This is a genomic window from Streptomyces sp. NPDC007983, from assembly GCF_042958345.1.
Classification (GTDB): Bacteria; Actinomycetota; Actinomycetes; order Streptomycetales; family Streptomycetaceae; genus Streptomyces.
The window spans coordinates 659,810-715,122 of record NZ_JBIBJI010000002.1 but is presented as its reverse complement, the minus strand read 5'-3'; the positions used below and the strand labels follow the sequence as shown (position 1 = coordinate 715,122).

Annotated in this window: 58 protein-coding genes and 1 riboswitch (2 of these 59 running past the window's edge); of the genes, 24 read left to right on the top strand and 34 right to left on the bottom strand. The window is 70.5% G+C overall.

Going from position 1 to position 55,313, the window contains the following annotated elements:
* The 7 genes from pknB to ACFZCY_RS07620 all read left to right on the top strand — a co-directional run.
* A protein-coding gene (gene pknB / locus ACFZCY_RS07650) for a Stk1 family PASTA domain-containing Ser/Thr kinase (RefSeq protein ID WP_391170093.1) crosses the window boundary here: on the top strand, positions 1 to 1,439 show its 3' portion. The gene continues 487 nt to the left of window position 1, outside the view; only the last 1,439 of its 1,926 coding nucleotides appear in the window; its start codon lies beyond the left edge, outside the window; its stop codon occupies positions 1,437 to 1,439.
* A 94-nt stretch (positions 1,440 to 1,533) separates the two neighbouring features.
* Positions 1,534 to 2,754 carry a cytochrome P450 gene (locus ACFZCY_RS07645; protein ID WP_391170092.1) on the top strand — a complete coding sequence of 407 codons (1,221 nt, stop codon included), beginning with the start codon at positions 1,534 to 1,536 and terminating at the stop codon, positions 2,752 to 2,754.
* Between the two features lie 89 nt (positions 2,755 to 2,843).
* Positions 2,844 to 3,233, top strand: a complete 390-nt coding sequence (locus ACFZCY_RS07640) for a hypothetical protein (RefSeq protein ID WP_391170091.1) — start codon at positions 2,844 to 2,846, stop codon at positions 3,231 to 3,233.
* 9 nt (positions 3,234 to 3,242) lie between these two features.
* Positions 3,243 to 5,135: an alpha/beta hydrolase gene (locus tag ACFZCY_RS07635; protein WP_391170090.1), complete on the top strand. Its 1,893-nt coding sequence runs from the start codon at positions 3,243 to 3,245 to the stop codon at positions 5,133 to 5,135.
* The gene (locus tag ACFZCY_RS07630) at positions 5,132 to 5,665 is read left to right on the top strand and encodes a hypothetical protein (protein WP_391170089.1); all 534 of its coding nucleotides are present in this window, start codon (positions 5,132 to 5,134) and stop codon (positions 5,663 to 5,665) included. Before ACFZCY_RS07635 ends, ACFZCY_RS07630 begins: the two co-directional genes overlap by 4 nt.
* 34 nt (positions 5,666 to 5,699) lie before the next feature.
* Positions 5,700 to 6,569: a deoxyribonuclease IV gene (locus ACFZCY_RS07625; protein ID WP_391170088.1), complete on the top strand. Its 870-nt coding sequence runs from the start codon at positions 5,700 to 5,702 to the stop codon at positions 6,567 to 6,569.
* 69 nt (positions 6,570 to 6,638) lie between these two features.
* A complete protein-coding gene (locus tag ACFZCY_RS07620) occupies positions 6,639 to 7,151 on the top strand; it encodes a DUF4396 domain-containing protein (RefSeq protein WP_391170087.1) in 513 nt (170 codons plus the stop codon).
* A gap of 10 nt (positions 7,152 to 7,161) precedes the next feature.
* Here ACFZCY_RS07620 and ACFZCY_RS07615 read toward each other — a convergent pair whose 3' ends face one another.
* Complete coding sequence (locus tag ACFZCY_RS07615; RefSeq protein ID WP_391170086.1) at positions 7,162 to 7,605, bottom strand: MarR family transcriptional regulator; 444 nt, start codon at positions 7,603 to 7,605, stop codon at positions 7,162 to 7,164.
* 100 nt (positions 7,606 to 7,705) lie between these two features.
* On the opposite strand from ACFZCY_RS07615, the gene ACFZCY_RS07610 reads away from it, so the two are divergent.
* Positions 7,706 to 8,224, top strand: coding sequence for a phenolic acid decarboxylase (locus ACFZCY_RS07610; protein WP_391170085.1), 519 nt, complete (start codon positions 7,706 to 7,708; stop codon positions 8,222 to 8,224).
* Positions 8,225 to 8,238: 14 nt separating this feature from the next.
* On the opposite strand, the gene ACFZCY_RS07605 is transcribed toward ACFZCY_RS07610, so the two are convergent.
* A complete protein-coding gene (locus ACFZCY_RS07605; RefSeq protein WP_391170084.1) occupies positions 8,239 to 8,862 on the bottom strand; it encodes a molybdopterin-dependent oxidoreductase in 624 nt (207 codons plus the stop codon).
* 158 nt (positions 8,863 to 9,020) lie between these two features.
* On the opposite strand from ACFZCY_RS07605, the gene bfr reads away from it, so the two are divergent.
* Positions 9,021 to 9,503: a bacterioferritin gene (gene bfr / locus ACFZCY_RS07600; RefSeq protein ID WP_391170083.1), complete on the top strand. Its 483-nt coding sequence runs from the start codon at positions 9,021 to 9,023 to the stop codon at positions 9,501 to 9,503.
* A 5-nt stretch (positions 9,504 to 9,508) separates the two neighbouring features.
* Here the strand turns inward: bfr and ACFZCY_RS07595 are convergent, their stop codons facing one another.
* From ACFZCY_RS07595 to ACFZCY_RS07585, 3 genes are all read right to left on the bottom strand, one after another.
* The gene (locus tag ACFZCY_RS07595) at positions 9,509 to 9,754 is read right to left on the bottom strand and encodes a (2Fe-2S)-binding protein (protein WP_391170082.1); all 246 of its coding nucleotides are present in this window, start codon (positions 9,752 to 9,754) and stop codon (positions 9,509 to 9,511) included.
* Between the two features lie 121 nt (positions 9,755 to 9,875).
* The gene (locus ACFZCY_RS07590; RefSeq protein WP_391170081.1) at positions 9,876 to 11,225 is read right to left on the bottom strand and encodes a class II 3-deoxy-7-phosphoheptulonate synthase; all 1,350 of its coding nucleotides are present in this window, start codon (positions 11,223 to 11,225) and stop codon (positions 9,876 to 9,878) included.
* Between the two features lie 65 nt (positions 11,226 to 11,290).
* On the bottom strand, positions 11,291 to 11,695 hold the full coding sequence (locus tag ACFZCY_RS07585) for an ATP-binding protein (RefSeq protein WP_391170080.1): 405 nt from the start codon (positions 11,693 to 11,695) through the stop codon (positions 11,291 to 11,293).
* Positions 11,696 to 11,769: 74 nt separating this feature from the next.
* On the opposite strand from ACFZCY_RS07585, the gene ACFZCY_RS07580 reads away from it, so the two are divergent.
* Together ACFZCY_RS07580 and ACFZCY_RS07575 are read left to right on the top strand one after the other, a co-directional pair.
* Positions 11,770 to 12,594, top strand: coding sequence for a Scr1 family TA system antitoxin-like transcriptional regulator (locus ACFZCY_RS07580; RefSeq protein WP_391170079.1), 825 nt, complete (start codon positions 11,770 to 11,772; stop codon positions 12,592 to 12,594).
* A complete protein-coding gene (locus tag ACFZCY_RS07575) occupies positions 12,578 to 12,763 on the top strand; it encodes a DUF397 domain-containing protein (RefSeq protein WP_391170078.1) in 186 nt (61 codons plus the stop codon). The genes ACFZCY_RS07580 and ACFZCY_RS07575 overlap by 17 nt, the downstream gene beginning before the upstream one ends.
* Positions 12,764 to 13,354: 591 nt before the next feature.
* Here the strand turns inward: ACFZCY_RS07575 and ACFZCY_RS07570 are convergent.
* Positions 13,355 to 13,651 (bottom strand): hypothetical protein, encoded by a 297-nt coding sequence (locus ACFZCY_RS07570; RefSeq protein WP_391170077.1) that lies wholly within the window; start codon positions 13,649 to 13,651, stop codon positions 13,355 to 13,357.
* A 497-nt stretch (positions 13,652 to 14,148) separates the two neighbouring features.
* On the opposite strand from ACFZCY_RS07570, the gene ACFZCY_RS07565 reads away from it, so the two are divergent.
* From ACFZCY_RS07565 to ACFZCY_RS07550, 4 genes are all read left to right on the top strand, one after another.
* Positions 14,149 to 14,511, top strand: coding sequence for a Uma2 family endonuclease (locus ACFZCY_RS07565; protein WP_391170076.1), 363 nt, complete (start codon positions 14,149 to 14,151; stop codon positions 14,509 to 14,511).
* A 176-nt stretch (positions 14,512 to 14,687) separates the two neighbouring features.
* A complete protein-coding gene (locus tag ACFZCY_RS07560) occupies positions 14,688 to 15,221 on the top strand; it encodes a hypothetical protein (RefSeq protein WP_391170075.1) in 534 nt (177 codons plus the stop codon).
* A 15-nt stretch (positions 15,222 to 15,236) separates the two neighbouring features.
* Positions 15,237 to 15,293: a trp operon leader peptide gene (locus tag ACFZCY_RS07555; protein WP_106516695.1), complete on the top strand. Its 57-nt coding sequence runs from the start codon at positions 15,237 to 15,239 to the stop codon at positions 15,291 to 15,293.
* A gap of 95 nt (positions 15,294 to 15,388) precedes the next feature.
* Positions 15,389 to 17,305 (top strand): chorismate-binding protein, encoded by a 1,917-nt coding sequence (locus ACFZCY_RS07550; RefSeq protein WP_391170074.1) that lies wholly within the window; start codon positions 15,389 to 15,391, stop codon positions 17,303 to 17,305.
* A gap of 81 nt (positions 17,306 to 17,386) precedes the next feature.
* Here ACFZCY_RS07550 and ACFZCY_RS07545 read toward each other — a convergent pair whose 3' ends face one another.
* The 5 genes from ACFZCY_RS07545 to ACFZCY_RS07525 form a co-directional block, all read right to left on the bottom strand.
* Positions 17,387 to 17,773, bottom strand: coding sequence for a DUF4267 domain-containing protein (locus ACFZCY_RS07545; RefSeq protein WP_391170073.1), 387 nt, complete (start codon positions 17,771 to 17,773; stop codon positions 17,387 to 17,389).
* A 184-nt stretch (positions 17,774 to 17,957) separates the two neighbouring features.
* Complete coding sequence (locus tag ACFZCY_RS07540) at positions 17,958 to 18,986, bottom strand: ATP-dependent 6-phosphofructokinase (RefSeq protein WP_391170072.1); 1,029 nt, start codon at positions 18,984 to 18,986, stop codon at positions 17,958 to 17,960.
* A gap of 154 nt (positions 18,987 to 19,140) precedes the next feature.
* On the bottom strand, positions 19,141 to 19,824 hold the full coding sequence (locus ACFZCY_RS07535; RefSeq protein ID WP_391170071.1) for a response regulator: 684 nt from the start codon (positions 19,822 to 19,824) through the stop codon (positions 19,141 to 19,143).
* Entirely contained in the window at positions 19,821 to 21,050 is a 1,230-nt protein-coding gene (macS, locus tag ACFZCY_RS07530) for a MacS family sensor histidine kinase (RefSeq protein ID WP_391170425.1), read from the bottom strand. The genes ACFZCY_RS07535 and macS overlap by 4 nt, the downstream gene beginning before the upstream one ends.
* Positions 21,051 to 21,115: 65 nt before the next feature.
* Positions 21,116 to 21,886 (bottom strand): 1-acyl-sn-glycerol-3-phosphate acyltransferase, encoded by a 771-nt coding sequence (locus ACFZCY_RS07525; RefSeq protein ID WP_391170422.1) that lies wholly within the window; start codon positions 21,884 to 21,886, stop codon positions 21,116 to 21,118.
* 126 nt (positions 21,887 to 22,012) lie between these two features.
* Here ACFZCY_RS07525 and ACFZCY_RS07520 point away from each other — a divergent pair, with 126 nt between their 5' ends.
* Both ACFZCY_RS07520 and ACFZCY_RS07515 read left to right on the top strand, forming a co-directional pair.
* The gene (locus tag ACFZCY_RS07520; RefSeq protein WP_391170070.1) at positions 22,013 to 22,828 is read left to right on the top strand and encodes an alpha/beta fold hydrolase; all 816 of its coding nucleotides are present in this window, start codon (positions 22,013 to 22,015) and stop codon (positions 22,826 to 22,828) included.
* A complete protein-coding gene (locus tag ACFZCY_RS07515) occupies positions 22,821 to 23,483 on the top strand; it encodes a hypothetical protein (RefSeq protein ID WP_391170069.1) in 663 nt (220 codons plus the stop codon). The genes ACFZCY_RS07520 and ACFZCY_RS07515 overlap by 8 nt, the downstream gene beginning before the upstream one ends.
* Before the next feature lie 24 nt (positions 23,484 to 23,507).
* Here the strand turns inward: ACFZCY_RS07515 and ACFZCY_RS07510 are convergent, their stop codons facing one another.
* The 6 genes from ACFZCY_RS07510 to ACFZCY_RS07485 form a co-directional block, all read right to left on the bottom strand.
* Positions 23,508 to 24,374, bottom strand: coding sequence for an endonuclease/exonuclease/phosphatase family protein (locus ACFZCY_RS07510; protein ID WP_391170068.1), 867 nt, complete (start codon positions 24,372 to 24,374; stop codon positions 23,508 to 23,510).
* A 16-nt stretch (positions 24,375 to 24,390) separates the two neighbouring features.
* Entirely contained in the window at positions 24,391 to 25,332 is a 942-nt protein-coding gene (locus tag ACFZCY_RS07505) for an ROK family glucokinase (protein WP_391170067.1), read from the bottom strand.
* 57 nt (positions 25,333 to 25,389) lie between these two features.
* On the bottom strand, positions 25,390 to 25,863 hold the full coding sequence (locus tag ACFZCY_RS07500) for a DUF5304 family protein (RefSeq protein ID WP_391170066.1): 474 nt from the start codon (positions 25,861 to 25,863) through the stop codon (positions 25,390 to 25,392).
* A 106-nt stretch (positions 25,864 to 25,969) separates the two neighbouring features.
* Positions 25,970 to 27,325, bottom strand: coding sequence for an ArsA-related P-loop ATPase (locus ACFZCY_RS07495; RefSeq protein WP_391170065.1), 1,356 nt, complete (start codon positions 27,323 to 27,325; stop codon positions 25,970 to 25,972).
* Positions 27,326 to 27,452: 127 nt separating this feature from the next.
* The gene (locus tag ACFZCY_RS07490; RefSeq protein ID WP_391170064.1) at positions 27,453 to 27,890 is read right to left on the bottom strand and encodes an SRPBCC family protein; all 438 of its coding nucleotides are present in this window, start codon (positions 27,888 to 27,890) and stop codon (positions 27,453 to 27,455) included.
* 66 nt (positions 27,891 to 27,956) lie between these two features.
* Positions 27,957 to 28,727, bottom strand: coding sequence for a metallophosphoesterase (locus tag ACFZCY_RS07485; RefSeq protein ID WP_391170063.1), 771 nt, complete (start codon positions 28,725 to 28,727; stop codon positions 27,957 to 27,959).
* A gap of 249 nt (positions 28,728 to 28,976) precedes the next feature.
* Here ACFZCY_RS07485 and ACFZCY_RS07480 point away from each other — a divergent pair, with 249 nt between their 5' ends.
* A complete protein-coding gene (locus ACFZCY_RS07480; RefSeq protein ID WP_361487655.1) occupies positions 28,977 to 30,773 on the top strand; it encodes an AMP-dependent synthetase/ligase in 1,797 nt (598 codons plus the stop codon).
* 51 nt (positions 30,774 to 30,824) lie between these two features.
* On the opposite strand, the gene ACFZCY_RS07475 is transcribed toward ACFZCY_RS07480, so the two are convergent.
* From ACFZCY_RS07475 to ACFZCY_RS07450, 6 genes are all read right to left on the bottom strand, one after another.
* On the bottom strand, positions 30,825 to 31,967 hold the full coding sequence (locus ACFZCY_RS07475) for a glycosyltransferase (RefSeq protein WP_391170062.1): 1,143 nt from the start codon (positions 31,965 to 31,967) through the stop codon (positions 30,825 to 30,827).
* A gap of 204 nt (positions 31,968 to 32,171) precedes the next feature.
* Entirely contained in the window at positions 32,172 to 33,395 is a 1,224-nt protein-coding gene (locus ACFZCY_RS07470) for a hypothetical protein (RefSeq protein ID WP_391170061.1), read from the bottom strand.
* An 81-nt stretch (positions 33,396 to 33,476) separates the two neighbouring features.
* Complete coding sequence (locus ACFZCY_RS07465) at positions 33,477 to 34,595, bottom strand: NlpC/P60 family protein (RefSeq protein ID WP_391170060.1); 1,119 nt, start codon at positions 34,593 to 34,595, stop codon at positions 33,477 to 33,479.
* 179 nt (positions 34,596 to 34,774) lie between these two features.
* Positions 34,775 to 35,800, bottom strand: a complete 1,026-nt coding sequence (locus tag ACFZCY_RS07460) for an NlpC/P60 family protein (RefSeq protein ID WP_391170059.1) — start codon at positions 35,798 to 35,800, stop codon at positions 34,775 to 34,777.
* 263 nt (positions 35,801 to 36,063) lie between these two features.
* Positions 36,064 to 37,425: an NYN domain-containing protein gene (locus ACFZCY_RS07455; RefSeq protein WP_391170058.1), complete on the bottom strand. Its 1,362-nt coding sequence runs from the start codon at positions 37,423 to 37,425 to the stop codon at positions 36,064 to 36,066.
* A 19-nt stretch (positions 37,426 to 37,444) separates the two neighbouring features.
* Positions 37,445 to 37,690: a hypothetical protein gene (locus ACFZCY_RS07450; protein ID WP_391170057.1), complete on the bottom strand. Its 246-nt coding sequence runs from the start codon at positions 37,688 to 37,690 to the stop codon at positions 37,445 to 37,447.
* Positions 37,691 to 37,831: 141 nt separating this feature from the next.
* On the opposite strand from ACFZCY_RS07450, the gene ACFZCY_RS07445 reads away from it, so the two are divergent.
* On the top strand, positions 37,832 to 38,542 hold the full coding sequence (locus ACFZCY_RS07445) for a rhomboid family intramembrane serine protease (RefSeq protein WP_055556215.1): 711 nt from the start codon (positions 37,832 to 37,834) through the stop codon (positions 38,540 to 38,542).
* Positions 38,539 to 38,820: an Lrp/AsnC family transcriptional regulator gene (locus ACFZCY_RS07440; protein WP_123100692.1), complete on the top strand. Its 282-nt coding sequence runs from the start codon at positions 38,539 to 38,541 to the stop codon at positions 38,818 to 38,820. The genes ACFZCY_RS07445 and ACFZCY_RS07440 overlap by 4 nt, the downstream gene beginning before the upstream one ends.
* Here the strand turns inward: ACFZCY_RS07440 and ACFZCY_RS07435 are convergent.
* The 6 genes from ACFZCY_RS07435 to ACFZCY_RS07410 form a co-directional block, all read right to left on the bottom strand.
* Positions 38,817 to 40,190, bottom strand: a complete 1,374-nt coding sequence (locus ACFZCY_RS07435) for an aminotransferase class V-fold PLP-dependent enzyme (protein WP_391170056.1) — start codon at positions 40,188 to 40,190, stop codon at positions 38,817 to 38,819. The two genes, ACFZCY_RS07440 and ACFZCY_RS07435, sit on opposite strands and share 4 nt — an antisense overlap.
* Positions 40,191 to 40,343: 153 nt before the next feature.
* Positions 40,344 to 40,461, bottom strand: a riboswitch (SAM riboswitch).
* Positions 40,462 to 41,161: 700 nt separating this feature from the next.
* The gene (trpD, locus tag ACFZCY_RS07430) at positions 41,162 to 42,241 is read right to left on the bottom strand and encodes an anthranilate phosphoribosyltransferase (protein WP_391170055.1); all 1,080 of its coding nucleotides are present in this window, start codon (positions 42,239 to 42,241) and stop codon (positions 41,162 to 41,164) included.
* Positions 42,242 to 42,398: 157 nt separating this feature from the next.
* The gene (locus ACFZCY_RS07425; protein WP_391170054.1) at positions 42,399 to 44,036 is read right to left on the bottom strand and encodes a cytochrome b N-terminal domain-containing protein; all 1,638 of its coding nucleotides are present in this window, start codon (positions 44,034 to 44,036) and stop codon (positions 42,399 to 42,401) included.
* Positions 44,033 to 45,088 (bottom strand): Rieske 2Fe-2S domain-containing protein, encoded by a 1,056-nt coding sequence (locus ACFZCY_RS07420; RefSeq protein ID WP_391170053.1) that lies wholly within the window; start codon positions 45,086 to 45,088, stop codon positions 44,033 to 44,035. Before ACFZCY_RS07420 ends, ACFZCY_RS07425 begins: the two co-directional genes overlap by 4 nt.
* Positions 45,085 to 45,894: a c-type cytochrome gene (locus ACFZCY_RS07415; protein ID WP_391170052.1), complete on the bottom strand. Its 810-nt coding sequence runs from the start codon at positions 45,892 to 45,894 to the stop codon at positions 45,085 to 45,087. Before ACFZCY_RS07415 ends, ACFZCY_RS07420 begins: the two co-directional genes overlap by 4 nt.
* Positions 45,895 to 45,963: 69 nt before the next feature.
* The gene (locus ACFZCY_RS07410; RefSeq protein WP_055556201.1) at positions 45,964 to 46,584 is read right to left on the bottom strand and encodes a heme-copper oxidase subunit III; all 621 of its coding nucleotides are present in this window, start codon (positions 46,582 to 46,584) and stop codon (positions 45,964 to 45,966) included.
* 211 nt (positions 46,585 to 46,795) lie between these two features.
* On the opposite strand from ACFZCY_RS07410, the gene ACFZCY_RS07405 reads away from it, so the two are divergent.
* Complete coding sequence (locus tag ACFZCY_RS07405; RefSeq protein WP_391170051.1) at positions 46,796 to 47,197, top strand: hypothetical protein; 402 nt, start codon at positions 46,796 to 46,798, stop codon at positions 47,195 to 47,197.
* 25 nt (positions 47,198 to 47,222) lie between these two features.
* Here the strand turns inward: ACFZCY_RS07405 and ACFZCY_RS07400 are convergent, their stop codons facing one another.
* From ACFZCY_RS07400 to coxB, 4 genes are all read right to left on the bottom strand, one after another.
* Positions 47,223 to 48,476, bottom strand: coding sequence for an Ig-like domain-containing protein (locus ACFZCY_RS07400; protein WP_391170050.1), 1,254 nt, complete (start codon positions 48,474 to 48,476; stop codon positions 47,223 to 47,225).
* A 318-nt stretch (positions 48,477 to 48,794) separates the two neighbouring features.
* Positions 48,795 to 49,193 (bottom strand): cytochrome c oxidase subunit 4, encoded by a 399-nt coding sequence (locus ACFZCY_RS07395; protein WP_055556195.1) that lies wholly within the window; start codon positions 49,191 to 49,193, stop codon positions 48,795 to 48,797.
* Entirely contained in the window at positions 49,190 to 50,929 is a 1,740-nt protein-coding gene (gene ctaD, locus ACFZCY_RS07390) for a cytochrome c oxidase subunit I (RefSeq protein ID WP_391170049.1), read from the bottom strand. Before ctaD ends, ACFZCY_RS07395 begins: the two co-directional genes overlap by 4 nt.
* Positions 50,926 to 51,888 carry a cytochrome c oxidase subunit II gene (gene coxB / locus ACFZCY_RS07385; RefSeq protein ID WP_391170048.1) on the bottom strand — a complete coding sequence of 321 codons (963 nt, stop codon included), beginning with the start codon at positions 51,886 to 51,888 and terminating at the stop codon, positions 50,926 to 50,928. The genes ctaD and coxB overlap by 4 nt, the downstream gene beginning before the upstream one ends.
* Before the next feature lie 441 nt (positions 51,889 to 52,329).
* On the opposite strand from coxB, the gene ACFZCY_RS07380 reads away from it, so the two are divergent.
* Positions 52,330 to 53,724: an aminotransferase class V-fold PLP-dependent enzyme gene (locus ACFZCY_RS07380; protein WP_391170047.1), complete on the top strand. Its 1,395-nt coding sequence runs from the start codon at positions 52,330 to 52,332 to the stop codon at positions 53,722 to 53,724.
* 69 nt (positions 53,725 to 53,793) lie between these two features.
* Here the strand turns inward: ACFZCY_RS07380 and ACFZCY_RS07375 are convergent, their stop codons facing one another.
* The gene (locus tag ACFZCY_RS07375; RefSeq protein ID WP_391170046.1) at positions 53,794 to 54,768 is read right to left on the bottom strand and encodes a PfkB family carbohydrate kinase; all 975 of its coding nucleotides are present in this window, start codon (positions 54,766 to 54,768) and stop codon (positions 53,794 to 53,796) included.
* 160 nt (positions 54,769 to 54,928) lie between these two features.
* Between ACFZCY_RS07375 and ACFZCY_RS07370 the strand changes: the two genes are divergently transcribed.
* Positions 54,929 to 55,153 (top strand): hypothetical protein, encoded by a 225-nt coding sequence (locus ACFZCY_RS07370; protein WP_391170045.1) that lies wholly within the window; start codon positions 54,929 to 54,931, stop codon positions 55,151 to 55,153.
* 136 nt (positions 55,154 to 55,289) lie between these two features.
* A protein-coding gene (locus tag ACFZCY_RS07365) for a hypothetical protein (protein ID WP_391170044.1) crosses the window boundary here: on the top strand, positions 55,290 to 55,313 show its start. Its footprint extends 1,428 nt past the window's final position; 24 of the gene's 1,452 nt are visible here — the first part of the coding sequence; the start codon lies at positions 55,290 to 55,292; its stop codon lies off the right edge, out of view.

Genomic DNA, 55,313 nt, shown 5'->3' with positions numbered 1-55,313 from the left:
TCAGGGCGGTGGACACCAACACCAGCGCCTCCACAGGCTCCGTCCTGGGCACCGTGTCCTACCTCGCGCCCGAGCAGATCGAGCACGGCACGGCCGACACCCGCGCCGACGTCTACGCGTGCGGCGTCGTCCTGTACGAGATGCTCACGGGCTCCAAGCCGCACGGCGGCAGCACCCCCGCGCAGGTCCTCTACCAGCATCTGCACGAGGACGTCCCGCCCCCGTCCGTCGCCGCGCCCGAGGTCGCGCCGGAGCTGGACGGACTGGTCGCCTCCGCCACCGCGCGCGATGTGTCCCTGCGTCCCGCCGACGCCGTCGCGCTCCTCGGCCAGGTGCGGACGGCGCGGGCCGCCCTCACCGACGCCCAGCTGGACGCCGTACCGCCGCAGGCCCACGAGGACGCCCCCGGCGACGGCTCCGAGGACCGTACGGCGGTGATCCCCCGCCCCGCCGGGGCCGCCGCCGCGTCCGCCCAGGACGACCTCCACCACACCAGCCGCCTCGACCTCCCCCCGGACCCGCCCGAGCCCCGGCCGCGCCGCCGGATGCCGCGCCGCGGCGTGGTGACGATCGTCGCCGCCGTGCTGCTGGCCCTCGGCATCGGCGCCGGGGTCTGGTACATCAGCGCCGGGCAGTTCACCAACGTGCCGTCCGTGCTGAAGATGACCCGCTCGGACGCGGAGAAGAAGCTCCACGGCGCCGGTCTGGACGTGAAGGTCGTCCAGGACTACAGCGACGTCGTGGACAAGAACAAGGTCATCAGCACCAAGCCCGGCGTCGGTGAGCGCATCCGCTCCACCGGTACCGTCATCATCCACGTCTCCCAGGGCCCGCCGCGGGCCGAGGTGCCCAACGTGGTCGGCCGGCCGCTCACCGAGGCCAAGCAGAAGATCGCCGACGCCGGGCTGAGGGTGGGCACCGTCACCCGCAGCTTCAGCACCGAGACCCCGCAGAACGCGGTGCTCTCCACCACCCCAGGGCCGGACGCGGTCCGCCGCCCCGACACGGCCGTGAACATCGTGGTCAGCAAGGGCGAGCCCATCGACATCCCCGGCCTCATCGGCGACGACCCCGCCGACGCCCGGTCCGAGCTGCGCGACGCGGGCTTCAAGGTCGAGTTCGCCGAGCGCCGGGTGTTCTCGGACGAGGACAGGGGCACGATCGCCGAACAGTCCCCGGGCGAGGGCACCAGGGGCGCCAAGGGCGACACGGTGACCCTCACCCTCTCCAAGGGACAGCAGATGATCGAGGTCCCGGACGTCGAGGGCGAGAAGGTCGACGACGCCAAGCGGAAGCTGGAGGACGCGGGCTTCACGGTGAACGTCGACAAGCCGCTGCTGTTCCCGGGCGACACGGTGAAGGACCAGTCGGTGTCCGGCGGCGACAAGGCGCCCAAGGGCAGTGAGATCACGATCAAGGTGAAGGGCGGCGTCTTCTAGGGCCGCCCCGCTGTGGCCGATATCAGAGCCGTGTCAGTCGTTTGTCAGGCCCGTCGGGGAATGTGGCCACAACGACCGCCACGGAAGGATCCCGATGAGTCGAACGGTTCCCATCCCGCAGGGCCTCCCCCTGGAGCGCGACGCGGGCCCCTTCGACCCGCCCCGCCGGATCACCCGGCTGCGCGAGGCTCGCCCCGTCAGTCCCATGAACTTCCCCGATGGTCATGAGGGCTGGCTCGTCACCGGCTACGACGCGGTTCGCCGGCTCATGGCCGACACCCGGTTCAGCTCCCGCCGGGACATCGGCATTCCCCACGTGCCGTACGAGATCTCCGGCATGCCCGCCCCCACCGAGCCCGTGCCGCAGTCGCCGGGCCTGTTCATCTCCATGGACCCGCCGGACCACACCCGGCTGCGGCGCAAGCTCACCGGCGCCTTCACCGTCAAACGCATGAAAATGCTCGAAGAGCACATCATCGAGATCACCGAACGGCAACTGGACGAGCTGGCGCGCCTGACCCCACCGGTCGACCTGGTCCAGGAGTTCACGCTGCCGGTGCCCTCGCTGGTGATCTGCGAAATGCTCGGTGTCCCCTACGCGGACCGCGACACCTTCCAGGTCAACTCCGCCAAGATCATGGTCAAGGACCAGACGCTCGACAAGAAGATAGCCGCGTTCGGCGCGATGACCGCGTACCTGTCCGAACTGGTCACGCGCAAGCGCGCCGAACCCGGCGAGGACCTGCTGTCCGACCTGGCCCGGGATGACGACCTGACCATCGAGGAGCTGGCCGGCGTCGCCTTCCTGCTGCTGCTCGCGGGCCACGAGACCACCGCCAACATGCTGGGTCTTGGCACCTTCGCGCTCCTGGAGCACCCCGAGCAGCTGGCGGAACTGCGCGCCGACCCGGATCTGCTCCCCGACGCCGTCGAGGAACTCCTGCGCTACCTGTCCGTTGCCGACATCTTCTATCGCTACGCCACGGAGGACATCGAACTCGGCGGGGAAACAATCCGTAAGGGATCGACCGTCGTCGTCTCGCTACTGGCCGCCAACCGCGACCCCCAGCGCTTCGACAACCCCGACACCCTGGACATCCACCGCAAGGCCCGCGGCCACCTGTCCTTCGGCCACGGCGTCCACCAATGCCTCGGCCAGCAACTGGCCCGCATCGAGATGCGCGCCGGTTTCGACGGACTGCTGCGCCGCTTCCCGACCCTCCAGCTCGCCATCCCCGCGGACGAGGTGAGGCTCAAGACCGACATGAACATCTACGGCGTCCACGCCCTACCGGTCACCTGGACCGGCGTCTGAGTACGCACACTCATGGAGGCGTCCCGCCCGGCTCCCTACACTGAGGCCTCGATCACTGTCAGTCGCGTGGCGCTACAGAGGGGGAGCACATGTCGTTCAACGCCGAGTGGGGACGGGACGGCTCGGGAAAGCTGAAGTCCAGCAAGACCGCGTGGACGACGGCGGGCAGGGAGGTCGGCAGGCTTCGGGGGAACATCAGGACCGCGCTCACAAAGCTGGAGGAGGGGCAGAAGGGCCTCGGCGCGGGCGGCGAGACCGGCGGCAGCACCAAGAGCGGGGCGGCCCAGCGGGAGCTCTACCACTCCTGGACGCGCTACCTGAAGGGCGTGAGCGGCAAATGCGGCACCCTCCAGGACCGGCTGGAGAAGGCCGGGGATGAACACCACAAGAATGACGAGGCCACCAAGCACACGTTCGATCGACTGGACGGCGCATACAAGGACACGAAGCCGGTCGGCGGCAAGAGCCGGGGCAGGTGACGGGGAGCAGTGGATTACGCGACTCTCAAGTCCCTCAAGCCGTCGGAGTTCGAGGACGCCGCCGATGGCTATCAGTCCGTCAGCAACATGGCCGACCACGCCAGGGAGACGGTTGAGCGGCGGATCGCCGGCAAAATGCAGGCGGCTCTTGAGGGCGAGGCCGCTTCGGCAGCCCTCACTCAGTTACGGAAATTAGGGCAGAACTTCCATTACATCCAGGTGGAGTGCGGTCTCGTCAGTACGGCGCTGAACGCCATGGCAAGCGACTTCCGGGCAGCGAAGAACAAGCTCGACTCCGCTGTGGCCGATGCGCAGGAGCAGAAGCTCACGGTGAACGCGGATGGCTCGGTGAGCTATCCGGCGGGGGGCGAGAAGGGCGAGGACGGCAAGACTCCGGAGGGCGGAAAGGTCTCCGGCATCGCAAAGCCATCGCCGAAGGGGCCGCTCTCGGACGCCGATGATTCGTCGGACGCGGCCAGGTCCGTGGCCCGACAGGCAGCCAACCTTGACCCCAACCCGAACCATGCCCGGGCCCTGGAGTGCGCCGACCGCATCGCCCAGGCGATCCAGGAGGCGGCGGAAGCCGACGAGTTGTGGGCCCCGAAGCTGCGGTCGCTGAAGGCCGATGACGATCTGACGGTCTCCGATGACGACTGGATCGACACCAAGAAGGACACCGGAGGCGTCAGGACGGCCGCGAAGGACTACCTGGACGCCATCAGGGTCAGGCCCAAGAACGGCGATCCCAAGTTGACCGCCCAGTGGTGGAAGGGTCTGTCCAAAGATCAACAGGAAGCCCTGATCGCTCTGGACCCGGCCGGCCTGGGCAAGACGGACGGACTTCCCGCCGAAGTCCGCGACGAGGCGAACCGCACCGTACTGAGCGAGGCACGCGCCCAGTACCAGACGGAGCGGGACGCGATCCCGTCCGAGCCCACGAAATTCAGGTCTCTCGGCCCCAAGGTCGAGGCGGTGTACACCGACGAATGGCTCGCCTGGCACCACAAATACGAGAATCGAGCCAAGCAGCTGGACAAGGCGCTGGCCGGCATGGACAACATCGAGAAGCGCTTCGAGAGGACGGGGACGAATAACCTTCCCGAGGCGTATCTCCTCGGGTTCGATCCCTTTGCGAATACCGACGGCAGGGTCATCATCGCCAACGGCAATCCGGACACCGCCGACCACACCGCAACGTATGTACCGGGCTCGAAGACGGATCAGACCAACATCGGTGACGAGCTGGACAAGAGCGAGACGTTATGGCGGGAGAGTTCCGCTCTGCGCCCCAAAGATTCCGTGTCGACGATCACGTGGTTCGACTACAACGCTCCACGCTCAGTGAAACCTATGATTGAACACGACGTTCTCCCCGAAGCCATGTCCGATGATCAAGCAGCTGAAGGAGCTCCACGCCTCCGACAATTCCTCGACGGCAATGCGGCGGCACACGAGACGGCCACGGGAGAAAAGGGGCACAGCACGCTCATGGGCCACAGTTACGGCACTACGGTCATAGGTGACGCCGCCAAGGTCGATCCTCCCTACCATGAGGGTTGGGCCGCCGATCCCCTGCCGGTGGATGACGTGATGACGGTAGCCAGCCCTGGCGTGCAGGCAACGTCGCCAGGCGACATGGGCCTCGACCCCAAACACTTCTGGGCGATGGCTTCCCCGGACGACACTGTACCGGGCTGGGGTAAGTCGGCCGGGCTCGGCGAGGACAGGATCGTGCCCTCGGATTCGGAGTTCGGCGCCAATATCATGACGACGGACACCGAGGGCCATGGCGGATACTGGAATTACAACAGCGGTGGGGCCTCGAAGAGTCTGACAAATCAAGCCGGTGTCATTGTGGGCGAGTATGACGAAGTTCAACTGAAGCAGGAGGCTCGCGAGTGACTCTGCCGGGCGGAAAGAAGGTTTGCGCAAGTCTGGCGCTACTGGGCGCCCTGATGCTGACGGTGGGGTGTTCCTCGGTGGACGACAAGTCGAGCGGACTGGGCTATGAACCACAGGTCCGCAAAAGTCGAGCAGTGGAAGAGGAAGTCGGCACGCTCTCCAGCAGGCTGCTCGAGATGCTGAAAATCAAGGGAAAGGTGACCGACCTTGCCCCCATGGCCAGCTCCTGCCAAGTAGGCGGCGACGACACGAAAAAGTATCGCAGCGTTCGACACCCCTGGTCCATTTACGACGTGGACAACAAGACCCTTGAGAAGGGCATGAACAACCTCGCGGACCAGTTGCCGCAGCAGGGATGGCGGGTCGTGAAGGACGGGCCGGACGCGAGCAAGAATCGAAACCGGGAGATTCTTGCTGTTCACCCCAAAACGCATACCCAGATGGAAGCCACCTTCAGGAAGCGAGACGACCCGATCATTTCGTTCGCCGTGTACTCCCGATGCTTCCGCGACCCTGGCCACTCCTCCTGACGGAGCCCCCTGGGTGGGCTGGGATGCTGGAGGGGTGAGTACGAACCGCAGCCGCAACCCCATCGGCGGCCACATCCGCGTCGCCGGTGGCCTCGCCACCACCGGCCTTCCGCACGCGCGCGACATCGGCGCCGAGGCCGTGCAGGTCTTCGTCGCCAATCCGCGCGGCTGGGCCACGCCGACCGGCACCCCGGCCCAGGACGAGGCGTTCCGCGCCGGGTGCGCCGAGCGGTCGGTGCCGGTGTACATCCACGCCCCGTACCTGATCAACTTCGGTTCGCACACCGAGGCCACCGCCGAGCGCTCCGTCGATTCGCTGCGGCATTCGCTCCGCCGCGGCCGGGACATCGGGGCGCTCGGGGTCGTCGTGCACACCGGTTCGGCGACCGGCGGGCGGGCGCGGGGGACGGCGATGGCGCAGGTGCGGGAGCGGGTGCTGCCGTTGCTGGACGAGCTGACGCATGACGACGACCCGCCCCTGCTGCTGGAGCCGACCGCGGGGCAGGGCACATCCCTGTGCGCGCTGGTGGAGGATCTCGGCCCGTACTTCGAGGCGCTGGACCGGCATCCGAAGCTGGGCGTCTGCCTCGACACCTGCCATGTCTTCGCCGCCGGTCATGACCTGGCCGCCCCCGGCGGGATGAAGCAGACGCTGGACGAGCTGGTGGACGTCACCGGCGCGGGGCGGCTGAAGCTGATCCACGCGAACGACTCCAAGGACGTGGTCGGCGCGCACAAGGACCGGCACGCGAACATCGGCGCCGGGCACATCGGCGAGGAGCCCTTCCGGGAGCTGTTCACGCATCCGGCGACGCAGGGGGTGCCGCTGGTGATCGAGACCCCGGGCGGGACCGAGGGGCACGCGGCGGACGTCGCACGGCTCAAGGCCCTGCGGGACGGATAACGGCACACCCGTTGAGGAATACCCCCCAGGGGTATAGCGTTCCTTCTGCCGAAGGATCGCTACTACCCCATGGGGGCATCCGACATGGATCACATGGAGCACCACGCGCACGGCGAAACCGGCCACGGCCACCACCACGGCCCCGCACCCGCCGACTGGCCCATGGCCGCCCAGGCCACCCTGCACTGCCTCACCGGCTGCGCCATCGGCGAGATCCTGGGCATGGCCATCGGCACGGCTCTGGCCTGGCACAACGCCCCGACCATGATCCTGGCGATCGTGCTGGCCTTCGTCTTCGGCTACTCCCTCACGATGCGCGGCGTCCTCCGCGCGGGGCTCGACCTGCGGAGCGCACTACGGGTCGCCCTGGCGGCGGACACCGTATCGATCATCGTGATGGAGCTGGCGGACAACGGAACGATCCTGCTGTTCCCGGGCGCGATGGACGCGACCCTCTCCGACGCCCTGTTCTGGCTGAGCCTGGCCCTGTCCTTCGCGGTCGCCTTCGTCATCACCACGCCGGTCAACAAGTGGATGATCGGGCGCGGGAAGGGCCACGCGGTGGTGCATCAGTACCACTGACCCGGCCCGGTCACCCCTCCCCCGGCGCCTCCGCCTCCAGGGCGATGAGCAGATCGTCCAGCACGGGCAGCGCCCGCTCCAGCGCCTCGCGGCTCGACGGGGCGAGGCCGTCCAGGGCCCGGCGCAGGGCGGCCGTGCTGGTGCGGTCGTAGGCGTCGAGCATGTCCAGCGCCTTGGGCGAGGCGGTCAGCCGGACGGTGCGCAGGTCGACGGTGGAGGGGGTGCGCTCGACCAGGCCGGCGGCGGTCATCGTTCGGACCAGATTGCTCACGGTGGACGGCGCGACGCGCAGGCGGGACGCGACCTCACGCGGGGTCGCGTCCCCCGCGGCGAGCACCCGCAGCAGCTCGATCTGGGCCTCGGGCAGTTCGGGGAGCCCTGCGGTGTGGCGGGTGCGCAGGACGGCCCTGCGCAAGGGGCCGAGGAGTCGGCCGAACTCAGTCGCGGTGTCCATGGACCCCATTCTGCCGGGGCCACTGGTTTTGCCTCAAAACAGTTTTGTTGCAAAATGGAGAGGTGACCCTGGATCCCACCCCGAGGAGGCAGTACAAACCATGACCACCGTCGCCGGCCCCGTCCCCCCGCAGGACCTCTCCGGGATCGTCGGACACCGCTTCATCTACACCTACGCCAACGGCTGGCAGTACGAGATGTACGTGAAGAACGACCACACCATCGACTACCGCATTCACTCCGGCATGGTCGGCGGCCGCTGGGTCAAGGACCAGCACGTGGATCTGGTCCAGCTGGACGACGACAGCTTCAAGGTCTCCTGGAACGAGCCCACCGGCACCTCCGTCTCGGTGAACGTCATGCCGCGCAAGCGCCGTCTGCACGGCGTGATCTTCTTCCCGCACTGGGTCGAGGAGCACGGCGAGCGGACCGTCTGCTACCAGAACGACCACCTCGACGCGATGCGCGCCTACCGCGACCAGGGCCCGACGTACCCGGTGTACGTCGTCCCCGAGTTCGCCAGGATCACCCTCTTCGAGCACGTCGGCGCGGACGACGAATCGGTCATCGCGACAGCGCCCGGCGCCCTCCCCGAGGGCTGGTCCAGCCGCACCAACTGAGCGGCACGGCGGCCCTACAGCTCGGGGCCGTCGCCCGGCTCCTCCTGGTACGTGTAGCGCTGCTCGCGCCAGGGGTCGCCGACGTTGTGGTAGCCGCGCTCTTCCCAGAAGCCGCGCCGGTCGGCGGTCATGTACTCGACGCCGCGGACCCATTTCGGGCCCTTCCACGCGTAGAGGTGCGGAACGATCAGCCGCAGCGGGAAGCCGTGCTCGGCGGTCAGCAGCTCGCCGTCCTTGTGAGTGGCGAACATGACCGCCTCGGTCATGAAGTCCGACAGCCGCAGATTCGAGCTGAAGCCGTACTCCGCCCACACCATGACGTGCGTGACGTCGGGCGCCGGCGGCGCGAGCTCGATGATCTCGCTCGCCGCGACGCCGCCCCATTCCGCGCCCAGCATGGAGAACTTGGTGACGCAGTGCAGATCGGCGACGACCGTCGAGTAAGGCAGGGCGGAGAACTCCTCATGCGTCCAGCGGCGCTTCTCCCCGTCCGCGGTCGCGCCGAAGACCCGGAACTCCCAGCGGTCCGGCCGGAATTTCGGGACCGGTCCATAGTGCGTAACCGGCCACCCGCGCTGCAGTCGCTGGCCCGGAGGCAGCTGCGCGAGCTCTCCCTCACGGTGCTCCGGCTGACCCATGGACTCCATGCTCTCAGACCGCCGGGGGTGGTCGGGACCAGGGCATGCGGCGCCGGGGCAACTCGCACTAAGCGTGCCCTTGCTGGACGCCCCAGCTGCGACGATGCAACGATGCCGGAACCTGGCATTCCCCCTTCTGATGGGAAGGAGCCCCTTCGATGCAGGGCGACCCCGAGGTTCTGGAATTCCTCAACGAGCAGCTGACCGGCGAGCTGACGGCCATCAATCAGTATTTCCTGCATTCGAAGATGCAGGACAACAATGGCTGGACACGACTGGCCGCATACACCCGGTCGGAGTCGTTCGATGAGATGAAGCACGCGGAGATGCTCACCGACCGGATCCTCCTTCTGGATGGTCTCCCCAATTATCAGCGGCTCTTCCACGTCCGGGTGGGCCAGACGATCACCGAGATGTTCCAGGCCGACCGCCAGGTGGAGGTCGAGGCCATCGACCGGCTCAAGCGCGGCATCGAGCTGATGCGGTCCAAGGGCGACATCACCTCGGCCAACATCTTCGAGAGCATCCTCGCCGACGAGGAGGAGCACATCGACTACCTCGACACCCAGCTCGCACTGATCGAGAAGCTGGGCGAGCCGCTCTACATCGCCCAGCAGATCGAGCAGCCGAGCGGCAGCTGACGCGGCTAGGCGGCTTCGGCGGCCTCGACCGTCGCGGCGGCGGCAGCAGCAGGCAGCGTGACGGGCTCCAGCGGGGCGTCACGGCGCGGGCACCCGCCCCGGCCCAGCAGCGCCTGGATCTTGCGTACGCAGGAACCGCAGTCCGTGCCCGCCTTGCAGGCACCGGCGATCTGGCGCGGGGTGCACGCGCCCTTGGCGGCGTGCTCGCGCACCTGCTTCTCGGTGATGCCGAAGCATGAGCAGACGTACACGGGCAGACTCTCCAGCGTTGATCAATAAGGTAACCCTTACCTTACCTGCCATGCCGGAGCCTTACAACGCCGCGGGGCGCGGATCGATGTGATCCGCGCCCCACAGGCATAGAAATGATCTCTACTGGTCCCGGTACATCTCCGCGACCAGGAACGCCAGGTCCAGCGACTGGCTGCGGTTCAGCCGCGGGTCGCAGGCCGTCTCGTAGCGCTGGTGCAGATCGTCGACGAAGATCTCGTCGCCGCCGCCCACGCACTCCGTGACGTCGTCACCGGTCAGCTCCACATGGATGCCACCCGGGTGGGTGCCCAGCTCCTTGTGGACCTCGAAGAAGCCCTTGACCTCGTCCAGCACGTCGTCGAAGCGGCGCGTCTTGTGGCCCGACGCGGCCTCGAAGGTGTTGCCGTGCATCGGGTCGCAGATCCACGCCACCTGCGCACCGGACGCGGTGACCTTCTCCACCAGGTGCGGCAGCTTGTCGCGGACCTTGTCCGCGCCCATCCGCGTGATGAAGGTGAGGCGGCCCGGCTCCCGGTCCGGGTCGATCTTCTCGATCAGCGTCAGCGCCTCTTCGGGCGTGGTCGTCGGGCCGAGCTTCACACCCACCGGGTTACGGATCTTCGACGCGAACTCGATGTGCGCCCCGTCCAGCTGCCGGGTGCGCTCGCCGATCCACACCATGTGGCCGGACACGTCGTACAGGTCGCCGGTCCGCGAGTCGGTGCGGGTCATCGCCGACTCGTAGTCCAGGATCAGCGCCTCGTGCGACGAGAAGAACTCGACGGTCTTGAACTCCTCCGGGTCCACCCCGCAGGCGTTCATGAAGTTCAGCGCCCGGTCGATCTCGCGCGCCAGCGCCTCGTAGCGCTGCCCCGAGGGGGACGACTTCACGAAGTCCTGGTTCCAGGCGTGCACCTGCCGCAGATCGGCGTAGCCGCCGGTGGTGAAGGCGCGGACCAGGTTCAGCGTCGAGGCCGACGCCTGGTACATCCGCTTCAGCCGCTGCGGATCCGGGATCCGCGCCGCCTCCGTGAACTCGAAGCCGTTGACCGAATCCCCGCGGTACGTGGGCAGGGTGACCCCGTCGCGGGTCTCGGTCGGCTTCGAGCGCGGCTTGCTGTACTGGCCGGCGATCCGGCCGACCTTCACCACCGGGACGGACCCGGCGTAGGTCAGCACGGCGCCCATCTGCAGGAGCGTCTTCAGCTTGTTACGGATGTGGTCGGCGCTCACACCGTCGAAGGCCTCGGCGCAGTCACCGCCCTGCAGCAGAAACGCCTCGCCCCGGGCCACGGCCCCCAGACGGTGCCGCAGCTGGTCGCACTCGCCCGCGAAGACGAGCGGCGGATAGGCCTCGAGCTCAGCGATCACATCGCGCAGAGCCTCTTGGTCCGGCCAGTCAGGCTGCTGCGCCGCGGGAAGGGACTGCCAGGTGTTGCCACCGGCGTGGGATTCAGCGTTCACGGTCACCCGGACAAGGTTACGGGGTCTTCATCCGTGTCCAGCCCGCCGCCCACGGTATGAGACGCCCCGCCTCACGCTTTGAGCTCGAACCACACCGTCTTCCCCGGCGCCCCCGGGGTTCGCTCCACGCCCCACGCGTCCGTGACCAGCTCCACCATCGCCAGCCCCCGCCCGTTCTCGTCCCACGGCCCCGCGGCGCGCTTCGCGGGTACGGCGGTCGAGCTGTCCCCTACCTCGACCCGCAGCTTCCCCTCCTGCGCGAGCAGCGCCACGGTGCAGCTCCGGTCCGGCACGTGCTTGATCACGTTGGCGAGGAGCTCCGTCACGGCGAGCCCGGCGGGCTCGGCCAGGTGCGGCATGTCCCACATGGCGAGGTACGTACGGACGATACGGCGGATGTGGCAGGCCGCGTGCGCGGACAGCGCGGTGAAGTTCAGGTGGTAGTGGGGCGGTGGGTACGCAATGTCTTCGTTCACGCCACAAGGATGGATTCAGACGATTACCGTGGGCTACCTCGCGAACACAACGTGCTGGTTGTTGGGGGGCTGTCATGCCGAACATCCGAAAGCTGGACCCGACTACGTCTCCGATGCATCACCTCGGTGCGGAGCTACGCCGGTACCGGGAGGCCGCGGGCCTCACCCAGGATCAGTTGGGCGGGAAGGTGTACTGCACGGGTTCGCTCATCGGCCAGTACGAGACGGCGCGGAAGATTCCGACGCGGCGGTTCACGATGCAGCTGGACGACGTGCTGAACACGGGTGGCGCGTTGCTGAGGCTGCTGGATATGGCGCTGTGTTTCCAAGTGCCGCTGCAAGCCAAGGAAATCGACGACCTGGAGGCGGAGGCCGCCCAGGCGTACTTCTTCGAGCCGTCAGTGGTGCATGGCCTTCTCCAGACCAAGGGGTACGCGCAGGAGGTGCTCGGTGTCCTCCACAAAGACGAGCTCAGCGCCAAGCTGGCGAACCGACTGGATCGTCAACTCATCCTGGAGCGGCAGAACCCGGCGCTGATCTGGGTGATTCTCGGCGAAGCCGCGCTGCATCAGGTCGTCGGCGGCCGGGAGATCATGCGAAGCCAACTCGCCCATCTGTTGGCCTTCCGCGACCACAGAGCAGTACACATCCAGGTGCTGCCCTTCACCGCTGGCGCACACGTGGGTCTCACAGGTGCGTTCACTCTCTTCCGCTTCCGCAACGGGCCAGATCTCGCCTTCAGCGAGGGTTACGAAGCTGGCCACTTGACCGCGAATCCGGAGGACATCACCGCCCGCACGCTCCGTTACGCTCACCTCCAGGCTGCCGCCCTGTCCATCCAGGACTCGGCAGATCTCATCGCCCGCGTAATGGAGGAACGCTATGGAACGCAGTCCTAAGTGGCGCAAGTCCAGCTACAGCAGCGACCAAGGCCAATGCGTCGAGGTCGCCGAGATACCCGGCCGGGTGGCCGTCCGCGACTCCAAGAACCCCGACGGGCCCGTCCTGCTCCTCTCCCCCGCCGCTTTCGGCGACTTCGTCACCGCGACAGCGAACGGCGAACTCTGATCCCGAAGGCGCGGCTTTCGTCGCGCCTTCGGCGATGGAGCATTGGCAGGGCCCGGTGGCCACGCCGCGCCGTCGCCGTCTGACGGCATTGCGGTGGCTTTGGTCCACACCAGCGGTGCATCTGACGCATCAACACGACCCAAACGCACCGCAAGTGGCCCGGCACACCACGGCCGGTGACATTGAGGCAGCTTACGGACACCGCCACGCCGGAAAACCACGGTGCCGGTGTCTGTGAACCACCTCAACCGGGTTCTGGGGTGCCCCTGACGCACCCGCAGCCCGACACCGCCCACGCCACGAGGGCGCGGAGCCGCCACCGGCCCCAGCCAGAGCGAACCGCCCGAAGGCAACGGCGGGCTGCGGCCCCCACCGCCCCTAATGCTCCAATCACCGGAACCGAGACGAGACCCGCACCCGGCATCCGGCCAGGGCGCCACCGGCCGTTCCGCCCACCCACGACGCCCACGAGGCGCACGACGCCCACGAGGCCCACAAGACACTCCGGGGCCGTGTGCTCCGCCCTCCGGCGGAGCACACGGCCCCGGACTCACAGCTCACAGCTCACCTCACAGCCCCGAGCGCACCGGCCTACTTGCTGATGTGCTCCATGCACAAGGTGAACTGCGGCCTGCCGTTCCGCGTCAGCTGGTACGTGGCGTACTGCGGATCGCAGGTGTAGTCGAGCGCCTCGCGCTGCTTCACCTTGTAGTCCGCGGTGGCGCCACCGCAGTCCACGATGGTGAGGTCCGGGTCGCTCTCGGAGCCCTTGTTCTGGAGGCAGTCACCGACGTCGGCGGCGGACGCGCTGGTGCTGTCCGTGTTGGGGCTGGTCGGACTGGAGCTGTCGTGGTCGCCCACGGCGTACCAGATGCCGTAGGCGATCACGGCCAGCGGGATAGCGATCAGACGGATCTTCGTCTGACGGCTGAGGCGGCCGAAGCGGCTGGGCCGGGGCGGAGGCGGCGGGGCGGGCGCGCCCGGGTGGGGCTGGCCGTACTGCGGCTGACCATACGGCTGCTGGCCGTACTGGGGCTGACCGTACGGGTACGGCTGCTGCGCCGGGTAGGAAGGGCTGTGGCCCTGGGGCGGCGGTGCGTTCGTGGACAGAGCGGTTCCCCCTGTTGAAGAGCATGGCGATGACCACACATCAGACCGATACGCGGGCCCTGTAACTTAACGGCCCCCACCGACAGCCCCGGCGCCCGGGGTGGCGGCCTCCACACCGTCCACACACACGGAAGGGAACCGTGCCGCAGCCATGAGCACCGCACCGCCTCCCGGCGGCTTCACCGCCGAGGACTCCTGCGGCTGCCTGGACTTCCCCCCACACACCGAGCTCCCGGCAGGCACCGGGCGGGTTGCGGGCCGATCGTGAGATAACCGTGCGGCTCACCAAGCGCCAGGCTCCCGAGCCGGACGTCGTCGTGGTGACCAGCGAGGCGTACGAGCGGGACGAGCCGTCCACGTACTACCTCCCGGAGGACGTCGTGCTGGCCGTCGAGGCCGTGTCGCCGGACTCGGAGGAGCGGGACCGCGACGCCAAGCCCCGGAAGTACGCGAAGGCGGGCATCCGGCACTACTGGCGGGTGGAGAACGACAAGGGGCGCACCGTGGTCTACGTCTACGAGCGCGACCCGGCCACGGAAGGCTTCTCCTCGACCGGCATCCACCACAACCAGCTCAAGGTCACGACGCCCTTCACCCTCGACATCGACCTCACCTCCGTCGGCAGGCGTTCCGCATAACGAAGGTCCGTACCAAGCACACACGAGACGCCTTGCGCAAGGACGGGCGTTCGGGCGTCCGTCAGCCACTTACGGCCATACCGTGAAGAAGCCGCGATGGAACCGTGCCTTCCTCGGACGCTGTTCGGGTGACCGGCCCGCCCCCGTGGCCGGTCCCCATCCGAAGGAGTAGTCCCATGAGGAAGTTGCTCCGCCGCGGTGCCGCCGCCTTCGCGGCCGCCGCCTCGCTCGTACTGATGTCGCTGGGCGCCACACCCGCCCAGGCGGACTCGTCCGCCATCCCGTCCGGGATGACGTGGACCGTGCTCGCCAAGGGCAACGGCACCATCCGGGTCGGCGCCGACTCCGCGACCGACGCGTACAACGGCGACACCGCCGCCACCGCGACGCTGCCCATGCTGTGCCTGAGAGTCAGCGGCAGCGCCGTGCCCGCCGGGATCACTCCGGACTTCTACGCGGGCTGGGCGCGCGGCACCGTCGCCGCGACGCCGCCCGTGCTGGGCAAGTCGCTGACCAGCCGGGCGACGGCGGACGCCGTATGCGCGCAGTACTACGGCGCGGACTGGCGGATGGCCGAGTTCCACGACGGCCGCTACGGCGCCAACCTGGAGGCCAGCGGTGGCTGGTCCTTCTGGGCGTACGGCTACGTACCCGACGGCACCCGCTTCTGGGCGGCGATCAACGACCAGCCCGCCAACCCGTGGAACTGAGGTAGAGTCCGGACCATGTTCGCGCGACTGACCATGACCTGGTGGTGGACCGCTCATCCGGCGGCCCACTGAATCGCGCGCACTGAGACAGACTCACGCGAAGGCCGCCCGAGGGGCGGCCTTCGGCGTTTCCGCGGGTCGTTCCTCCTCTCCGGAAGGAACCCGCCATGCACAACGCAGACGCCCAGGCCGTCGTCGCCCGGCTGCTCGCCGACGACTGCCCGCCCTTCGCCCTGCTGCACCGCCGTACGCCCGGCCATGCGCCCGACACCGTGGACGTGCTCATCGGCCCGGCCGGTGAGGTGGAGCGGCTGACCGACATCCCGCTGCCGACCGGGGCGCCGGAGGGCGGCGGCGCGGTGAGCGACGCGCTCGCGCTGGTGCCGTTCCGGCAGATCCGGGAGCGGGGGTTCGACGTCCGGGACGACGGGACGCCGCTGGCCGTACTGCGGCCCGAGACCACGTACGCGCTGCCGCTCGCCGAGCTGCTGGACGCACTGCCCGCGCACGACGTGCGGGTCGAGGGCGGGCGCTTCGATGTCGACGACGACGCGTACGCGGAGATCGTGAGCCGGGTCATCGAGGACGAGATCGGCACCGGTGAGGGGGCGAACTTCGTCATTCGACGGACCTTTCAGGGGGAGATCCCGGGGTTCGCGAGTACCGACGCGCTCGCGCTCTTCCGGCGGCTGCTCGCCGGTGAGCGGGGCGCGTACTGGACGTACGTCGTACGGCTGGGCGGCGGGCGGACGCTGGTGGGGGCCAGCCCGGAGGTGCACGTACGGATGTCCGGGGGCACGGTCGTGATGAACCCGATCAGCGGGACGTACCGCTATCCGGCGGGCGGCGCGACGGCGGAAGGGCTGCTGGAGTTCCTGCACGACCCGAAGGAGGTGGAGGAGCTGTCCATGGTCGTGGACGAGGAGCTGAAGATGATGTGCACCGTCGGCGACATGGGCGGTGTCGTCGTCGGACCGCGGCTCAAGGAGATGGCGCACCTCGCGCACACCGAGTACGAACTGCGCGGGCGGTCCTCGCTGGACGTACGGGACGTGCTGCGGGAGACGATGTTCGCGGCGACCGTCACCGGCTCACCCGTGCAGAACGCGTGCCGCGTGATCGAGCGCTACGAGCCGGAGGGCCGCGGCTACTACGCGGGGGCGCTCGCGCTCATCGGACGCGACGGCGGCGGCGCCCAGACCCTCGACTCGCCGATCCTCATCCGCACCGCCGACATCGACGGCGACGGCGTGCTGCGGGTACCGGTCGGGGCGACGCTGGTGCGCCACTCCGACCCGCGCGGGGAGGTCGCCGAGACCCACGCCAAGGCAGCCGGGGTGCTGACCGCGCTGGGTGTGCGGGAGGCGCCCGTACGGGCCGGGGCGGGCCCGCGCCCCCGGCTCGCGGACGATCCGCGGGTGCGGGCGGCGCTGGACGCGCGGCGGGCGGACCTGGCGCCGTTCTGGCTGCGGATGCAGTCCGCGGAGGGGTTGCTGTCCGGGCACGCGCTGGTGATCGACGCCGAGGACACCTTCACGGCGATGCTCGCGCATCTGCTGCGGATGGCGGGGCTGACGGTGACGGTGCGGCGGTATGACGAGCCGGGCGTGCGGGGCGCCGCGCTGGCGCACGAGGGGCCCGTCGTGCTCGGCCCCGGGCCGGGGGACCCCGGTGACTCCACGGACCCGAAGATGCGGTTCCTGCGGGGGCTCACGGCGGAGTTGGTGGCCGGGCACCGGCACGGGCTGCTCGGGGTGTGCCTGGGGCACGAGCTGATCGCGGCGGAGCTGGGGCTGGAGATCGTACGGAAGGACGTGCCGTTCCAGGGGGCGCAGGAGCGGATCGACTTCTTCGGGCGCCAGGAGACGGTGGGCTTCTACAACACTTTCACCGCGCGGTGCGATGAGGGCGTGGAGGCGGAGTTGGCGATGCACCGGGTGGAGCTGAGCCGGGACGCGGTGAACGGGGAGGTGCACGCCCTGCGGGGGCCGGGCTTCGCCGGGGTGCAGTTCCACCCGGAGTCGGTGCTGTCGCGGAACGGGGCGGTGCTGGTGGCGGACCTGCTGGCGGCTGTGCGGGTCTGACACCGAGATGCCCGCCGAGGGGAGCACCGGAGTGCTCCCCTCGGCGGGCATCCCCTCGCGGGGGAGCGTCGGTGGCCGCGGTCAGGACAGCAGCAGCACGGCGCCGGCGGCGGCCATGACCACAGTGGTGGTGGCGTGGATGCCGAGGTACGCCTTGGCGGGTCCGCCGCTGAGCTTCGTGATGAGCGTGTCCCCGAGCGTGACGAGTGAGCCGGCCAGCATCATCCAGCCGCGCAGGTGCGTGCCTGCGCCGAGCAGCACGATCAGCAGGAAGAGGCCGTAGCCGATGTCGCGGACGGCCAGGACGGACAGCCAGGCGCGGACGCTGGGGTCCTCGGTGCGGGTGCCGGGTATACCGAAGTCCGCCGCGGCCTCCGGGACCCACAGGCTGCGGGCGCCGATGAGGATGATCCCGACGGCGATCGCCCAGGTGATCACGGTGGCGGCGGTGGTGGCGGCGGTAGGCATGGCAGGTGTTCCCCTCTCGTCGCGGCGCCGACCCCCTGTCGAGCGCCGCTCAACCTGCTAGCAATGCTAGACATAGCGAGAGCCCGATGTCTAGCACTGACAGAATTTCTCTCAGGCGCGACCACCGAAAAGCACTGCTCCCGCCGGGCGACGCACCGGCGGGAGCAGCGGACTTGAGGAACCGTCAGCCGAAGAAGACCTCCGCCTCCGCGTACAGCGACGGGTCCACCGTCTTGAGGCGGGCCGTCGCCTCGGCCAGGGGGACGCGGACGATATCGGTGCCGCGCAAGGCGACCATCTTGCCGAAGTCCTGGTCCCGGACGGCATCGATCGCGTGGAGGCCGAAGCGGGTGGCCAGCCAGCGGTCGAAGGCACTGGGGGTGCCGCCGCGCTGCACGTGACCCAGGACGGTCGTACGGGCCTCCTTGCCGGTGCGCTTCTCGATCTCCTTGGCCAGCCACTCCCCGATACCGGAGAGCCGCACGTGACCGAAGGAGTCCAGGGACTCGTCCTTGAGCACCGCGTCGCCCCCCTTCGGCATCGCGCCCTCCGCGACGACGACGATCGGGGCGTAGCGGATCTTGAAGCGGGATTCGACCCAGGCGCAGATGCGGTCGACGTCGAAACGCTGCTCGGGGATGAGGATGACGTTGGCGCCGCCGGCGAGTCCGGCGTGGAGGGCGATCCAGCCCGCATGGCGGCCCATCACCTCCACCACCAGCACCCGCATATGGGATTCGGCGGTGGTGTGGAGGCGGTCGATGGCCTCCGTGGCGATGTTGACGGCGGTGTCGAAGCCGAAGGTGTAATCCGTGGCGGAGAGGTCGTTGTCGATGGTCTTGGGAACGCCGACGCAGGCGATTCCGTAGTCGCCGGAGAGCCGGGAGGCGACGCCGAGGGTGTCCTCGCCGCCGATCGCGATGAGCGCGTCGACCTCCTGCTTGGCCAGGGTCTCCTTGACCCGGCGGATGCCGTCCTCGCTGTTGAAGGGGTTGGTGCGGGACGAGCCGAGGATGGTGCCCCCGCGCGGCAGGATGCCGCGTACCGCGCGGATGTCGAGGGGAACGGTGTCGTTCTGGAGGGGACCGCGCCAGCCGTCCCGGAAGCCGACGAAGTCGTAGCCGTATTCCTTCACGCCCTTGCGCACGACGGCGCGGATGACCGCGTTGAGCCCGGGGCAGTCACCGCCGCCGGTCAGCACTCCGACCCGCATCCTTTTCATCCCTTCTGCCGCTGAAATCCCGAGATTGGGCCCGGTACGGGGCCACGCTAACGGTGATCCAGGTCACAGGGGATGGGGCGGAAAGCGATTCCCGCTCCGCCCAGGGGAGTTGGTTTTGAACTTCACCCGTTCGAGCGGGTGGGCCTCAGGCGTCGTCGAGCCCGGCCTCGATGGCGTACCGGACCAGCTCCACCCGGTTGTGCAACTGGAGCTTGCCCAGGGTGTTCTGGACGTGGTTCTGCACGGTGCGGTGGGAGATCACCAGGCGCTCGGCGATCTGCTTGTACGAGAGCCCCTTGGCCACCAGCCGCAGCACCTCCGTCTCCCGCTCGGTGAGCTGCGGGGCGACCGGCTGGTCGGCGGTGACGGGGGCGGGCTCGCTCGCCAGCCGCCGGTACTCGCCGAGCACCAGACCGGCGAGGCCCGGGGTGAAGACGGCGTCACCGACGGCGGTACGGCGCACCGCGTCCAGCAGCTCCTCGGTACTGGCCGACTTCACCAGATAGCCGGTGGCGCCGGACTTGACCGCCTCCAGGACGTCCGCGTGCTCACCGCTCGCGGAGAGCACCAGCACCCGCAGCGTGGGGTGGGCGGCGACGACCTCCTTGCAGACCTCGACGCCGGGCAGCCCGGGCAGGTTGAGGTCGAGCACCAGGACGTCGGGCTCGGCGGCCTTGGCCCGGCGGACCGCCTGCGGCCCGTCCCCGGCGGTGGCCACCACGTCGAACCCGGCCTCGGCCAGGTCGCGGGCGACGGCGTCGCGCCACATCGGGTGGTCGTCCACCACCATCACGGTCACCGGCCGTGCGGCTTCCCGGTCGTCGGTCATCGTGCAGTCGTCCCTTTCCCACTCGCCGCAAGCTTCGGAACCGTCAGCTCCACCTCGGTGCCCTGGCCCGGCGCCGAGATCCACTCGGCGGTGCCGCCGAGGTCGCGCAGCCGGCCCCGGATCGACAGGGCGACCCCGAGCCGTCCCTCCCGCTCGGCGTCGGCGAGCCTGCCCTCCGGGATGCCGGGCCCGTCGTCCCGGACGGTGACCATGACCGCGCCCGGCTCGTCCTCCAGCAGGATCCAGGCCCGGGCCCCCTCGCCCGCGTGCACCCGTACATTGTCCAGCGCCGCACCGACAGCGGCCGCCAACTCCCCCGCCGCGGCCGCCGGGAGGATCACCGGGGCACCCGGTTCGGAGAAGGTGACCTGCGATCCGGCGTGCGGGGCGAGCAGGGCTCGCAGATCGCAGGGTTCGTCGGCGTCCTCGGGCAGCTCGGGCCGAGGGGCGGCGGCGACGGGAGCGGACGGTGGTTGCGGGTCCGTGGCATCCGTACGGTCGTCGGCCGCGCCGCGCGGCGGGGTGACCAGACCGGTGGCCACCAGCGAGCGCAGCGCGATCTCCTGCTCCCCCGCCATCCGGCCCAGTTCGGCCGCCTCGCCGCCGATCGCGGCGCCCCGCCGCTGCACCATGGCCAGCACCTGGAGGACGCTGTCGTGGATGTCCCGGGCCAGCCGCTCGCGTTCGCGGGTCGCCGCCTCGATGCGCAGCGCGCGGGCCAGGGTGCGCTCACTGGCGCGGGCGACCTCCACGACGTACCCGATGGCCACGCTCGCCACCCACACCAGCATCAGCATGTGGACGGTGTCCTGGGCGAACCCGCCGCGCTCGATGATGTTCGCCGCGCACACGATCGTCGACGCCCACGCGGCCCACCGCCAGCCGCCCTTGATGGCGAAGCCGAGGACCGCGCCCGCCGTCCATATGGACGGCAGCGTGGGCGTGCCCTCGGCGATCCGGTCGTGGGTGTCGACCAGCGGGGTGAGCAGGATGCCGGTGATCGCGACCGCGAGGTCGCCGATCAGGAAGCGCCGGGTGCAGCGCTCGGCGGAGGAGACCATACGGAACGTCAGCGCCGTCCATACGGTGAGCACCGCCATATAGGCGGCGGCGCCCATCGGACGGTCGTAGCCGTAGAAGGAGTAGACGAAGAGACAGAGCGCGTAGATCAGCGTGAGCACCCGGTAGGCGGTCAGCGCCTGCCACAGCGGCTGCTCCACGGACATGCGTACGACACGCTCGCGCTTGGGCTGCGGCGCCAACTTCCCCCCACCCCCGGGTCCGGCGCGCTTTACGCCCCGGTCTTGTCCTTGCCCTTGTCCTTGTCCTTGTCCGCAGTCGTCTCGGCCTTCTCGGCTTTCTCGGCCTTCTCGGCCTGCTTCCGGGCCGCCTCCGCGTCCGCGATCTGCCGCTTGGCGGCGGTCGCGTAGATGTCGACGTACTCCTGGCCGGACAGCTTCATGATCTCGTACATGACCTCGTCGGTCACCGAGCGCAGGATGAAGCGGTCGCCGTCCATGCCGTGGTAGCGGCTGAAGTCCAGCGGCTTGCCGATCTTGATGCCGGGACGCATCAGCTTGGGCATCACCTTGCCCGGCGGCTGGATCTTCTCGGTGTCGATCATCGCGACCGGGATCACCGGCGCGCCCGTCGCCAGCGCGACGCGCGCCAGACCGCCGGGCTTGCCGCGGTAGAGCCGGCCGTCCGGGGAGCGCGTGCCCTCCGGATAGATGCCGAACAGCTCACCGCGCTTGATGACCTCGATGCCGGCCTTGATCGCGGCCTCGCCCGCGCCCCGGCTTCCCGAGCGGTCCACCGGCAGCTGGCCGACGCCCTTGAAGAACGCGGCCGTCAGCCTGCCCTTGATCCCCGGAGTGGTGAAGTACTCCTGCTTGGCGATGAAGGTGACCTTCCGGTCGAGCATCGCGGGCAGGAAGAAGGAGTCGGAGAAGGAGAGGTGGTTGCTCGCGAGAATGGCCGGCCCCTCGTCGGGGACGTTCTCCAGTCCCTCGACCCAGGGCCGGAAGGCGAGCTTCAACGTCCCACCCACCGACAGCTTCATTGCACCGTAGAACAACCGAGAACCTCCTGTATCCGACGAGGAGACCTTAACCTGCCTACCCCCGGTGCGGCGCGCCGCGTACGCTGAGGTCCCGTTGACCGCTTCACCACCGAACGGAGATCCGTGGTGCCGCTCCTCCCCGGAGCCGAGCCGTTCCGCCACGACGGCGGAGAGATCGGCGTCCTCGTCTGTCACGGCTTCACCGGTTCCCCGCAGTCGGTGCGCCCCTGGGCCGAGCACCTGGCGCGGCGCGGGCTGACCGTCTCGCTTCCGCTGCTGCCCGGCCACGGGACCCGCTGGCAGGATCTCGCGGTCACCGGGTGGCAGGACTGGTACGCCGAGGTCGACCGGGAGCTGCGGGCGCTGCGCGAGCGGTGCGCCCGGGTCTTCGTCTGCGGGCTGTCGATGGGCGGCGCGCTGGCGCTGCGGCTGGCCGCCCAGCACGGCGCGGGGATCAGCGGTGTCGCCGTCGTGAATCCGGCCAACCGGATCCACGATCCGCTGGCCGTGGCTCTTCCGGTGCTGCGTCATCTGGTGCCCTCCGTCAAGGGGATCGTGAGCGACATCGCCAAGCCGGGTTCCCAGGAATGCGGATACGACCGGATGCCGTTGCACGCCGTGCACTCGATGCGCCGCTTCTACCGGGTGGTCGACGCCGAACTGCCGCAGGTGACCCAGCCGCTGCTGGTGATGCACAGCCCGCAGGACCATGTGGTGCCGTCGGCCGACTCCGAGCGCATCCTCAGCCAGGTCTCGTCCCGGGACGTCACCGAACGGCTGCTGGAGCACAGCTACCACGTGGCGACGCTGGATTACGACGCCGAGTTCATCTTCGAGGAGACGGACACGTTCATCACCCGGTTGACCGCGGGTATGGGACAGGACAACGGGGGACATCCCGGGGACATCAGCGGGAGGGAGGGGGCAGCGGCCAGTGGCTGAGCGCGATTCGAACGAGAACGAGGCGGGGGCGCGCCGGGACGACGATGCCGCCTTCGCGGCGATCGTCGCCGCGTACGGGGAGGAGCCGCCGGACCCGCCGGGCGCGGAGCGGTGGCCCGCGGCCGAGAATCTGACCGAGAAGTGGGGCCGCGAGGACTCCCGGCGTGAGGACCCGCTGGGCGAGCTGGACGACGGGCCGGAAGACCGGTTCGAGGACGACTTCGACCCCGACGTCGAGGACGAGCGCCCGGGCGCGGCGGCGCCGGACGCCCTCACCAAGACGGAGAAGCCCGACACGAAGGGCGACAAGCCCGTCGGCAGCTTCATCGTGTATGCGCCGGGCGTGGGCCCGCGCGACTGGGACGCCGAGGAGCCCTCCGAGAGCGACTTCGACGAGACCGACGAGGGCCATTTCGTCCCGCCCGAGCCGCCGCCGCTCCCGGAGTCCGACACCACGTCCCGGTTCGCCTGGCTGGGCGTGCTGGGCGGGCCGCTGCTGCTGCTCGGCGTGGTGCTGTTCCGGGTGGAGCTGACCTGGTGGATCACGACGCTGGGCGTCGGCGGCTTCCTGGGCGGCTTCGTCACGCTGGTCATGCGGATGAAGGACAGCGACGACGAGGAGGACGAGGACCCCGGCCGGGGTGCCGTCGTCTGAACCTCTCGGCTGATCGGCTGACGTTTACGCGGACGACGCGGGCGTGCGGGGCAGCCGGAGCGCGGCCAGGACCGGGAGGTGGTCCGTGGCCGCCCGCAGGTCGGCGTCGTCGACGCCGGGCAGCCCGGACGGCACCCCGCAGCCGATGATCTCGATGCCGTCGGTCGCGAACAGCGCGTCGATGCGGCGGCGCGGATCGCCCGGGTCGAAGGTGGCCTCGCTCCCCCACGGCTCGGTGGCCCAGCCGTCCCGCAGCGTTCCGGCGATACGGCGGAAGGCGCGGCCGTCGGGCTGCTCATTGATGTCACCGGCGGCGACGGCGTACGGCACGCCGAGCGCGGCGATCCGGTCCAGCAGCATCCCGGCCTGGTCGTAGCGCTCGGCCGCGGCCAGGCTCAGATGGCAGCTGATGACCCCGAGCCGGATGGCGCCGGTGCCGCCCGTGCCACCCGTGCCACCCGTGCCACCCGTGCTTTCGGCGCCGCCCGTGCTTTCGGTGCCACCCGTGCCTTCGGGGTCCCGGTGGCCGCCGCCGAAGCGCAGCACGGCGGTGGCGAAGCCACGCCGGTGCAGGCCGGGGACGCGGGGCAGCAGGATGTCCTCGGACCGCTCGACGTGGGCGCGCAGCGAGGTGAGGATCATGGGTCCGGCGGCGGTGGCCCCGCCCGTGGCGTAGACGAGGCCGGTCTCCCGGGCCAGCCACGCGGCGGCCTTGCGCCAGCGGAAGAAGCGCGGCGCCTCCTGGACGCAGACCACGTCGGGGGCGCAGGCCCGGATCACCCGGGCCAGCGCCTCGCGGTCGTCGCGCAGCGAGCGGACGTTGTAGCTGAGCACCCGCACCACGGCCGCGTCCGGGCCGGTGGTGGAGGCGGGCAGATCCGCGAGCACCACGCTCCCCCCTTGAACGTCAGCCCTGGCGTGCGAGGTCGGCGGCGCCGACGAGCCCGGCCTTGCCGCCGAGCTGGGCGGCGAGGACCTGGGCGTGCGGCCGCCACTGATTGCCGACCAGCCAGCGGCGGAACGACTTGCGGATCGGCTCCAGGACGAGATCGCCCTCGTCGGAGACCCCGCCGCCGACGATGAACGCCGAGGGGTCGAAGAGCGAGGCGAGGTCGGCGAGCCCGGCCCCCGCCCAGCGGGCCAGCTCGCGGAAGGAGTCGATGGCGACCGGATCGCCCTGGCGGGCGGCGTCGCTGATGTGCTTGCCCTCGATGTTCTCGGCGGTGCCGTCGCCGAGGCCGAGCAGGATCTCGGCGTTCTCCGGGGTGGCGGCGGCACGCTGCTTGGCGTAGCGGACCAGGGCGCGGCCGGAGGCGTACTGCTCCCAGCAGCCCTGGCTGCCGCAGCCGCACAGCAGACCGTCGGGGACGACCCTTATGTGGCCGAACTCGGCCGCGACGCCGAAGCGGCCGCGGTGCAGCTTGCCGCCGATGATGATGCCGCCGCCGAGGCCGGTGCCGAGCGTGATGCACACGACGTCGTCGTGGCCCGCTCCGGCGCCGAACCGGTACTCGCCCCACGCGGCCGCGTTCGCGTCGTTCTCGACGACGACGGGCAGGCCGACGCGCTGCTCGACCTTGTCCTTCAGCGCCTCGTGCCGCCAGTTGATGTTGGGCGCGAAGAGCACGGTGGCGCGCTTGTCGTCCACATAACCGGCCGCGCCGATGCCGACGGCCTCGATGTCATGACCGGTGCTGACGTCGCGCACGGCGTCCGCGATGGCGTCGACGACTCCCTCGGGGGTCGGCGGGGTCGAAACCTGGCTCGTTTCGAGAATCGAGCCCTCTTCGTCGACCACGCCGGCCGCGATCTTCGTGCCGCCGATGTCGACGCCGATGGTGAGTCCCATGAGTCCCTCAGTTATTTGGTCGAACCCCGCCACGGCTAACGGTACCGGAGGTAGCGCTCAATCGAGGTCGATGTGTTCACTACTCGAACTCTGACTTTCGTCCCCGCCGGACGTCCGCCCGCTGTCGCCGCTCTGGGCCCAACGCTGCTCCTGGCCCGTCACGGCGGCCCGGTAGGCGGCGAGCAGTTCGCTTCCGGCGCTGGCGAGATGCTCGAATACGTCGGGATTGCGCTCGATGACCGGTTCGACGGCCGCCTTCGCTCCTGCGATCAACTGTTGTACGGCCCCCTCCACCGCCGTACCGGCGAGCGGGGTCTGCAGCCCGGCCAGCTTCTCCGCGACGGCGTCGGCCAGCTTGCGCAGCTCCTCGGCGGCGCTGCCCGGCTCCTCGCCGCCCCCGCGGGCCTGCCGCCGGGCCTTCTCGGCGGCCAGGTCCTCGGCGCAGGCGCGCTCCCAGGCGTCGGGGTCGATCTCGGTGACCGGTACGTCGGTGCCCGGGGCGTCTGCGGGGCGCTCGGTGGCATCGCTCATGGCGAACTCCTGCGGCGGGGAGGCTGGCTGCCCGGTCCGTTCGTTCAACCGGGCTTGTTCTCGACGTTACCGGAATGACGGGCGAGGGTCCTTCCGCCGGAAGCGGTCAGGGCCGCTTCGGCCACAGGTCGGGGTCCGGGGTGAAGCGGACCTGCAGATGGCCGTCGCGCAACCCGGCCCCGGAGACCGTGCAGCGGCGCAGCGCGGACGGCAGCGGCAGCACGCGGTGGAACGGCCCGACCGTGACGATCAGTTCGTCGCCGCGCCGGACCAGGCTCAGCCCGTCCCGGTCGGCGCCGGGCAGCGGCAGCCGCCACAGCAGCGCCCCCTCGTCGGCCAGCCGGTCCTCGACGCTCCACGGGTCGGCCGCCGGGCGGTCAGGGCGCGGGTCGGGCGCCCCGACGGGCCCGGCCAGCGCGGCGAGTCCGGCGGCCGGGCGGGGGCCGCCGCCCCCGCCGGAGACCACCACTCCGGAGACGACTCCGGAGACGTCACCGGGGCCGCCGGACGCGTCACCGGGGCCGCTGTCGGCGGTGTCGCCGAGCCCCTGCGGATCGCGGCCCAGATGCGGCAGCTCGCGGATCGGCACGTCCGGCGTCCACTGCTCGTACAGCTCCTTCAGCGAGGCCTGCTGCTGACCGGACAGCGCCCCGAGCCACGGGTCGGGGGTGCCGGTGGGCAGCAGCCGGTTGGCGACGACCGACTCCACCCGGCAGCCGTGCAGCGCCAGCCCGGCGCGGGCGGTGCGCAGCGCGCGGTCGGCGAGCGGTCCGGGGTCCACCACCACCCGTACGGTCGTGGCCTCCGACTCCAGGACGTCCTGGACGGCGGCCAGCTCGCGCTCCCAGCGCTCGGCCGTCTCGTACAGCTTCTGCGCGGGCATCGGCATCCCGGCCAGCTGGGCCAGCATCGGCCGCAGCGCGCGGGCCGCCTGCCGCTCGGCGGGCAGCAGCCGCCGCAGATAGCGGCGCAGCTGTTCGGGCAGGGCGAGCAGGGCGACGGTCTCCGGCGCGGGCGGCAGGTCGACCACGAGAACGTCCCAGCCGGTGCCGGGCGGCGCGGTCTGCGCGGCGCGCAGGGCGCGGAGCAGCGCGACCGACTCCGCCCCGGGGAGCGCGGTGACCTCCTCGCCGTCCAGCGGGGTCGAGCCCAGCATGTCGAGCATGCCGTGGCCGCGGTCCTGCAGGGCGGTCAGCTCGTCGCGGAACCACTCCTCGGTGACGATCCGGGCGGCCCACAGCCCCGGCGTCAGCGCGACGGGTACGGACCACGGCAGCCGGTCGGCGCTGCGCCCGGGCCCGCCGCGCAGCGGGCCGATGCCGAGCAGCGCCTCGGGCGTGCCGTCGCGGTCCGCGGTGAGCAGCAGGGTGCGCTGTCCTTCGCGGGCGGCGGCGAGGGCGGTCGCGGCGGCCACGGTGGTGCGGCCCGCGCCGCCCGTACCGGTGACGAGGACCGTACGCATGAAAGGAGCCTCCGGCGGGATGTTTCGTGGGTGTGCGGTGCGGCTCCCGGTGGCCGCCTCCGCCGGAGCGTACCCCGCCACCGGCCCGCTCCCCGCCCCATGGTGGCGGCCGCGCGCCGAAGCGGAACTACGCGGCCTCGACCCGCTTCTTCAGACCCGCGAGCGCGCGGTCGATGATGACCTTCTCGGCCTTGCGCTTGATCATGCCGAGCATGGGGATCTTGACGTCGACGGTGAGCTGGTACGTCACCTCGGTGCGCGTGCCGCCGTCCCGCGCGGCCAGCCGGTAGGAGCCGTCCAGGGTGCGCAGCATCTGGGACTTGAGCAGGGACCAGCTGACCTGGTCGCCGTCCCAGGTGTACTGGAGCGTGTAGTCGTCCTTGATGGCCCCGGCGTCGAGCACCATCCGCACCTGCTCGCCGCGGCCCTGCTCGTCCTTGGTCAGGACGTCGGCCTCCTTCACCTCACCGGACCACTCCGGGTAACGGTCGAAGTCGGCGATCACCTCCATCACGTCGGCCGGTGCCGCCTCGATCGTGATGCTCGAGCTGGTGTGTTCCGCCATCGCCGTGGCTCCTCCGTACCGGTCCGCCGCATGGGGTGTCTGCCGGTGAAGGCTATCGCGCGCGGGTCACCACTCCAGGGTCCAGGGGGTGCCGGTGGAGGCGAAGTGTCCGACGTTGACGCATTCGGTGGCGCCGATCCGCATGCGGCGGACGAGCGGCTGATGGACATGGCCGAAAAGCGAGTAACGGGGACGAAGGGTGTGGATCGCGTCCAGCAGCGCCTCGCTGCCGCGCTCGAAGCGGCGCGCGACGGTGTCGTAGCAGAGGTCCGGCACCTCCGGCGGTATGTGGGTGCACAGCACGTCCACCTCGCCGCGGCCGCCGAGCGCCGCGATCTTCTCGGCGTACGTCTCGTCGTCGATCTCGTACGGGGTGCGCATCGGCGTGCGCAAGCCCCCGCCGACGAATCCGAAGACGAGGCCGCCGATCTCGACCCGCTCGCCGTCGAGGATCGTGGTGCCGGATTCGACGTATTCCGGCCAGAGTGCTGGTATGTCGACATTGCCGTAGGTGGCGTACGTCGGGGTGGGGAAGGCCGCGAACAGCTCGGCGTATTGCCTGCGTACGGCGGACTCGATGGCCGTGTTGCGGTCGATCCCCTCCCACAGCCGGTTGCCGAGCTCGCGGGCCTCCTCGAAGCGGCGGGCGGTGCGGAGTTCGACCAGGCGGTCGGCGTTCTCGACGCCGAAGAGGTCGGGAAAGATGCCGCGGGAGTGGTCGGCGTAGTCGAGGAAGAGGACGAGGTCGCCGAGACAGACCAGGGCATCCGCCCCGTCCGCCGCCTTCTCCAGATCCTGACTGTTCCCGTGCACGTCACTCACCACGTGGACTCGCATGCGTGTCACCCTAAGACCTGTGGCCATCCGTCCGTAAGGTGTTCCGTCCGCCGTGACCCGCGTCCACCTGCGGTTCCTTACCGGCCACGGTGGCCGTCGACTAGTCTGCGGGCAGTATGAAGGCGGTGTGTGACGCATAAAACATCTGTACGGAAACCCCTATCCCGGAGCCATACCGATGGGTAACGTCCGGGCAGTCCACCCCCCATTGCCCTGCAGCGGCGCCGGCGCCCATGAGGAGCAGCAGTCTTGCGCGAGTTCAGCCTTCCGGCCCTGTACGAGGTTCCGGCCGACGGCAATCTGACGGACCTCATCCAACGCAACGCGGCGCAGCATCCGGATGTGGCGGTGGTCGGCCGCAAGGTCGGCGGCCGGTGGGAGGACGTCACCGCGGCGGACTTCCTGGCCGAGGTGCGCGCCGCCGCCAAGGGCCTGATCGCGGCCGGGGTGTCGCCGGGCGACCGGGTCGGTCTGATGTCGCGCACCCGCTACGAGTGGACGCTGCTGGACTTCGCCATCTGGAGCGCGGGCGCCATCACCGTGCCGGTGTACGAGACGAGTTCGCCGGAGCAGGTGCGGTGGATCCTCAGCGACTCGGGCGCGGTCGCGGCCCTCGTCGAGACCGGGGTGCACGAGGCGGCCGTGGAGTCCGTACGGGACACCCTGCCCGGTCTGAAGCACATCTGGCAGATCGAGGACGACGCGATCGGGACACTGCGGGCGCTGGGTTCGGACGTCACGGACGAGACGGTGGACGAGCGCTCCTCGCTCGCCACCGCGGACTCCCCCGCCACCATCGTCTACACCTCGGGCACCACCGGCCGCCCCAAGGGCTGCGTCCTCTCGCACCGCAGCTTCTTCGCCGAATGCGGCAACGCGGTGGCCCGGCTCAAGCCCATCTTCGCCACCGGCGAGTCCTCCGTGCTGCTGTTCCTCCCGGAAGCGCATGTCTTCGGGCGGCTGGTGGAGATTTGCGCGGTCCTGGCACCGATCAAACTCGGCCATGTTTCGGACATCAAGACGCTGACCGATGAACTCGCCGCGTTCCAGCCGACCTTGGTGCTGGGCGTGCCGCGCGTCTTCGAGAAGGTCTACAACTCGGCGCGGGCCAAGGCCCAGGCCGAGGGCAAGGGCAAGATCTTCGACAAGGCCGCCGACGCCGCCATCGCCTACAGCAAGGCGCTGGACACCCCGGGCGGGCCGTCCTTCGGGCTCCGGCTCAAGCACCGGGTCTTCGACCGGCTGGTCTTCGGCAAGCTGCGCGCCGCCCTCGGCGGCCGCGCCACCCACGCCATCTCCGGCGGCGCCCCGCTGGGCGAGCGGCTCGGCCACTTCTACCGGGGCATCGGCTTCACGGTCCTGGAGGGGTACGGCCTGACCGAGTCCTGCGCGGCCACCACCTTCAACCCGTGGGACCGGCAGAAGATCGGCTCGGTCGGCCAGCCGATGCCCGGCACGGTGGTCCGCATCGCCGACGACGGCGAGGTGCTGCTGCACGGGGATCATCTGTTCACGGAGTACTGGAACAACGAGGCGGCGACGGCGGAGGCGCTGTCCGACGGCTGGTTCCACACCGGGGACGTCGGCACCCTCGACGAGGACGGCTACCTCACCATCACCGGCCGCAAGAAGGAGATCATCATCACCGCGGGCGGCAAGAACGTCGCCCCCGCGGTGATCGAGGACCGCATCCGGGCGCACGCCCTGATCGCCGAGTGCATGGTCGTCGGCGACGGCCGCCCGTTCGTGGGCGCGCTGATCACCCTGGACGAGGAGTTCCTGCCCCGCTGGGCCGCCGAGCACGGCAAACCGGCCGACGCGACGGTGGCCGACCTGTGCGAGGACGCCGAGCTGCTGGCCGAGATCCAGACGGCGGTGGACGACGGCAACGCGGCGGTCTCGAAGGCGGAGTCGGTGCGGAAGTTCCGGGTTCTGACGCAGCAGTTCACCGAGGACTCGGGGCATGTGACGCCCTCGCTGAAGCTGAAGCGGAATGTGGTGGCGAAGGACTTCGCGACGGAGATCGAGGCGCTGTACAGCCGCTGAGCCGCGCTGTCCGTAGGAGCCCGGGGCGTGCCGCGCCCCGGGCTCTTCGTCCTAAAGAAGAGAGCGCAAGCGGTCGGCCAGCAGATCCCAGCGCCAGCGCTCCTCGACCCAGGCGCGGCCCCGCTCGCCCATCCGGCGGCGCAGCGCCTCGTCTTCCAGCAGGGCCACGATCCGCTCCGCGCTCTGCTCGGCGGAGCCGCCCGGCACCACCCAGCCGGTCTCGCCCTCCAGCACCGCGTCCGGCGCGCCACCGGAGTCCCCGGCGACCACCGGAAGCCCGGTCGCGGACGCCTCCAGGTAGACGATGCCCAGGCCCTCGACGTCCAGCCCGCCCCGCCGCGTACGGCACGGCATGGCGAAGACGTCGCCCGCGCCGTAGTGGGCGGGCAGCTCCTCCCAGGGCACCGGGCCGGTGAACCGTACGTTTTCGGCCACGCCCGTCGTCTCCGCGAGGCGGCGCAGATCCGCGGCGTACGGGCCGCCCCCGACGATCAGCAGCACCGCGTCCGGCACCCGCTTCAGGATCCGCGGCATGGCCTCGATCAGCGTGTCCTGCCCCTTGCGCGGCACCAGCCGCGATACGCACACCACGACGGGCCGCTCCGCGAGCCCCAGCCGGGCCCGGACCTCGTCCCCGCCGGAACCCGGGTGGAACGTCTTCTCGTCCACCCCCGGCGGCAGTTGGACCATGCGGCCGGCGGCCTCGGGGGTGAGGACGGCGGCGATGCGGGAGCGGGTGTACTCGCCGAGGTAGGTGATCGTGTCCGTGCCCTCGCCGATCCGGCGCAGCAGCGCCCGGGAGGCGGGGAGCTGGGCCCAGGCCGCCTCGTGCCCGTGCGTGGTCGCCACCAGCCGCCGCGCCCCCGCCCGGCGCAGCGCGGGCCCCATCAGCCCGAGCGGCGCCGCCGCGCCGAACCACACCGAGCCGCAGCCGTGCTCGCGCAGCAGCTCGGTGGCGCGGCGGGTGACGCGGGGCGTGGGCAGCAGCATCGTCGTGCGGTCACGGATGACGGGGTACGGCTGCTCGGCGTCGAACCGGGCCATGGCCTCGGCGCCCTCCTCGCCACGCTTCCAGGTGGACGCGTAGACGACGACCCGCTCCGGGTCGAGGCGGAGGGCGATGTTGTGCAGGAACGCCTGGATGCCGCCGGGGCGGGGCGGGAAGTCGTTGGTCACGAGCAGGGTCTTGTCCATCGGAGCCGACAGTACCGGGTGGCCGGGGCCCGAGGTTCTGTCCCCCACCCCGCCCCTACCCGACCCGGGGCTCCGCCCCGGCCCCGCAGCAGAACCCCCGTCCTCCGAGCAGAACCCGGTTGTGGGCAATCGTCCCGCAGGGCGGAACGGGTGGGCACAACCCACCCATCGGCCCGCACCCAACGACGAAACCCGGCCCCGGGCTCAGCGCAGGGTCTGGGCCACGTACTTGCGCCACTGGGCCGTGAAGTCCGGGAGGCTCACGTGCAGTACGTCCCGCAGCGCGTCCTCCACCGCCCCCTCCCGCCGCGGGGCCGCGCCGACCGCGCGGTAGAGGGCCACCAGCTTGCGTTCGCCCCAGCGGTCGGCGATCAGGCGGCAGGCGAGCCAGCCCTCCTCGTAGGCCTCGGAGAGGCGGTCGGGGCGGCTGCCGAAGCGGAAGGCGTCGTCGGGCGGGAGGGACGTGGGGAGACGGCCGGAGGCAACGGACTCGGTGAGTTCGGGGGCGACTTGGCTCGGGGTGCGGCCGGGGGTGCGGTAGCCGGTCCAGTCGGCGAAGCCCTCGGAGAGCCACAGCGGCGTGGCGGCGGTGGTGGCGGCCCGGGTGGCGACATGCGCCGTCTCATGGGTGATCACGACCTGCCGGCCGAAGTCGCCGAGCGCCCGGTACGCGTCGGGGTTGACGATCACGCGGTCGGCGGGCGAGGAGTCGCTCGCGCCGCCGACCTCGCCGGTGGTGACGGCCGCGATGCCCCGGTAGCCGCTCGCGGAGGCGCCCAGCAGGGCGGCCATCCGGTCCAGCGAGGCGGGCACCTCGACGACGACGCGCCGGGCCCAGTCGCCGGGCCAGACCCGGTCGAGGGCGGGCACGGCCTGGTCGGCGGTGGCGGCGACCCCGCGCAGCAGCCTGCGGTTCTGGCCGACGCCGAGGACGAGGCTGCGCTTGCCGCGGACGACGTCGACCCGGCCCTGCTCCCACAGCTGGTCCACGCCGCGTTTGCCGTCCACCCGGCCGTCGTCGTCGGCGATGAACCACCGCCCGTCGCGCTGGGCGAGGGTCAGGTACTGGGGGGCGACGACGGGGGCGGTGTCGTATCCGGCGAGCCGGTAGCGGAGTTCGACCTGGGCGGCCAGGCGACGGCCGGTGCCCACGGCGGGCCGGAAGCCGCCGGTGTTCACCAGCCGGTACGTCCAGGAGCGCAGCGGTACGGCGGACAGCCGGCGGAACACCCGCAGCTGTTCGGCCCGGTAACCGGTCGAGCCGCGGTCGACGGTGGCGAGGAAGGCGGCCGCGTCCCGGCCGCGCACCGCCGCAGCCCGCTGGTCGAGCATGCGCTGCACGGCGCGCCCGTCGCGCCCCGCGGGGTCGTCGGGCGGAACGGTCGTGCCGCATGCGGTGAGCGCGGCCAGCGGCAGCGCCCACACCATCGGCAGACAGAGTGCCGTCCGCCATCGCCCCGATCTCCACCGACCCGTCACGCCATAGATCGTACGAGCCGCCGCCGCGCTTCAGACGCGGGTGACGGAAAAGATCGGCATCATGCCGACGGGGTCGTAGCGGACCGTCGCCCCCGGGTAGGGCGCGTGGATGACCCGTCCGCCCCCGGCGTACATGGCGACGTGCCCGGCGTCGGAGCGGTAGACGACCAGGTCTCCGGGGCGGGCCTGGGACAGCGGCACCGGCTGTCCGGTGTGCGCCTGGGCCTGGGAGGTCCGCGGGATCGCCACCCCGGCCCGGCGGTAGGCCCACTGGGTCAGCCCGGAGCAGTCGAAGGCGGTGGGCCCGGCCTGGCCCCAGGCGTACGGCAGGCCGACCGCCGCCCGCGCCGCGCCGAACGCCGCGGCGGCGCGCGGTGAGGACGGCGGCAGATCAGTCGTCGCGTACGGGGTACCGGGGGGCGCGCCGAGTACGGCGTGCGCCCCGTGTCCGTCCCCGGCGCGCGAGGCGCGTGCGTACGCCTCCCACTCCCCCGGGCGCAGCGCGCCCAGCAGCCGTCGCGCGGTGGCCAGCTTGCGCTGGACCTCGCGCTTGTGGCGGGCGACGGCCCGGCGGCTGCGCTCCAGCTTCACCAGCTGGGCGGCGGCCTCGGTGCGCTGCCGCAGCAGGGTGTGCTGGGCGCGTGCCAGGGCACGCAGCTGACCGGCCTGGCGGCTGGTCATGCGGTCGAGCATGGCGGCCTGGTCGAGGTAGTGGGCGGGGTCGGAGGAGAGCAGGAGGGCGAGGCCCGGGTCGAAGCCTCCGGTGCGGTACTGCCCGCCCGCGATCGCGCCGAGCGCCATCCGCATCCGGTTGACCCGCTCCTGGCCGCGGGCCGCCCGGTCCTGGAGGCGGTCCACCTGGCGGCGCAGCCGGTGGGCGCGGGTGCCGGCGGCGTTGTAGCGCTCGGTGGCCCGCTCCGCCTGCTCGTAGAGCCGGTCGATCCGGTCCGCGTCGGTCCGGTCGGCGAAGGCCGGGGCTGCCGCCGAGGCGGCGGTCCGGGCCGCGGGGCGGCCCGTCGTGGTGTCGTGGGGTTCGGCCCAGGCCGGGACGGCCAGCGCGACGCCGGTGGCGGCGGCCGCCGAGGCGGCGGTCCAGACTGCGGTGGCCCGGACGGGCCCGGGCTTCGAGTGGCGGCGAGAGGACGCCATGGGAGCCGCACTCCCTTCCGCGGTGTCGGTGAGGAACTGCGGGCAGACAGTAGCGGCGCGACTACCCAGGGTCCAAAGCCGATCGCGGGCACACAAACTGACGCCCCGCCGGAGACCGCAGGTCACCGACGGGGCGGGAGTCGTGGAGAGTTGTACCGATTCGCCCGAACGGACGGACGTCAGACCCGCACGCCGAACTGGAACGGCATGTTGTCCATCGACTCGAAGCGCACACCGGCACCGGGCTTGGGGGCGTGCAGTACCTGCCCGTTGCCCGCGTACAGGCCTATGTGGTGCAGGTCGCCGTAGAACAGCACCAGGTCGCCGGGCTTCAGCTCGCCGCGGCCGATGCGGGTACCGGCGTTGGCCTGGTCCTGGGAGACGCGCGGCAGCTGGACCCCGGCCTGCTGGTACGCCCAGCCGGTGAGGCCGGAGCAGTCGAAGGAGGACGGGCCGGTGGCGCCCCACACGTACGGGGAGCCGATCTTGGTCTTGGCGGCGGCCAGCGCGGCGGCGGCCCGCTGCGAGTCGGGCACCTCGCTGCCCAGGTCGGCCCGGCTGCTGGAGCGGTTGGCGCGCTCCTTCTCCTCCTGCGCCATCTTGGCGCGCTCCTGCGCGGTGAGGGAGTTGAGGAGGTTGCGGGCCTTGGTGAGCTTGCCCTGGATCTCCTTCTTCTTCTCGCCCAGCGCCTTCCGGGTGTCCGCCAGGTCCTGCAGCTTGGTGGACGCCTCCTCGCGCTGCTGCTTGAGCGTGCGCTGCTTGTCGGCGATCTTCCGCAGGGACTCGGCCTGCTTGCCGCTCACCTGGTCGAGGGTGGACGCCTTGTCGAGGTAGGTGTCCGGGTCGGAGGAGAGGATCAGCTGCACGGAGGGGTCGATACCGCCGGTGCGGTACTGGGCGGTGGCCATCGAACCCAGGCCGTCGCGCAGCTTGTTCAGGTCCTCCTGGCCGCGCGCCACGTTGTCCTGGAGGTCGCCGACCTGCTGCTCCAGCTTCTCCTGCTTCTCCTTGGCGCCGTTGTACTTCTCGGTCGCCTGCTCCGCCTCTTCGTAGAGCCTGTCGACCTGCTCCTTGACGTCCTTCTTGTCCTGCTTCGGAGCGGCCTGGGCGGCCTGGGACGTGAGGGCGACGGCGGCAGCGGCGGTCGCCGTCAGAACGGATACCCGAGTGCGGCTCGGCTGCTTGGGTCGACGGTGGGACGCCACGAAGGCGAGCTCCTTCTTCCTCCGGCCGCCTACCAGGGGTTGAGGTGCGACCCCGGGCTCCACGGATACGCCGCGGACTCGGCGGTACCCCCGCTGTCACCCCGGATGGGTGATCAACCGCGCGAAGGTTCGAGCCGACATTAGTGACCCTGCCGTGATCCGTTCAAATCCCGACGACAAAAAAATTGGCCACAGGCGCATCTTTTACAAACATCGCACGGGCAGTGACGGTCAATTGACGCTGTGCTGATGCTTAGCCGCCGTCAGGTACGCGCAAGTCGTTTCAGCAACAAGGCGGATGCCACGGGGCGCGCTCCGGCGCGCGCGACCCCGTCCGCGACCTCCCGGTCGGTCGACACCACGACCACCGGACGGCCCGGCGGCTCGGCCCGCACCAGCTGCCGGATCAGCTCGTCCGCCGTCACCCCGGGCTTGCTGAACAGCACCCGCACCCCGCGCGGCGGCGCCAGCAGCACCGGAGCCGCCAGCTCCGCCCCGTCGAAGACACACGTCATCTCCGCGCCCGTCTGTGCCGCGAGCACCGCGAGCCCGCCCAGCAGCCGCAGCCGCTGCTTCTCCAACGGCATGGTCGGGTAGCCGGTCTTGGTGACGTTGTAGCCGTCCACCACCAGATGCGCCTGCGGCAGCGCCAGCAACTGGTCCAGCAGCGCCGGGTCCATCTCCGACAGCGCCCTGGTCGCTATGTCCTTCGGCGTCATCTTCCCCGGCTCGACCGCGTCCACCGAGTCCGCCGGATGCGTCGACGCGGGCGGCAGCGCCAGTTCGCGGCGCAGCCCCTGGGCCGCGTCCAGCACGGTGTCCAGCAGCAGCCGCAGCCGCATGTCCTCCACGCTGCGGCCCTCGCGCACCGCCCGGCGGCTCGCCTCCAGCGCCGACTCCGCCTCCGCCAGCCGGGCCCGCAGCCGCCGCGCCTCGCCGTCGGCGGCCGCCTGCCGCGACGCGGCCTCCGACCGTACGGCCTCCAGCTCGCCCTCGGCCTTGCGCAGCGCCGCCGCGCCGCGCTTGACATCGCTCTGCGCGCTGCGCAGCTTGCGCTGCACCGCGTCCGTCTCCTTGCGGGCCGCGTCCAGCTCCGAGCGGGCCCGGTCCGCGTCCTTGCGCGCCGCCGCCCGGGCCTCCGCCAGTTCCTCGCGCAGCCGCTGCAGCTCGCGCTCGGCCTCCTCGCCGGCCCGCTCCGCCGACGCCCGCTGGGCCTCCTCGCCCGCCGCCTCGACCAGCTTCACCCAGCCCGCCGGGCGCAGCACGTACGCCACCGCCGCCACGTCCACCGGATCCGCGGCCGCGGGCGGCGAACCGCCCTCTATGGCCTCGGCCAGCTCCGTCTGGGTCTCGCGCAGCCGCTGTGCGATCCGCTGCCGGAAGACGGGGGCGCTCTCCACCGCTGCGGCCATCGCGTTCCCCGCGAACTTGGCGCGCCGGTTCGGGGTGAAACGGGCGTACTGCCGTAGCTGGGGTGGCAGTTCGGTGACCGTCAGACCACCGAACGCGTCGGCGACCAGCGCCACCACACGCCGCCGCACCCCTTCCGGCAGGGGGCGGTCCAGCGCCTCGGTGACGCCCTCGGCGTCACCGGCCGCCTCGCGGCCGCCCGTCCGGTCCACCACCTTCTCCTCGCTTCGCTTCTCAGGCGCTCGCGTTCGTACTCGGACGGTCCACCAGCTCGATCTGGTCGACCGCGTTGCACCAGCGACAACGCACTGACTCAATGGTCTCACTGACCACATCGCGCTCCTCGACCCGTGGCTCCCCGGCCAGATCCAGGTGGACGAACTCGACCGCCTTCGTCGAGCGGGTCACATCGAAACGGGTGAGGTTGCCGCACAGCGTGCAGCGCCAGCGGGTCTCGGCTGTCGGCGTGGGAACGGCCATGGTGTCGCGTCCTCGCTTCTCGGCTCATCGGCGTGCTGTCACCCTACGGCCTGAGCACTCGGCCATGCCGGGCCCGTACCCGCCACCGGGCGGCGGCGAGGCACTCTGTGCAGGTTGTGCCGGGTACGCGATGATCTGCCCATGATCGAGAAGTCGGCGGGGTCCGGCCGTCCCGTGATGACGTACGCCCTCATCGTCACCTGCTGCCTGATCTTCGTCCTCGGACCCGCCTCCGGGCTCGACCCCCGCTACGGCTCCGGCGGGCACCTCCTCCAGGCCCAGACCTCGTACTTCGAGCGCTGGGGAGTCGTCCCCGCCGCCCTGTGGAACGGCACCCCCGCCGCGCCGCTGACCCCGCTGACCGCGCTCTTCGTCCACGGCAACTGGCTGCATCTCCTCGGCAACATGCTGTTCCTCTACGTCTTCGGGGCGATGGCCGAGGAGCGCATGGGACGTATGCACTTCGCCCTCTTCTACCTGGTCACCGGCTATCTCGCGCTTCTCGGCTACGCCGCCGCCCACGCCGACTCCCCGCAGACGCTGGTCGGCGCCTCGGGCGCCATCTCCGGCGTCCTCGGCGCCTTTCTGTGGCTCTTCCCGCGCGCCCGGGTGACCAGCCTGTTCCCGTTCCTCTTCTTCCTCCCGCTGCGTTTCCCCGCCTGGGTCGTGCTGATCTTCTGGGTCACCCTCCAGTGGCTCGCCGCCCGCCAGGCCGACGCCCGCCCCGGAGTGGCCTACCTCGCCCATCTCGTGGGCTTCACCCTGGGTTTTCTCTACGCGTGGGCCCGGTTCGGGCGGCCGGATAGAGTGGGCGGCGCAGCCAGGTCCAGCGAGGGAGAAAGCCAGCCGTGATCACTTCGATCGTGCTCATCAAGACCAGCGTGGACCGGATCCCGGAGATCGCCGAGAAGATCGCCGCGATCGAGGGCGTGAGCGAGGTCTACTCGGTCACCGGGGCGCACGATCTGATCGCCATGGTGCGGGTGGCCCAGCACGACGACCTCGCGGACATCATCCCGGGCCAGATCTCCAAGGTCCCCGGTGTGGCCTCCACCGAGACGCACATCGCGTTCCGCACCTACTCCCAGCACGACCTGGAAGCCGCCTTCGCCATCGGCCTCGACAGCTAGCGCACGACCTGGCGCGCCGGCACGCAGCGGCCGTCCTCCGTGCGGTAGTCCCACTTCGCGCCGTCCCGGACCAGCTCCTTCACCGCCCGGACGAAGCGCTCCACGTGCTCGTCCGGGGTGCCAGCGCCGAAGCTGACGCGGATCGCGTTCAGGGAGCGCTCACCCGGGGCGGCCTCGGGCGCACCGCACTCCCCCTGCTCACCCGGCTCGCTGTCCAGCAGGGTCCGCAGCAGCGGATGCGCGCAGAACAGCCCGTCCCGTACGCCGATCCCGTACTCCGCGGACAGCGCCGCCGCGAAGTGGGAGCTGTTCCAGCCCTCCACCACGAACGACAGCACACCCACGCGCGGCGCGTCGTCGCCGAACAGCGACAGCAGCCGCACCTGAGGCACCTCCGCAAGACCCTCCCGCACCCTCGCGATCAGCTGCCGCTCCCGGGCCACCAGGCCGTCGAACCCGGCCTCGGACAGCGCCTTGCACGCCGAGGCGATCGCGTACACCCCGATCACGTTCGGCGAGCCCGCCTCGTGCCGCGCCGCGGTGGTGTGCCACTCGACGTCCACCCCGCCGTCGTCCCGCCGCGCGACCTTACGGCTCGCGCCGCCGCCCGCCAGATACGGCCGCGCCTCGCGCAGCCAGTCGGCCCGGCCCGCCAGGACCCCCGCCCCGAACGGCGCGTACAGCTTGTGCCCCGAGAACGCCACCCAGTCCACGTCCGCCTCCGCGATGTCCACCGGGTGATGCGGGGCCAGCTGCGCGGCGTCCAGGACGATGCGGGCGCCGTGCGCGTGCGCCGCCGCGGCCAGCGCCTCCACCGGCCACAGCTCACCCGTCACGTTCGACGCGCCCGTCACGCACACCAGCGCCGGGCCCCCGTCCCGCTCCGCCAGCGCCTTCTCCAGCGTCTCCACCGCCTCGCGCGGCGAGCGCGGCGCGCTCAGGTAGCGCACCCGCACGTCCTCCCGCTGCTCCCACGGCAGCAGCGAGGCGTGGTGCTCGGTCTCGAACACGAACACCTCCGTACCGGTCGGCAGCACGGCGGCCAGCAGGTTCAGCGAGTCGGTGGTGGAACGAGTGAAGACCACCTGGTCGTCCTCCCGGCACCCCAGGAACGCCGCGACCTCCTTGCGGCTCGTCTCGAACAGGTCCGTCGACAGCTGCGACAGGTAGCCCGCTCCCCGGTGGACGCTCCCGTAGTACGGGGCATACGCGGCGACGTCGTCCCACACCCGTCGCAGGGCGGGCGCGCTGGCCGCGTAGTCCAGCGCGGCGTACGTCACCTCGCCGCCGGTGACCAGGGGCACGGTGACGTCACTGCCGAGGACGGCGAGCGGGGCGGAGGTCTCGACTGCAGAAGGGCACACGGACATGGCGAATTCTCCCGATGGGTCGCAGGCATGCGGAACATGGCTCAACGCACGGCGGATCCGCGCGGAGCGGGTGGGAAAACGGGCGCTGCGGCCCTAGCGCATTCGCTGCGTCACGGAAGAACTCCCTCGACCACCAGGACCCCTAGTGCGAGGGGTCCGCGCTTGCCGCGCGCCTCGCTGCGAGCGGCCTGGTCATCACCCGGGGCACCCCGCCACGGACGGAGGGTTGCCGGACAGCGGGCCGGGGCCGAAGTCGCTGTCGCTCGTGACCTGGCGCGATTATGCCACGGCGCTGCGCGGCGCCCAGCCCCCGTCCGCATAGTGGACCTGTCCCCCACCCTGCCCCTCCCCGAACCGGGGGCAAGCCCCCGGCCCCCCACTGCCCCTCAAGCGCCGGAGAGGCTGGGTAGCGGGGCATCTCCGCCCCCGCCCCGGAGTGGCGGCTCCGCGCCTGGCCCCGGCTCCTCGAACGCCCCCAGCTACCGCTGCGAGGTACCCCCCTGGACCTGGGAAGCGGGACATCACCGCCCCCGGCCCCGGCCCCGGCCCCGGCCCCGGAATGGCGGCTCCGCCCCTGGACCCCGCTCCTCAAGCGCCGGAGAGGCTGGGGAGCGGGGCATCTCGCCCCGCCCCGGGGTGGGGGGCTCCGCCCCCGGAGCCCGCTCCTCGAACGCCCCCAGCTACCGCTGGGAGGTACGCCCCTGGGGCTGGGGAGTGGGGCCCGTTCGCCCCGGCAGGACCCTGGAGGGACTGGGCGCCCCGGGCGCCGGGGCGGGGACCGGCCGGGGGTCTGGGGGCGCAGCCCCCGGTTTCGGGAAGGGGCGGGGTGGGGGACGAGCACCGGACCGGTCCCGGCCCCACGTGTCCGCGACCAACGGAGGGGCTTGTGCCCCGGGCGCGAGGCCGGGGCGCGGGGCAGAGCCCCGGTTCGGGAAGGGGCGGGGTGGGGAAGAGGCCGCGGCCGCGCGCTCCTACGCGTTGCTCGCGTGCACCCAGCGTTCCAGGGCGTCCCTCGCCGCGCCCGAGTCGATGGACTCGGCGGCTCGGGCGACGCCCGTCGCGATGCGGGCCGGGAGCGGGGCGTCCGCCGGGTCGCGGTGCCAGTCCAGGGTCGCCAGGGCCGCGCCCGCGTTCAGCAGGACCGCGTCCCGTACCGGGCCCGTCTCGCCCGCCAGGAGCCGGCGTGCCACGTCCGCGTTGTACGAGGCGTCGGCGCCGCGCAGGGCCTCCACCGGGGCCAGGTCGAAGCCGATGTCGCGCGGGTCGAAGGACTCCTGGCGGACCGTGCCGTCCCGTACCACCCACACCTGGGAGGTCGCGGTCACGGTGAGTTCGTCCAGGCCGTCGTCGCCCCGGAAGACCAGCGCCGAGGAGCCGCGCTCGGCCAGCACCCCGGCCATGATCGGCGCCATCCGGGCGTCGGCGACGCCCGTCACCTGGCAGCGGACCCGGGCCGGGTTGGTGAGGGGGCCGAGCCAGTTGAACGGGGTGGCGATGCCCAGTTCACGGCGGGCCGCCGCGACGTGCCGCAGCGAGGGGTGGAACTTGACCGCGAAGCACATGGTGATGCCCGCTTCCTCGGCGATCTCGGCCACCCGGGCCGGGCTGAGGTCCAGGTTGACGCCGAGCTTCTCCAGGACGTCGGAGGCGCCGCTCGCGGAGGACGAGGCGCGGTTGCCGTGCTTGACGACGCGCGCGCCCGCACCGGCCGCCACCAGGGCGGACATGGTCGAGATGTTGACGGTCCTGGCGCGGTCGCCGCCGGTGCCGACGATGTCGACGGTCGGCCCGGGCACCTCGATCGTCTTGGCGTGCCCGTACATGGCGCGGACGAGGCCGGAGAGTTCCGCGACGGTCTCGCCCTTGGCCCGCAGCGCGACCGCGAACCCGGCGATCTGCACGTCGGTGGCCTCACCGCGCATGATGCGGTCCATCGCCCAGGCGGTGTCGTCGGCGGTGAGGTCCTGGCCGCCGAGGAGCGAGCTGAGCACGTCCGGCCAGGTGCGGGCCGTCGCGGTGCTGTCGCCTCCGGCTGGGGTCACAACGTCCATGGTCCGCTCCTGAATGATGCCTGGGCCGCACAGCTCACACGGCTGGATCAGCGCTCGATCAGGGCAAGCCTATCGGCCTGACAACGGCCAGGGCCCCGGGCCGGACGGTGAGGTCCGGGCCGGGGCCCTGGTCTGTGGCGTCAGACGACGGAAGGGATCAGTGGTGGCCGTGGCCGCTGGTGATCTCCTTGTACTCCTCGGAGGTCGGCTTCGGGATGAAGGCGTCCTTGCCGTAGTAGCTCTTGGACAGCCTGGCCCGCAGCTTCTGCGACGCGCCGACCTTGCGGCGGACACCGTTCTCGTCGACCTCGGGGCCGATCTCGTACGGCTTCGGCTGCTCGTGCTGGGTGAGCACGTGCAGCTGGTCCTGCGTGAGCGGCTCGTGCACCTCGATGAACTCACCGTGCGGCAGGCGCTTGATGATGCCGGTCTCGCGACCGTGCAGCACCTTCTCCTTGTCGCGCCGCTGGAGACCCATGCAGATCCGGCGGGTGACGACGAAGGCGATGACCGGGCCGACGAAGAAGGCGATCCGCACGAACCACGTGATCGAGTTGATCGACAGGTGGAAGTGGGTGGCCCACAGGTCGTTGCCGCCACCGACGAGCATCACGAAGTACACGGTCAGCCAGGCGACGCCGAAGGCCGTACGGGTCGGGGCGTTGCGCGGGCGGTCCAGGATGTGGTGCTCGCGCTTGTCGCCGGTGATCCAGCCCTCGATGAAGGGGTAGAGGCCGATCGCGAAGAGGACCAGCGGGAAGAGCACGATCGGGATGAACACGCCCAGGACGAGCGTGTGACCCCATGCGGTGATCTCCCAGCCGGGCATCACACGGACCAGACCCTCGGCGAAGCCCATGTACCAGTCGGGCTGGGCGCCGGTGGAGACCTGGTCGGGCCGGTAGGGGCCGATGGTCCAGATCGGGTTGATCGTGGCGATCGCGGAGATGGCCGCGATGACGCCGAAGACCAGGAAGAAGAAGCCGCCCGCCTTGGCCATGTAGACCGGCAGCAGGGGCATGCCGACGACGTTCTTGTTGGTCTTGCCGGCCCCGGGGTACTGCGTGTGCTTGTGGTAGAAGACCAGGATCAGGTGCGCCACCAGCAGGCCGAGCATGATGCCCGGCAGCAGCAGGACGTGGACCGGGTAGAGCCTCGGGATGAGGTCCATGCCCGGGAACTCGCCGCCGAACACGAACATCGAGATGTAGGTGCCGACGACCGGGATCGACAGGAACACGCCCTCGATGAACCGCAGACCGGTGCCGGAGAGCAGGTCGTCGGGGAGCGAGTAGCCGGTGAAGCCGGTCAGCATGCCGAGGAAGAACAGCAGGAAGCCGAACAGCCAGTTGATCTCACGCGGCTTGCGGAACGCGCCGGTGAAGAAGACGCGCATCATGTGCACGAACATCGCGGCGAGGAAGACCAGCGCGGCCCAGTGGTGGATCTGCCGGATCAGCAGACCGCCGCGCACCTCGAAGCTGATGTCGAGCGTCGAGGCGAACGCCTCGGACATCCGCACGCCCTGCATCGGGACGTACGGGCCGTGGTAGACGACCTCTTCCATGCTGGGGTGGAAGAACAGCGTCAGGTACACACCCGTGAGGATGATGATGATGAAGCTGTAGAGCGCGACCTCGCCCAGCATGAAGGACCAGTGGTCCGGGAAGATCTTGCGCATGTTGGCCCGGGCGAGGCTGTAGATGCCCAGCCGGCCGTCGGCCCAGTCGGCGACGCGCTCGCCCGCGGGCGCTTTGCCGCGCCGCTGCGTGCCCGTGTCTGTTGCAGTACTCATCCGCGCTCCCAGTAAGCAGGACCGACGGGCTCCGAGAAGTCGCCCATGGCTTCGAGGTACCCCTGGTCATTGGCCTTGATCCGCAGCTGGGGCAGCGCGTGACCGGCCGGACCGAAGATCACTCGGCCACCGTCGGAGAGGTCGAACGTCGACTGGTGGCAGGGGCACAGGACGTGGTGCGTCTGCTGCTCGTACAGGTTGATCGGGCAGCCGACGTGGGTGCAGATCTTCGAGAAGGCGACGATGCCCTCGTGCGACCAGTCCAGCTCGCGCTTGTCCTTGATGTTCTCCGGCTGGAGCCGGACCAGCATCAGGGCGGCCTTGGCGATCTCGGTCTGGAAGTCGTGCTGGTCCTCGCTCATGCCCTCGGGCATGGCGAAGGTCAGGGAGCCCACGGAGATGTCCTCGGGCCGCAGCGGCTGCATGGTGTTGTAGTTCATGAGCCGCTTGCCCTTGGCCCACTTGGTGTGCCGGAGCTTGGTGCCCGGCAGCGGGCCGAGGTCGCGCAGCAGCACCACGCCGGAGAGCGGCACCAGGGCGAGCGCGCCGAAGAGGGTGTTGCGGGCGAGCTTGCGGCGGCCGAAGCCGGACTCCTTGGCACCCGCCGCGAAGTCGTCGAGGACCTTGGCCTTGACCTCGGGGCTGGCCTCGATGGCGTGCCGGTCGTCGGCGATCTCCACGTCGGACATCAGCGTGCGGGCCCAGTGGACCGCGCCGGCGCCGATGGCGAACAGCGCGATGCCGAGGGTGAGGCCCAGCGCGAAGTTCAGCGCGCTGATGTGACCGATCGGGAAGACGTAGATGTACTTGTCGACCGGCAGCGCCACGTAGGAGGCGATGAAGGCGATGGTCGCCAGCATCGAGACCGTGAAGAGCAGGGCGACGGTGCGCTCGGACCGCTTGGCGGCCCGCTCGTCGATGTCCTGCTGACGGTGCTCGTGCGGGGGCAGCCCCGGGTCGGCGAACGGGTCTTCCACGACCGCGGTCGCGCCGCCCTCCGCCCGCTCCTCGGGCAGCTTCTCTTCTGCTTGTGAAATCTCGTGGCTACTCATGACTTCTTGGCCTTTGCGGTCCGGGCGGCGACCCAGATGGTGAGGACGATCAGCGCGCCCATGCCGAAGACCCAGGCGAAGAGGCCCTCACTGACCGGGCCGAGCCCGCCGAGCTCAAGGCCACCGGGGGTCTTGGACTTGTCGCTGTTGACCGTGTCGAGGTACGCGATGATGTCCTGCTTGTTCTTCTCCGGCATCGTGGTGTCGGGGAAGGAGGGCATGTTCTGCGGGCCGGTCTGCATGGCCTCGTACAGATGCTTCTTGCTCACGCCCTCGAGGGACGGCGCGTACTTGCCGTTGGTGAGAGCACCGCCCTTGCCGGCGAAGTTGTGGCACTGCGCGCAGTTCGTGCGGAAGAGCTCTCCGCCCTTCGCGGCATCCGCGCCGTCGGTGCTGTACTGGCTCTTGGTGGGCGTCACCGGCCCCGCGCCGAGCGAGGAGATGTACGCGGCCAGCTGCTCGATCTCGGCGTCCGAGTAGATGTTCTTCTTCTTCGGCACCTGGGCGCCCGGCTGCTGGGCGGGCATCCGGCCGGTACCGACCTGGAAGTCGACGGCGGCCGAACCGACGCCGACCAGGCTCGGGCCGTCGGTGGTCCCCTGACCGCCCGTACCGTGGCAGCTGGCGCAGCCGACGGAATAGAGCTTTTTGCCCTCCTCGATGGCGAGGGACTGGGCGGAGCTGTCATCGGCCTTCGCCTCGCTCGGCGAGAACGCGGCGTACAGCCCCCCAGTGACCGCCAGCGCGAAGAGTAGGACGACGAGCGCAGCCAGCGGATGGCGCCGTCGTGCGGAGAGCTTTTTCACGGATTACCCCGGTGTCAGGATCTTCTGCGTCGATGCTTTAAGGACGTGCTTCCGGTCGCGGAGACCGGCTTACTTGATCATGTAGATCGTGGCGAAGAGGCCGATCCAGACGACATCGACGAAGTGCCAGTAGTAGGACACGACGATGGCCGCCGTCGCCTGCTGGTGAGTGAACCTCTTGGCCGCGTACGTCCTCCCCAGGACCAGCAGGAAGGCGATGAGTCCGCCCGTCACATGCAGTCCGTGGAACCCGGTGGTCAGGTAGAACACCGAACCGTACGGGTCGGAGGAGAGCGAGAGCCCGTCCTTCTTGACCAGTTCGGTGTACTCGAAGATCTGACCGCCGATGAAGATCGCGCCCATGATGAAGGTGATCACGAACCAGGAGCGCAGCTTCCTCACGTCGCCACGCTCGGCGGCGAAGACACCGAGCTGGCAGGTGAGGGAGGAGAGCACGAGGATCGTGGTGTTCGTCGCCGAGAACGGGAAGTTCAGCGAAGACGCCATTTCCTTCCAGTGCTCGGCTCCGGTCACCGATCGCAGGGTGAAGTACATCGCGAAGAGGGCCGCGAAGAACATCAGCTCGGAACTCAACCAGATGATGGTCCCGACGCTGGTGAGGTTCGGCCGGTTGACCGACGGGTGCGCGTGCCCGGTATCTGTTGCTGTTGCTGTCGCCACGACCGACATTATGTCGGTCGCTTATCCGGCCCTCACTCCCGGGGGTGCCGTTCGGAGTGTCCAGGGCCGTGTCAAGGGCATCGATGCTGCTCGTCGCCGCTGTTCCGGCCGGTCCCTCGAAGGAGGGAGAGATCGGTTCGCCCCCTCCTCCGGAAGGCTGTACGGGAGTAACATCCGCCACAGGAGCCCGGTAGTCCCCTTGGCTGATGCGGAGGAAACGATGCGGCCGACCGCCACGGTGCTGGTCTACAGCGACGACGCGAACACCCGCGAACAGGTGCGGCTCGCGACCGGTCGCCGGCCCGCCGCCGATGTGCCTCCGGTGGAGTTCGTGGAGTGCGCGACCCTCCCCGCCGTCCTGACGGCGCTGGAGGACGGCGGGATCGACGTGTGCGTCCTGGACGGGGAGGCGGTCCCCGCGGGCGGGATGGGCGTCTGCCGGCAGATCAAGGACGAGATCTTCCAGTGCCCGCCGGTGGTGCTGCTCATCGGCCGCCCGCAGGACGCCTGGCTGGCCACCTGGAGCCGCGCGGAGGCCGCGGTGACGCATCCGGTGGACCCGGTGGCCCTGACGGACGCGCTGGCCGGGCTGCTCCGCAAGCGGCTCGCGGTGGGTGCCTGACCGCACTCCGTGCGGTCTCACGCGGTCACGCCATGGGGCGGAGCCGGGCCGAGTCGGCCGGGGTGCTGCCGTCCCGCTGGCCGGCGGCGAGGGCGCTGCCCTGGCGCCAGTCGGCCCAGGCCATGTTCCAGTCGCCGTAGCCGTTGCCGAACGGGGCCATGTCGTCCCCGTTGCTGTTGATGACCTTGACGATGTCGCCGAGGTGCACGGTGTTGAAGAACCACCGGGCGTTCTCGGTGGACATGCCGGTGCAGCCGTGGCTGACGTTGGCGTACCCCTGCGAGCCGGTCGACCAGGGCGCGGCGTGGACGTATTCACCGCTCTCGGTGACCCGGGCCGCCCAGTAGACCATCAGGTCGTAGGAACCGGCGCCCAGGCCGATGCTGGCGCCCGTCATCCGCACCGCCGACTCCTTGGCGAGGATCACCTTGGTGCCGTTACGGGTGTCGAACCCGGGCATACCGGTGGTGATCGGGATGGTCCGGATCACCTCTCCGTTCCGCCGCACCGTCATCTGGTGGGTCCCGGAGTCGGTCAGGGCCTCGATCCGGTCACCGGTGGTGATCCGCAGCGACTTGGCCCGGTCGCCGTAGAGCCCGCCGCCGATCCTGATGCCCTTGAGGTTGGAGCGCACGTTGACGGTGGCGTGTGCGGGCCAGTACTCGGCCGGGCGGTAGTGCAGCGTCTTGCTGTTCACCCAGTGCCAGACGCCGTCCACCGCGGGCTGTGAGTCGACCTTCAGGCCCCGCTCGATGACGGCCCGGGCCGAGGGGTCCTTGACCGCGCGGCTCAGCTTGGCGGTGATCGGCTGGCCCACCCCGTACTCCCCCGCCTTCGGCCCGAAGGTGACCTTCAGCAGCTTGTGGGCGGAGCTGGTGGTGAAGTTGATCGTACGGCGGCCCGGCGCGCCGCCCGAGTCCTCCGTGGACACCCGCAGCGTGTAGTGGGCGCCCGCCGCCAGCGGCACGGTGGAGCGCCACCGGCTGCCGTCCGGCATCAGCTCGCCCCGTACGTACCGGCCTGCCGCGTCGGTGGCGGTGACGTCCGTGATCCTGCCGTCGTCGCCCTTGGCGGTCACTTGGAGCGGCCGGTCCGGATCGGCGTTGTGTGCGCCGCTCTCACCGCTGAACGAGATCTGGTCGGCGGCGTCGTACGGCTTGGCGGACAGCGGGTCCGAGGAGGGGCCCCCGCATCCGCTGAGACCCGCTATCAGCGAGGCCGCCAGCAGGGCACTGGAGAGCACCGCCCGGGTTCGAGGAGATCGAGGTGTGTGGTTCATGCGATCACGCTATGGACGCCCACGGCGGACGGCGCGCCGAGCGAGGCACCAGGGTGACGGTCCCCTGTTGGCCCGGGGTGCCCCGGCAGGCGAGTGAGCCGACGGGGCGCGCCGCTGTCGAAAGGGAGACGCGCGCAGGGAGCGAGGGCTCGTATCGATATGCGGCTCCGCCGCGCGAGCGACCGAGCACGTCGACCGTCGACCGGGGGCACCTCCCAGCGGTAGCTGAGGGCGGCCGAGGCGCCCCGGAGGCGAACCGAGCCTCAAAAAAGGGGGGCCCGGCACCTGTGCGGTGCCGGGCCCCTTGATCAGAAACCGCTACTGGTTCTGGTTCTCGCCGCGGTAGTACTCGAAGACCCACCCGAAGAGGCCGACCATGATGATCGGGGCCGAGAAGAACAGCAGCCACCAGCCGAAGACCACGCCCATGAAGGCCAGGGCGCCGCCGACGGCCAGGGACAGCGGCTGCCAGCTGTGCGGGGAGAAGAAGCCCAGCTCACCGGCGTCGTCGGCGACATCGGCGTCCTGGTTGTCCTGCGCCCCGACATCCACCCGGCGCGCGGTGAACGCCAGGTAGAAGCCGATCATGATGCTCAGCCCGAAGGCGAGGAACAGCGCCGTGGTGCCGGCGGGCTCCTTCGACCACACGCCGTAGACGATCGCCATCAGCAGGATGAAGACGGCGAGCCAGAGGAACATCCGGCCTTGGACCTTCACTTGCCGGCCTCCTTACCACCCGCGAGGGCCTTGTCGTCGTCGGCCGCACCCTGGTGCTCGAGCTGGTCGAGCGCCGCGATCTCGGGGTGGTGCAGGTCGAACGCCGGGGATTCGGAACGGATCCGCGGGAGGGTGAGGAAGTTGTGCCGCGGCGGCGGGCAGGAGGTGGCCCACTCCAGCGAGCGGCCGTAGCCCCACGGGTCGTCGACCTCGACCTTCTTGCCGTACTTGGCGGTCTTCCAGACGTTGTAGAGGAACGGCAGGATCGACAGGCCGAGCAGGAACGAGCTGATCGTGGAGATCGTGTTCAGCGCGGTGAAGCCGTCGGCCGCCAGGTAGTCGGCGTACCGGCGCGGCATGCCCTCGGCGCCCAGCCAGTGCTGCACCAGGAAGGTGCCGTGGAAGCCGATGAACAGCGTCCAGAAGGTGATCTTGCCGAGCTTCTCGTCCAGCATCTTGCCGGTCATCTTCGGCCACCAGAAGTGGAAGCCGGAGAACATCGCGAAGACCACGGTGCCGAAGACCACGTAGTGGAAGTGGGCCACCACGAAGTACGAGTCGGAGACGTGGAAGTCCATCGGCGGCGACGCCAGGATGACGCCGGTGAGACCACCGAAGGTGAAGGTGATGAGGAAGCCGACCGCCCAGAGCATCGGGGTCTCGAAGCTCAGCGAGCCCTTCCACATCGTGCCGATCCAGTTGAAGAACTTGATACCGGTCGGAACCGCGATCAGGAACGTCATGAAGGAGAAGAACGGCAGCAGCACCCCACCGGTGACGTACATGTGGTGCGCCCACACGGTCACCGACAGACCGGCGATGGAGATCGTCGCGGCGATCAGGGTGAAGTAACCGAACATCGGCTTGCGCGAGAAGACCGGGATGACCTCGGAAATGATCCCGAAGAACGGCAGCGCGATGATGTACACCTCTGGGTGTCCGAAGAACCAGAAGAGGTGTTGCCACAACAACGCCCCGCCGTTGGCCGCGTCGAAGACATGCGCCCCGAATTTACGATCCGCCTCCAGGGCGAACAGCGCGGCGGCCAGCACCGGGAAGGCCAGCAGGACCAGCACGGCGGTCAGCAGCACGTTCCAGGTGAAGATCGGCATGCGGAACATGGTCATGCCCGGAGCGCGCATGCAGATGATCGTGGTGATGAAGTTGACCGCACCGAGGATCGTGCCGAAGCCGGAGAAGGCCAGACCCATGATCCACATGTCGGCGCCGACGCCCGGCGAGCGGACCGCGTCCGACAGCGGCGAGTACGCGAACCAGCCGAAGTCGGCCGCGCCCTGCGGGGTCAGGAAGCCGCCCACCGCGATGAGCGAGCCGAAGAGGTACAGCCAGTACGCGAACATGTTCAGCCGCGGGAACGCCACATCGGGCGCGCCGATCTGCAGCGGCATGATCCAGTTCGTGAAGCCCGCGAACAGCGGGGTGGCGAACATCAGCAGCATGATCGTGCCATGCATGGTGAACGCCTGGTTGAACTGCTCGTTCGACATGATCTGGGTGCCGGGACGAGCCAGCTCGGCGCGCATGAAGAGCGCCATCAGTCCGCCGATGCAGAAGAACGCGAACGACGTGACCAGGTAGAGCGTGCCGATCGTCTTGTGGTCCGTGGTGGTCAGCCACTTGACGACGACATTGCCGGGCTGCTTGCGGCGCACCGGCAACTCATCCTCGTACGAGGCGGTTGCGTCGGCACCCTGGGGTTCGTTGAGGATGCTCACTGTGTCTTGGTCTCCGCGTTCTTGGCGGGGTCCGTCTGCGCGATGCCGGCCGGGATGTATCCCGTCTGGCCCTTCTTCGCCAGGTCCTTCAGGTGCTGCTGGTAGCGCTCCGGGGAAACGACCTTGACGTTGAAGAGCATCCGGGAGTGGTCGACGCCGCACAGCTCGGCACACTTGCCCTTGAAGGTGCCCTCGCGGTTCGGGGTGACCTCGAACCGGTTGGCATGGCCCGGGATGACGTCCATCTTCATCAGGAAGGGGACCACCCAGAACGAGTGGATGACATCGCGGGAGGTCAGGATGAATTCGACGGACTCACCCTTGGGCAGCCACAGGGTCGGACCCGGGTTGCCGTTCTGCGGATTCCGCTCGCCGGGGGTGCCGGTGTCGTAGACGCCCTCGGCGCCCTTGGGGACCGTGTCGAGCATCTTGTTCGGGATGGACGACACCTCCTTGGGGGTCGCCTTGGGGCTGGCCGGGTTCCCGTCCACGTTCTCCATGTAGTTGAAGCCCCAGCTCCACTGGTAGCCAACGACGTTGACTACGTGGTCGGGCTTCTTGGAGGTCTTGAGGAGTGCGTTCTCATCGCGCGCGGTGAAGTAGAACAACACCGAGACGATGATGATCGGGACCACGGTGTACAGCGCCTCGAGGGGCATGTTGTACCGGGTCTGCACCGGGACGTCGATCTTGGTCCTGGTCCGGCGGTGGAACATCACCGCCCACAGGATCAGGCCCCAGACCAGCACGCCCACGGCGAGTGCGGCCGCCCACGAGCCCTGCCACAGGGAGAGGATCCGCGGCGCCTCCTCCGTGGCGGGAGTGGGCATTCCGAGGCGGGGGAAGTCCTTGGATGTGCAACCGGTGGCGGTCGCCAGGACCGCGCCCGCGGCAAGCGCCTGCAGCAGCTTCCGCCGCACCGGGCGCCGCGACGAGCGGTCGGAGCCGTTGGGACTCACGTAGCGCCTTCCCGAGAGTCTCGCCCGCGCGGTCGGCCGCGGCCGTCATCTGGTCGGTCGCCGGCCCGGTGCGGGCAGGGGTTTGGATGTTTATGCGGACCAAACCCTACTGGACGCCATTTGGCGCTGCGCGGGGAGGGTGCCCAACGCGCCGGACCCCTCCCCGAAGGGGTGGCATCACCGCCGGAACACCCCGGAATTCCAGCGGAATGACCTGCTCCGCCAGCCTTTTCCGGGCCCGGGGGCGGCGCGGGGTGTGACCGGAGGGCGGCCGGGGTACAGGTGGTGCGGGCACCGCCCCGTTCGTGTGATGCCTCGCGTCGGCACGCCGTACGCCCGTGCGTGTCATGTGCGCATCCCCTATCGCGTCCTTATGGCTCGTTTTTCTTCGCGGGCTTTCTCCTGAGCCGTGCGGCGGGCGCAGCGGCTAGCGTTCTTCACGTGCCCTATTTCGACGCGGCCTCGTCCGCACCGCTGCATCCCGTGGCCCGGCAGGCGCTGCTCGCCGCCCTCGACGAGGGGTGGGCCGACCCGGCCCGGCTCCATCGCGAGGGGCGGCGCGCCCGGCTGCTGCTGGACGCCGCGCGGGAGACGGCCGCCGAGGCCGTCGGCTGCCGCCCGGACGAGCTGTCCTTCACCCCTTCGGGGACCCGCGCCCTGCACGACGGCATCGCCGGGGCGCTCGCCGGGCGCCGCCGGGCCGGGCGGCGTCTGATCGTCTCGGCCGTGGAGCACTCCGCGGTGTTCCAGGCCGCGGCGGCGCACGAGGCGTCCGGGGGCGCGGTCACCGAGGTCCCGGTGGACCGTACGGGCCGGGTCGCGCCGGACGCGTACGCGGCGGCCCTGCGCGAGGCCCCCGACGGTGTCGCGCTGGCCTGTCTGCAGTCGGCCAACCACGAGGTCGGCACGGTGCAGCCGGTGGACGCGGCGGCGGAGGCCTGCGCGGCGGACGGCGTGCCGCTGCTGGTGGACGCGGCCCAGTCGCTGGGCTGGGGCCCGGTGGAGGGCCGGTGGTCGCTGCTCACGGCGAGCGCCCACAAGTGGGGCGGCCCGCCGGGGGTCGGGCTCCTCGCGGTGCGCAAGGGCACGCGGTTCCGTCCGGCCCCGGTGGACGAGCGGGAGTCCGGCCGCGCCCCGGGCTTCGAGAACCTTCCGGCCATCGTCGCGGCCGCCGCCTCGCTGCGCGCCGTACGGGCCGAGGCCGCCGAGGAGGCGGAGCGGCTGCGGGGGCTGGTGGACCGCGTCCGGGCCCGGGTGCCGGAGTTGGTGCCGGACGTGGAGGTGGTCGGCGATCCGGAGCGGCGGCTGCCGCATCTGGTCACCTTCTCGTGTCTCTATGTCGACGGGGAGGCGCTGCTGCACGAGCTGGACCGCGCGGAGTTCTCGGTGTCGTCCGGTTCGTCGTGCACGTCGAGCACGCTGGTCCCCAGCCATGTGCTGCGGGCCATGGGGGTGCTGTCCGAGGGCAACATCCGGGTCTCGCTCCCGCGCGGCGCCTCGGGGACGGATGTGGACCGGTTCCTGGAGGTGCTGCCGGGGGTGGTGGCCGGGGTGCGCGAGCGCCTGGGCGCCCCGGCGCCGGGCGGCGCCGCCCCGGCCGCTGAGCCCGCCGCCGGTCTCGTCGTGGACTCGCTGGGCAAGCGGTGCCCGATCCCGGTGATCGAACTGGCCAAGGTCATCGGCGAGGTGCCGGTGGGCGGGGTGGTGACGGTGCTGTCCGACGACGAGGCGGCGCGGCTGGACATTCCGGCGTGGTGCGAGATGCGGGGGCAGACGTACGAGGGCGAGCGCCCCGCCGAGCGCGGCACGGCGTACCGGGTGCGGCGCCGTACGTGAGACGCACGTGGCGGCGGGACCGGAGGAACGTTCCCCCGGCCCCGCCGCCCGCGTGCCGTGCCGTGCCCGTCAGGCCAGGTGGTCGCTGATCTCGGCCGCCGCCTCGTGGCCGTAGGCCTTGGCGAAGCGCTCCATGAAGTGGCCGCGGCGCAGCTCGTACTCCTGCGTGCCGACCGTCTCGATGACGAGCGTCGCGAGCATGCAGCCCACCTGGGCGGCGCGCTCCAGCGGGAGGTCCCAGGACAGGCCGGAGAGGAAGCCCGCGCGGAAGGCGTCGCCGACGCCCGTCGGGTCGGCCTTCTGCTCCTCCTCCGCGCAGCCGACGACGATCGGCTCCTCGCCCTCGCGCTCTATCCGGACACCCTGGGCGCCCAGCGTGGTGATCCGGGTGCCGACCTTGGAGAGGATCTGCTCCGAGGTCCAGCCGGTCTTGGTCTCGATCAGCGCGGCCTCGTACTCGTTGGTGAAGAGGTACTTCGCGCCGCCCACCAGCACCCGGATGTCCTCGCCGTCCATGCGGGCGAGCTGCTGCGAGGGGTCGGCGGCGAACGGGATGCCGCGCGAGCGGCACTCCTCGGTGTGGCGGACCATCGCCTCCGGGTCGTCCGCGCCGATGAGCACCAGGTCGAGACCGCCGACCCGGTCGGCGACCGGCTGCAGCTCGATCTGGCGGGCCTCGCTCATCGCGCCGGTGTAGAAAGAGGCGATCTGGTTGTGGTCGTCGTCCGTGGTGCAGACGAAGCGCGCGGTGTGCTGCGTCCCGGAGATCCGGACGGACTGGGTGTCCACGCCGTGCCGGTCCAGCCAGGCACGGTATTCGGCGAAGTCCTCGCCGGCCGCGCCGACCAGGATCGGGCGCAGCCCGAGCGTCCCCATGCCGAAGCAGATGTTCGGGGCGACCCCGCCCCGGCGGACTTCGAGGGTGTCGACCAGGAAGGAGAGGGAGACCGTGTGCAGCTGGTCGGCGACCAGCTGATCGGCGAAGCGTCCGGGGAAGGTCATCAGATGGTCGGTGGCGATGGAGCCGGTGACGGCGATACGCACGAGAGCTGCTCCTGTTTCGGGGCGGCGGCGAAATCGGACGCTTCACGCTATCGGCTTCCCCGGCCGCTTACGAACGGGAGGAACTACCCGGTAGTAGGGCATACGGTGCGGAGATGACGGGGCGCGCGCCCGTGCGGGCCCCTTTCGACCGGGAGGCCCCATGCCGCAGCACGTCACCCCCGCCCAGACCGCCGCCGGGGCGATCGAGCCCGACTCCCTGGCCGAACTGCGCGGCTACGGGGCGCGGATGGCGCCGCACTGGGCGGTCCCGGTGGTCACCGTATCGCCTCCCGCCGCGCGCGTGTCCCCGTCGCGCATCCGCGGGATCACGGTCCCCGCCGCGTCCGCCGATCTGGTCGGCGGGATGTCCGACTACGGCGACTGAGAGCGGCGGCTGAGCACCGCGGCCGAAAGCGGCGGAAAGAACGGAAGGAACCAGCCGCCCCTTCACCCCGTCACATCGGCAACCCCCTCGCGAGGGCAAAACCGGACAACGTGAGCGGAGCCGAAGGAGTGAAACGGTGAGCACCGAGGAGACCGACACC

Coding starts and splice junctions, on each gene's coding strand:
- ACFZCY_RS07645 (WP_391170092.1), top strand. CDS start 1,534: ATGAGTCGAACGGTTCCCATCCCGCAGGGCCTCCCCCTGGAGCGCGAC.
- ACFZCY_RS07640 (WP_391170091.1), top strand. CDS start 2,844: ATGTCGTTCAACGCCGAGTGGGGACGGGACGGCTCGGGAAAGCTGAAG.
- ACFZCY_RS07620 (WP_391170087.1), top strand. CDS start 6,639: ATGGGGGCATCCGACATGGATCACATGGAGCACCACGCGCACGGCGAA.
- ACFZCY_RS07615 (WP_391170086.1), bottom strand. CDS start 7,605: ATGGACACCGCGACTGAGTTCGGCCGACTCCTCGGCCCCTTGCGCAGG.
- ACFZCY_RS07610 (WP_391170085.1), top strand. CDS start 7,706: ATGACCACCGTCGCCGGCCCCGTCCCCCCGCAGGACCTCTCCGGGATC.
- ACFZCY_RS07605 (WP_391170084.1), bottom strand. CDS start 8,862: ATGGGTCAGCCGGAGCACCGTGAGGGAGAGCTCGCGCAGCTGCCTCCG.
- bfr (WP_391170083.1), top strand. CDS start 9,021: ATGCAGGGCGACCCCGAGGTTCTGGAATTCCTCAACGAGCAGCTGACC.
- ACFZCY_RS07580 (WP_391170079.1), top strand. CDS start 11,770: ATGCCGAACATCCGAAAGCTGGACCCGACTACGTCTCCGATGCATCAC.
- ACFZCY_RS07575 (WP_391170078.1), top strand. CDS start 12,578: ATGGAACGCAGTCCTAAGTGGCGCAAGTCCAGCTACAGCAGCGACCAA.
- ACFZCY_RS07560 (WP_391170075.1), top strand. CDS start 14,688: ATGAGGAAGTTGCTCCGCCGCGGTGCCGCCGCCTTCGCGGCCGCCGCC.
- ACFZCY_RS07550 (WP_391170074.1), top strand. CDS start 15,389: ATGCACAACGCAGACGCCCAGGCCGTCGTCGCCCGGCTGCTCGCCGAC.
- ACFZCY_RS07545 (WP_391170073.1), bottom strand. CDS start 17,773: ATGCCTACCGCCGCCACCACCGCCGCCACCGTGATCACCTGGGCGATC.
- ACFZCY_RS07540 (WP_391170072.1), bottom strand. CDS start 18,986: ATGCGGGTCGGAGTGCTGACCGGCGGCGGTGACTGCCCCGGGCTCAAC.
- ACFZCY_RS07535 (WP_391170071.1), bottom strand. CDS start 19,824: ATGACCGACGACCGGGAAGCCGCACGGCCGGTGACCGTGATGGTGGTG.
- macS (WP_391170425.1), bottom strand. CDS start 21,050: ATGTCCGTGGAGCAGCCGCTGTGGCAGGCGCTGACCGCCTACCGGGTG.
- ACFZCY_RS07525 (WP_391170422.1), bottom strand. CDS start 21,886: ATGAAGCTGTCGGTGGGTGGGACGTTGAAGCTCGCCTTCCGGCCCTGG.
- ACFZCY_RS07505 (WP_391170067.1), bottom strand. CDS start 25,332: ATGGGACTCACCATCGGCGTCGACATCGGCGGCACGAAGATCGCGGCC.
- ACFZCY_RS07500 (WP_391170066.1), bottom strand. CDS start 25,863: ATGAGCGATGCCACCGAGCGCCCCGCAGACGCCCCGGGCACCGACGTA.
- ACFZCY_RS07495 (WP_391170065.1), bottom strand. CDS start 27,325: ATGCGTACGGTCCTCGTCACCGGTACGGGCGGCGCGGGCCGCACCACC.
- ACFZCY_RS07490 (WP_391170064.1), bottom strand. CDS start 27,890: ATGGCGGAACACACCAGCTCGAGCATCACGATCGAGGCGGCACCGGCC.
- ACFZCY_RS07485 (WP_391170063.1), bottom strand. CDS start 28,727: ATGCGAGTCCACGTGGTGAGTGACGTGCACGGGAACAGTCAGGATCTG.
- ACFZCY_RS07475 (WP_391170062.1), bottom strand. CDS start 31,967: ATGGACAAGACCCTGCTCGTGACCAACGACTTCCCGCCCCGCCCCGGC.
- ACFZCY_RS07470 (WP_391170061.1), bottom strand. CDS start 33,395: ATGGTGTGGGCGCTGCCGCTGGCCGCGCTCACCGCATGCGGCACGACC.
- ACFZCY_RS07465 (WP_391170060.1), bottom strand. CDS start 34,595: ATGGCGTCCTCTCGCCGCCACTCGAAGCCCGGGCCCGTCCGGGCCACC.
- ACFZCY_RS07450 (WP_391170057.1), bottom strand. CDS start 37,690: ATGGCCGTTCCCACGCCGACAGCCGAGACCCGCTGGCGCTGCACGCTG.
- ACFZCY_RS07445 (WP_055556215.1), top strand. CDS start 37,832: ATGATCGAGAAGTCGGCGGGGTCCGGCCGTCCCGTGATGACGTACGCC.
- ACFZCY_RS07435 (WP_391170056.1), bottom strand. CDS start 40,190: ATGTCCGTGTGCCCTTCTGCAGTCGAGACCTCCGCCCCGCTCGCCGTC.
- trpD (WP_391170055.1), bottom strand. CDS start 42,241: ATGGACGTTGTGACCCCAGCCGGAGGCGACAGCACCGCGACGGCCCGC.
- ACFZCY_RS07425 (WP_391170054.1), bottom strand. CDS start 44,036: ATGAGTACTGCAACAGACACGGGCACGCAGCGGCGCGGCAAAGCGCCC.
- ACFZCY_RS07420 (WP_391170053.1), bottom strand. CDS start 45,088: ATGAGTAGCCACGAGATTTCACAAGCAGAAGAGAAGCTGCCCGAGGAG.
- ACFZCY_RS07410 (WP_055556201.1), bottom strand. CDS start 46,584: ATGTCGGTCGTGGCGACAGCAACAGCAACAGATACCGGGCACGCGCAC.
- ACFZCY_RS07405 (WP_391170051.1), top strand. CDS start 46,796: ATGCGGCCGACCGCCACGGTGCTGGTCTACAGCGACGACGCGAACACC.
- ACFZCY_RS07400 (WP_391170050.1), bottom strand. CDS start 48,476: ATGAACCACACACCTCGATCTCCTCGAACCCGGGCGGTGCTCTCCAGT.
- ACFZCY_RS07370 (WP_391170045.1), top strand. CDS start 54,929: ATGCCGCAGCACGTCACCCCCGCCCAGACCGCCGCCGGGGCGATCGAG.